Genomic DNA, 57,671 nt, shown 5'->3' with positions numbered 1-57,671 from the left:
GACAGGTGAAAAGCCTATACGCCATGTAGAAGCCACGATTTTTGAAGTGAGCAATCAGGGTAAAGATATTGTGGCAAAGGAAGTTGTTTTTGATGATGATCAAGCACAGTTTTCAGAGAAACAATTGGGTATTCCTGTGATTCAAAAAGGTGGGGTGATTGTACCAACCTCAAAAATTGAGTTGAATAAAACCCTAAAGCAGGATGGTAAAGTCATTTCTGAAGTGAAAACGATTGATGCAGAAGGCATGGAATATAAGCAGGGGCAGGCGCCAATTCATCGCACATTAAAACTGGATCGGGTCAAAACGCCTGAAAGCAAAGAAACAGTTTCTCATGCTGTGTTTACTGAAGATGGTAAAACCACACGTGATGTGGTGGTACTTGAAGAAGAGGGTACAGAATCCTTTATGATGCCTTAAGCATTTTACAGAAATACTCATATCTTACTGTGCTTGGTAACAGATTTTTCAAAGTTGATGCCGCAAGATGCACTACACTTAAAATCAACAACAGCGGGGAGACATCGCGATGAAAAAAGTATTTAGCGTATTGGCAGTTGCAACTGTATCGACCATGTTAATGGCGGGTTGTGAGAGCATGAGTTCAAATGACCAACGTATTGGTGCAGCAGCATTAGGCGGTGCCGTTGGTGGCGCAGCGGGTAACAGCGTAGGTGGTAGTGTTGGTGCAGCAGCAGGCGCAGGTGCAGGTGCGGCAGTTGGAAGTAAAACCCAAGATGGTTCTAACCGTAACGCAACCTATAGTGGAATTGGCGGTGCGATTGGTTCAATTTTAGGTAAAGAAGTGATAGGTGGTAATGCAGGCGCTGCAATCGGTGGTGCTGTTGGTGGTGGTGCTGGTGCAGCCATCGAGCAAAAGCGTTAATCTGAATACGAACAGCCATGCCATCCTACTGAAGTATTTATATTTCAGTACATCCAACGCAGAGTCTTATGATTCTGCGTTTTTTATGCGCTAGCTGAAAAATTAATGCGTTTGGATAAATTGATTGACTGCTTGAGTATAAGCATTATTTTGTCCCAATGACTTGTTGATTTCAGCATGTGAAAGTCGGACAGGCAATAACTGGGTTTGAGTTCCGAATTTCTGTGCTTGTTGAATAAATTGTCGAGCTTGAGTACAGGGTTGATCTGCACGGATGGTTGAGCACACCGCGAGAAATGCAGGTAAAGCTTGATGTAGCTGAGCTATCGGAGAAAGGGCTTTCCAGTTGGAAGGTTGATCACCAAAGGCTTGATCATAAAAACGTGCATGACGTGTTTGCATTATCTTTTCTATATCATAAGCCGCGCTATCTAAAGCAACTGTAGCACGCCAAGGCTGTGGCTGGGGTGCCAGCCAATGGGGGCGAACGGTTAATAGACTGACCAGGTGTGCGCCCGCAGAATGTCCCATCAGCACCAAGCGTTTTGAGTCAGCATGCCAATGCGGTGCCTGATTTTGGATATAAATAAGCGCTTGGGCGATATCCTGAGTTTGCTGCTGTACGGTCACATCTGGAACTAATCTATAGTTGATAGACACAAAAATCCAGTTTTGCTTGGTCCAGTAACTCAGCTTATTTTTGACCACAGCAGCATGATTTTTATCACCCATTTTCCAAGCACCGCCATGGACCATCATCATGAGCGGGGCTGGTGTTTGATCTGTGAGTACTTTGGCAGGGAAATAGACATCCATCACTTGTTGAGGATGAGATCCATAAGCCACATTTTTCAAAGTCTGGACTTTGGTAAATGTATTCGGCACCAAAGCATGGAGGGATGTCGATGAATAGAAACAAAGTAGGGAAAAGATTGGCACAAGATTTTTTTTCATTTTAATGATCCTTTAATTTTAAATACTATCAATGTTTATAATTTTTATGATCCACTGATGTATCAACAGTAATACGTTAATTAATTCATACCTGCTCAAAAAGAGTAGAGAAGTTTGTCGGTGACATTGATCTTTTTGTCTTTTGATTAAAATAATATTACCAACAACGCAGAATCATTAGATTCTGCGTTTTTATGTGAGCTAAAAATTACGTTGCTACGGCTTTGGGCTTTTTACGTCGGATATATAACGTTTTATGCACTTCTGCAATTTGTACACCTGATTCATCGATAATATTGAGCGTATATTGACGTGTCAGAGGAGCATAGTCTTCTGCGATCTGTTTGATTTCCTCGACTTCAGCGGCACTCAGGCGAATATCGGCATACACCGTACTGCGTCCTGGGGCGAGGAAATGAATCGTTGCCGCTTTATCCCAAACAATATATGTTGAACCCAAGTGATGCATCAGAATTAACATATAAAATGGATCTACCATGGAATAGAGGCTGCCGCCAAAATGTACGCCGACAATATTTTGATTTTTGCGAGTGAGTGGCATTTTGACACGGACATGGTGGTTGGCTAAATCGATTTGATCAATTTCAATACCTGCACCCCGATAGGGTGGGTACCGATTTAAAAAATATTTAGAAATAAGTGGAATACTTTGTAGTTTTTTAAGCAGATTCATATGATTTTAACTATATCTTTCAAGTCTGGATGCCTTATATTAGTCTAAAATTTAGGCATCAATATGGCATGTTTTGTTATGCTGAGTGCAACAAAGGTGAATAAAAATAAAAAAGATGTATATGCAAGCGCAAACGCAATGGATTGAAACCTCTGATCGACAACAGCTCTATGTCAAAACTTGGGGCGAAAAAAAGCACCTGCACTGATTTTGGTGCATGGCTATCCAGATAACCAAGAAGTCTGGGAACGGGTGATTGCCGTGTTGGTGCAAGATTTTTATGTGGTGAGTTACGATGTACGATGTACGTGGTGCGGGACAATCCTCCATTCCCAAATCCATTCGTGCCTATAGCTTGGCTCAATTGGCTGCAGATTTAATGACTGTTGCTAATGCCGTTTTGGGGCAGCGTGCATTTCACTTGGCAGCTCATGACTGGGGTTCAATTCAGTCTTGGGAAGCAGTGACGGATCCAGAATTAAAGGGACGAATTTTATCGTACAGCAGTATTTCAGGCCCATGTTTGGATCATGCAGCGTTCTGGATGCGTAAGCAGTTTTCTGAAAATAAAATTAAATTTTTCAAACAAATGCGTAAATCTTGGTATATTGCTGCCTTTCAACTTCCTGCACTTGCGCCTACAGTTTGGCAGTTCTTTCAACCTGAACAATGGCGTCAGGTAGTGATGCGCTTAGAACGCGATCAAGATATTCCGGTCAATCCTAATATCCGCAAAGATGGGCGCTATGGCGTCAATTTATATCGTGCCAATTTTATCCCACGTTTATTAAAGCCGCGTCAACGTTATGCAATTTGTCCTGTGCAAGCTATTGTCTTGAAATATGATCAATTTGTGGGTGCTGAATTGATTGATGAAATGTCGCTTTGGGTAGATGATTTTCAACGTGTAGAGTTGGCTGCCAATCATTGGGCAATTCTTAGTCAGCCACAAGCTGTTGCTACAGCTATCCGTGACTTTGCTTATAAGCATGAAAATCAGTGATTTTTGCTTGATCATACTTAGATTCATTTGTCGGAGTTGAATGTTTGGTCAACTCCAATCTGCATAATCTCTGATAAAATAGCTTCTTTTTTGAATTTTCATCTCTTATGTTCGCAATTCTTGCTGCCATTGCAATCATGTTCGGATTGTCGTTGGCTCGTGTGCCTGTGGTTTTTGCCTTGGTTATTGGTGCAGTCTCAGGTGGTTTACTGGCTGGTTTAGGCTTACAAGGCACTTTAGATGCGTTTAATAATGGTTTAGGTGGTGGCGCTAAAATTGCTCTTGCTTACGGTATTTTAGGTGCATTTGCTTTGGCTTTGGCACGTTCAGGTTTGCCAGACTTATTGGCGTATAAGCTGATTCGCACTTTAACAGGTGGCAGTAATACTAAGGTACAGAACCGCGTTAAATATCTGATTTATTTTACTGTGGCTTTGGCAGCGGTATTTTCACAAAACTTAATCCCTGTACATATTGCATTTATTCCTGTATTGATTCCACCTTTATTAAGTGTTTTCAATCATTTAAACCTAGACCGTCGTGCAGTGGTTTGTTTGCTGACTTTTGGTTTGGTTGCCACCTATATGTTTGTTCCTGTGGGTTTCGGTGCAATCTTTCTGAATGATATTTTGGCGCACAATATCAACACCTTTGGTGCTCCGTATGGTTTTGCCATTCAAAATGAAGATATTCCTGCTGCCATGTTTATTCCTGTGTTTGGGATGTTTATTGGGCTATTGATCGCGTTGTTTGTGAGCTATCGTAAGCCTCGACATTATCAAGATGTGCAGGTAGAGCGTACCCAAAGCATTTCGAGTGAGCTCAATGCAAATACCGCCGCGCCAACCCTACAAGCGCCTCAGATTGCAAAATTTACCTTGTGGATGGCAGTGTTTGCGATTATTGCAACCTTGGCGGTGCAATTGTATTCAGATTCGATGATTCTGGCAGGTTTGGTGGGTGTTGCCATTTTAAGCTGTGCGGGAATTTTCAAATGGAAAGAAGCAGATGATGTGATCATTACAGGTATGCGTATGATGGCACTCATCGGCTTTATTATGATTGCTGCACAAGGTTTCGCTTCAGTGATTGAAGCGACTAATCAAGTGCCTGCTTTGGTAGAAGCGTCGGTGGAATGGATTGGCAATAGCAAAGCTTTGGCTGCATTTTTAATGTTATTGATTGGTTTGTTAATCACCTTGGGGATTGGCTCATCTTTCTCTACCGTGCCTATTTTAGCGATTATTTATGTGCCTTTATGTTTGCAGTTCGGTTTTAGCCCTGCAGCAACCATTGCGATTATTGGTACAGCAGCAGCCTTAGGAGATGCGGGTTCTCCAGCATCGGATTCAACCTTGGGGCCAACTTCGGGTTTAAATATGGATGGGCAGCACGACCACATGAAGGACAGTGTGGTACCGACTTTTATTCACTTTAATATTCCATTGATGATTTTTGGCTGGATTGCAGCGATGGTGCTGTAAATTATCACCAAAATTTTTAAGCGCACGTGTTCAGAATAGACTGGGCACGTTGCAGCATCGTGCTAAAACGACAAGAAGAATCTTCCTCAAATTCATCCTCAAATCTGCCTATTGAAACCCAATACAAAATTCAAACTCTCTAACAAAATGATCCATTTTTCGTTGTAATTAACTTCTAATATTAGAATGAAGATGATTTTAATTCTCTTTATTTAATTTGGATAATTTTATTGATTTTCTATGATTTAAAAATAGAAAGTCTGAGTGAATTAATCTATTTAAAATAAATTTGTGTTAGTTTTTAAATAAATATAAGATGTATTTTAAATAAATCTTTTAATATATTTTTAAAATAAAATTGAGTAATATAGTCGGGAAATAATAATATAAACTCTATTAATTAACTCGGATTTTAAAACCAAGTAATTTGGTCTATTTAAAATAAATTTATATAATAATTAATAGCTTATAAAATAATTAAAATATTATGTTTAATATGTGTTGCATATTAATAGTGGTCGTGTTTAATATTAATTAAGCGTTAAGATTTTTATTCTAAAGGTGGTTTTGAAATGTTAAAGCAAGTTGCTCTAATTGCATTAATGGGAATGTCTGCTTCTGCTATGGCAGGTCAATGGCAAGTTAAAGTTGGTGGTTCTGTAATTTCTCCAACACAAGATACAGATATTCTAGGTGGTGCAGCTAATGTTGAGGCTGATCATGAATATGCATTTACACCTTCAGTAGAATATTTCTTTAATGATAATATCTCTGCAGAATTATTGTTGGCTACGCCAATTAGCCACGATGTGTTAGTGAATGGTGATTCTGCTGTTAAGATTAAGCATTTACCACCAACATTGACTGCTAAATATAATTTTAAAAATTCAACCCGTTTCACACCATACATTGGTGTCGGTGGTACTGCATTTGTTGCATGGGATGAAAAATCTGATTTAGGTAAAGTTAAGGTAAAAGAAGACTTTGGTTTTGCAGGTCAAATCGGTTTTAACTTCCAGCCAGCCGATGCAAAAAACTGGGGCGTATTCTTTGATGCACGTTATGCACAATTAAGCCCAGAAGTTGAAATCGAAGGTTTAAAACCATTTGATCTAGACATCGACCCAATGGTGTACACCATCGGTTATAGCTACAAATTCTAATCATAAAAAGTAGCTCTTTATAATAATAAAAATCAGCGCAACCCCATCTTTTTGATGGGGTTTTTTATTGCAAAAAATAACAAATGTATCGAATGAAAAAATTGAGTGCATGTGCCATGTTCATTTACAGTCTGAAAGATAAAGTAAAGAACGATAAAGAAGGAATTAATTCATGTTGATAAAATACGGTTGGCCTATATGTGTTGGTTTAATGCTGAGTGTCGCGGGGCATGCGGCGAGTTTTTCTTGTGAGAAAGCCAGAACACCAACAGAACATGCCATTTGTGAACATCGTGCGGTCAATGATGCCGATGTGAAAATGGCCACCACCTATCGTATCGTCAGCCGTTTGGTCGCTATGGGGACGCGCTCACAAATTCGTGATGAACAATTTCGCTGGTTAGAGTTGCGTGATCGTTGTGGCGCTTCCGTCGATTGTTTAACCCAAGTGTATAATTTGCGTCAGCAGAAATTGGAGGATCATTTAAATCAGGTTTATCAACGTGCACCTTTTTAAATTTTTCTAGGTTTAGGCTTGAAAAATCAGGCAATCACTCCAATTCATTAACACATCCAACAATAACCATGTTTATGAATTTAAGGAGTGATGAATGAGCGAGCAAAGCCAAAAACACAGTTTCCAAGCCGAAGTGGCGCAGTTATTACATTTGGTGACCCATTCTCTTTATTCCAACCCTGAAATTTTCTTGCGTGAACTGATTTCTAACGCATCAGATGCCTGCGACAAATTACGTTTTGAGGGTATCAATCATCCTGAATATTATGAAAATGATCCTGATTTACGTGTGCGTATTCGTTTAGATCAAGATCAAAAAACCATAACCATTTCAGATAACGGCATTGGTTTAAGCCAACAGGAAGCGATTGAACATTTGGGTACCATTGCCAAATCGGGCACCAAAGATTTTATGTCGAAATTGACAGGCGATCAAAAAGCCGATGCGCAATTGATTGGTCAATTTGGTGTGGGTTTTTATTCAGGTTTTATCGTGGCGGATAAAATTACTGTGGAATCACGCCGTGCAGGATTGGCTGCAGATGAAGCCGTGCGTTGGAGCAGTGCGGGTACTGGCGAGTTTGATGTCGAGCAAATTCACAAAGCAGAACGGGGTACCGATATTATTCTGCACTTGCGTGAAGATGCACTGGATTATTTAGAAAGCTACAAAGTTAAGCAGATCATCAATAAATACTCTGATCACATCAGTTTGCCAATTCAAATGCAGAAAGAAGTATGGCAGCAAGAAGAAGCAGCTGAAGGTGAAACGCCGAAAGCAGGTCAGTATGTGAAAACTGATGAATGGGAAGCAATTAACTCGGCCAGTGCGTTGTGGACGCGCAATAAAAACGAAATTAGTGAAGAACAGTACATCGAATTTTATAAAAACCTCAGTCATGATTTTGACGCACCATTGGCATGGGCGCATAACCGCGTTGAAGGCAGTACTGAATACACCCAGTTGTTGTATGTGCCAAGTAAAGCACCGCACAACATTTTTACTCGTGAAGCCAAAGCGGGGATTAAATTGTATGTGAAGCGCGTATTTATTATGGATGAGGCAGAGAACCTGATCCCGAACTATCTACGTTTTGTACAAGGTGTGGTGGATAGCGCCGATTTGCCATTGAACGTGAGCCGTGAGTTATTGCAAGAAAGCCGTGATGTTAAAACCATCCGCGAAGGCAATACCCGTCGTGTGTTGACCATGTTGGACAATTTAGCCAAGTCTGAAGATGAAAAAGACCAAGAAAAATTTAAGCAATTCTATCAAGAATTTGGTTCAGTCTTAAAAGAAGGCTTAGGCGAAGACTTTGGCAACCGTGAACGTATCCTGAAATTATTACGCTATGCCACTTCAAGCAATGATGACATCAGTACCTCATTGGCGGACTATAAAGCGCGAATGAAAGAAGGTCAGAAAGCCATTTACTACGTTACGGCAGACAACTTGAACGCAGCAAAGCATTCTCCACAGTTGGAGTTGTTTAAGAAAAAAGGCATTGAAGTGTTGTTGATGGCAGAACGCGTAGACGAGTGGGCGATGAACTTTGTGCAGGAGTTTGATGGCACGCCAATGCAAAACGTATCTAAAGGTGCGGTTGATTTAGGCGATCTACAAGATGCTGAAGAGAAGAAAGCTTTAGACGCGGCTGCAGAACAATTTAAACCTGTGGTTGAGCAATTGTCTGCATCTTTAAGCGGTAAAACCAAAGAAGTGCGTGTGACTACACGTTTGGTTGATTCTCCTGCTTGTTTGGTAACAGGTGAAGGTGAACTGTCACCACAATTGATTCGTATGTTGAAGGACGCAGGGCAAGCTGTACCTGATATGAAGCCAATTTTGGAAATCAACCCAGAGCATCCTTTGGTGAAAAAATTACAGGATTCCAATCAATTTGATGATTTGGCGCATGTGATTTTTGATCAAGCTGTTATTGCTGAAGGTGGCTTGCCTGAAGACCCAGCGGAATATGTGAAACGTATTAATAGCTTACTGTTAAAGTAAGTCTGCTTTCGCATGAACATGATCGATGATGCGTTGTACAAATAATGCATCGTCATCTTGCAAGATCATCTTGCAAAAAAACCAAGTCCTGTTCGCAAGACTTGGTTTTTTAATTTGGCTTGATTGTAGATGTTACCTGTTTAGAAAATGGCTTCTAAACGCACTAAAGCACCGAGATAATGATTACGATCTGCGCGATCATCATTTAAATAATTGACATCGCCCTGAATAAAGAACCATTCACGTAAAAATGGTTGACGCCAAGAGACAAATGGCCCCCAACGATTTAAACGTAAGTCATCATCGTGATAATAACCGCCTGTATAAATGCCATAGTTAAAGCGGTTGCCTGCAAAGAATTGATGTTGTCTAAAGGTGTAGTTGTCCCAAACCAAATCATCATCTTGTTCATCGGCATAGGTCAGGCTAAATTGATTGGACAAGAAAGCCTGATTGGGGCGTGCGTGCGTGAGCTCCAAGTTGGTTCTGAGATAATTTTCACTGTCGATGCCATAACGATAAATTTGTTCGGCATGAAAAGAGAAATCATTTTCCAAAGTCCAGTCTTTAGAGGCTTTTAAACGCAGATAAATATCATCGCCAGAACGTACCCCTAAATCGACATCTGTTTCAAAAGGTAGACGCTCGGCAAAGTTCGACCAACGTAATGCCAGAGAACTGTTGTCTTCACGGCTACGTTTGCTGTCTACAGTTTTGTCTGCATCATGCGCTGGGTTTTCGTTGGTAATGGCGACGTTATTTTGCAATTCGTTATCGAGCGAGTCATCACCAAAGACCACACTGAGTTTATTTTCAAGCGTAGGCAGTTTGATTTTCCCGCGAATACGAGGTTTGACTTCATATTCATTATGCTTATCCCAACTGCTATCGACCAAAACCCGCAAAGTGGCTGAGGCAGGCTGTTCAGGACTTGGTTCACCAAACCAGTTATCCAGTTTATGTGCTGTTTTATCTGCCCAGTTGCGAATATTTTTTTGACGTTGATCGAACCAAGTTAAATGTTCCGTTTCTGCGGTGGCAGGTACAATGGGTTCATTGGATTGTTCGGGTAACACCGTCGGTGTAGCATCAATCCAACGTGGAATCGTGTAATAAAAACTGCTTTTATCTACTGCACTTGGCGGAGCGACAGGCAATTCATAAGGTGGCAGTGACGTATGGGCTTGATCCACTGCTTGAGTTGATTCTTGTGCAAAAGTGATGCCTACGACCCCACTTAAGAGACAGCTTAATATAAAAGGCGATGTGTGCTTTATTCTTGACATTATTTACTGATCTTTAAGCCATTTTTGTTAGTGTTGAAAATCTATGAGATAAAAGCAAGACTTGGCTACAAAATCATAATATAAACGGCAGTTTTTAGGCAGAAACCTCTTTTTCTTGATACATTTGAAGTGCTTGGCATAACTGCAAAGCATCAATCGGTTGCTGTAATTGGGAGATGACTTTTTGAATCATTTGCCAACTAATACCTTGTTGTCGATCTAATAAAATGTGCGGTATAGCTTGTTCAGTACGGGACAGTTGTAAGCGCTTTTGACCATGAATCACACGAATTTTTTGTCGTTCTTTCAGTAAAATCAAAGGGGTATGACTCTGTGCTTCACTTTCTTCAAACTGAATAAACTTAGTAGTTTGAATGTGCTGTATCGGAATGAAAGGAAAATAATGCTCTTGCTGCCACACGATTTGAGCATCATGACTATAGCATTGAAAAAGCTGATCGAAATCAAATAAATGTTCTTGTAATTTTTCCCAAGAAATTTCACGTATTGCTGCAATTTCATGTTCAAACTGTTGGCAAAAGTTTTGAGTCAAACGAATCGCTTGCATTTGATCTAATGCGCCAAGCAGTACCACATATTTAATAAAGCGTCCTTGCGTATTGGTTTGTTCTGCCAAATATACCGCACGCGCCAACACCTGTTGCTGATCTTCTTCGGGATCAGACAAATGCACCAATACATCGGCATATTGCGTGACTTCTGGCGCTTCAGGCAAAAAGACCCGATACAACTGTGCTGACTCATTTTGGCTAAGATTGAGCGCAGAAATGGGGCAACTATATTGGCTTAACAATAGATTATAAGCTGGGTTGACGCTTGGTTTTTGCGTGCCAGCCGTCATCTGGGCAGTATCTATTGTCGTTGCATCAGGCTGAGTTATATCCAATGTTGCATTGGAAATGATCGTTTGGTCTGCTGTCGGTTCAATTGTAAGTTCATCTTTAGCCACGTCCAAAACTTGAGTATCAGACGAGGCAACTTCTTCTGTAGCGATGTGGTCTCTAATAAAGTCAAATTGAATTGGCGGATCTGCAGCTTTATTTTCTTCTGGGTCTACAGTGGCAAAAATTGGTTGAGTTTGTGCTGCTTCTATCGTTACAGTTTGAGCAGCTTCTAGCACAGCAGCTTGCTTGAGTTCTGCATCGGTTTGAAGGCAGTGATATTGTTGCTGCTGTTCCAACATCCAGCGATAGACCTGCTCTAAATCTTGAAACTCACTTAGTAAAGCAGTGCGGTCAGCAGCAGGAATTAACCAAATTTGCCAACCTGCTCTCGGTTGATACAAAATCGCCCAACCTGCTTCAGGCTGTTGATAAAGTACTGTTTCAAGTGCTTCAAGTTGTGTAAATACGCCACGAAAAGATTGTGCATATAAACTTTGTTCTGCAAAAGTTACCGCAGTTTGAATTGGATTTTGTGAGGCTTTAAATGTGAGCAACTGTTTTTGAAAAATCGGTTTATCGCACAGCATAAAAATTTCTTTAATGCGTGCTTTGGCTTTGGCTGTTTCATACAGACTGAGTCTTTTATGCGTTAAAGCATCAATCAAGTCGTGTAATTCTTTAATCAACAGTGATTTTTCTAGTGTATTCATTGATGCATACTTAAATATGTTGTTGTGCTTTTTCCAAATAATCTGCCAAGACAATATTCAGAGCCAATTCAATCAATTTATATTCTGCCGATTGTGGTTGAGGATAGTGTTTGGCTAATTCTATTAAATGGTTGACCTCAATCGCTTGAGGTGGAATTTTTCTTTGTATAAGTGCTTGAAGTTGTTGCATAGGCATCTGCTATAGCAATGAAAAAAAATCACTTTAATTATATGGATTTAATTAAAAAATACATGCTAAAAATTGTCAGCTTTTGTGCTTTTTTAGACATTATTGACAAAAAATGCGCTTTTTATATGAAAAATAATCAAAAAAATTTAAATCGCAGTGCCAAAAAAGTATTAGCAATTGGGTAGAACACAGTTTTTAGATGTTGCATGGACGATTTAAAGCAAATTTAGCATTAGAAAAACAAACAGCAGCCTGCTTTAGACTGCTGTTTGGGGAGAGAAATGGGAGAGATTAATACAGCTAAAATTAGTGGATAAAACGCGTAACTTAAGCTGCCTTTTGCGAAGTTGGTTCATTTACAACAGCTTCAGATGCAGCCGATTCTGTATTCACTTTTTGAGTTGGAAAATCAGGTACATGCACAATTTGAGCAGATACATTTGCAGCAATTGCTAAAAGTGAAACCATCAAAACAGATTTAAACATATTCATGGGAATATCCATCCAAAGTGTTAATGTCTAGGCAGAAGAATAGACATCGTAGGGAGATCAAACGAAATAAAAAATTCACATGAATCATAACAAAGTTTAAAATTTACAAAATGATCATTTCGGCAATTATTTTAAAAATAGCAATATAAAACAATATATTAGAGTTTTAGCTCTAGTTTTTTGTGTAGGCTTAAATGGTTGAGATGTCTGCAAAATTTGTATTTAGATAAGTCTGAAATGCGGGTGAATGGTGACAGTTTTTGACAGTGTGAAATCATGTAATGTTTTGGCTGTGATTGGTTAAACAGTCTAAAAATGCGGTTTTTTTAATCTATGATGGAATTCCAATAACGATAAAGGACAGTGAGAAAATCATGGCAATTGCAAAAGTAGTTGAAGTTAATTCAAGCAGTACAAAAAGTTTTGAAGACGCGATTCAGACTGGAATCGCTAAAGTGACAGAAACAATTAAAAATGTCCAAGGGGCGTGGATTAACGAACAAAAAGTGGTGGTTAAAGACAATCAAATCACGGAGTATCGGGTCAATTTAAAAATCAGCTTCTTGGTTGAATAACACCTCGCTTCATTAACGAAGCATAGTAAGATGACAACTAACCGAAGCATGGTTGCGGGGCAAAGCTGGAACTTTGACCCATTTTAAAAGCACAAAAAAATCCCGTAATGGGATTTTTTTGTGCGTCTAATCAGCCGGAAGAACACTATTCAGCCTTGTCTGTATTTCAATCTTAAGCTTTAGGTTCAGACACATCGCATTGTTCTGCATCGCAGCTTGCTGCATCTTCAAGCTCTAGCTCGCTTGCTGTTTCAAGGGCTTTTTGCAGAACTTGCACAAAGACTTCACGTGGCTGTGCACCTGCTAAAGCAATACGCTGATCAAATACGAAGAACGGTACGCCAGTGACGTTTAATTGTTCACGTGCAACTTCTTGGTCAAATTTTACAAAGTCGGCATATTCGTCAGAATCTAGAACATCATCCACTTCTACAGGATTCAGCCCAATACGTGATGCAACATCTTCTAGTGTTTCACGCTCGCCAATTGCCAAACCTTGAGTCATATAGCTATAGAAAAAAGCCTCTTTGGCTTCGCTGCCCAAGCCTTTGCTTTGCGCTAAATGCACCAAGCGATGGGCATTAAAGGTATTGCCAGAGTTGGCATTTTCCCATTGAAAGTCAATGCCTTCAGCTTTTGCCATTTCGGCAATATTACGCTGCATGTCTTCTACTTCGGCAAGGCTGCGCCCATATTTTTGTGCCAAACGCTCTGAATTGGACACTTCCTGACGCGGTGGCGCATCTGGATCAAGTTCAAAGCTGTGCCAATGCACTTCTAATTCTACACCTGCTTCTTCAGCAGCAGCCTCTAAACGTTTTTTGCCGATATAGCAAAACGGGCAAACAATATCTGACCAAATATCAACGCGCATGAACAATCTCAAATTCTGTTTTTTACTAAGATGGGGATGTTACATAAAATTTAAAGCATAAAGCGATGCTAAACTTATTTTTGAGCATCTGATCAAATAGCGTCATGGATACAGAATCATATAAAGGCATAAATGAATTGATTTATTTCACTATATTCTAATGGCTGCATTAGAAAATAAGCATAAAATGCTATACAAATGTGACAGGCTTCACGCTAAGATATTGCAAATACTAAAAAATAAGAGGGCACGCATGCGGCGTATAGTGCTAATTATAGGATGTGCAACGCTGCTGATTTTTGGCGGGATGTTTTATCAATATCAACAGCAGCAAAAACAAGTCACTCAATTGCATGCTTATCAAAATGTGATTTATGAAAAAGCCGAACAAATTTTTGTACAGGCACAGGATTGGTCTAAGCCGATTCAAATTGACTTAAAAGATAATCGTTTAGATGGCGACTATCAAATTATGGCGAGTTTTGTCTTGAGTCACATGGTGCAAAGTGCCGAAGCGCGCAATAGCTATTTACGTGAATTAAAAGCCTTGAATTGGGATCAGTTTTTAGATCCTCAACGACTTGCTGCAGATAAAAAACAAGACTATGCTGATACCGAAGCCATGTTGGTGCAAGTACGTGCCATGGTAGAGCTGTATCAGGAACATTTAGAACAGCATGAAGCGATGGCTTTGGAGCAGATTGAGAATCTTGAAATCAATCATAATTTGCGCCGTCATTTAGCAGAATCTTTGCTAGAAAGCCGCCATAATGACCAAGGACACGCATTATTTGAATTGGAAAAGAAAAATTTGGGTAAGGCGTATGTGTTGTTTGCAATTTTAAAAAACAATAAATGGGAGCTCAAAAACAATACCTTCATGTTCTATGAAGATGCAGCCTTGAAAGAATTTAATGCGGTATATCAAGAGATGGTGCAGCTCAATACGCAAATGCAAGAGATCACTCAGCAGCATCAGCGGGCACTGGAAAGCAAGTTGTAAGGTCTGGCAAATCCTTACATCAAATTGTCAAAAGAATGTCATCTGCCGTTCAAATCTCTTGCCTAAACTGTGCCTGTTGATTTAATTGCTCAGCTAGGCAGGTCCAATATGAACAGCATTCAAGTCTTTGATGATATTCAACAACTGTATTTGCAATTCTTAGAAAATAAAAACTACCCGAAACTCGAAAATTTAAATAATTGGGGCAAGAACCGTTACTTCTTTAATCAGCACTTTCGTTTGGTTGAAGATTGGCATCAGACTGAACAAATTGTGATTGAATTTAATCAACAATATTATTGCTTGGATACAGGCAGCGCCCCAGACTTTATGGATAAAGAACGCTATATGACATGGTTGATGGGGGAGTTGTTGGTTTAAGCCGTGCAGGTAAATCACAACTGATCAGCCATCTAGTCTTCAAGATAACAATGCAAAAGAATAAAATTTAAAAATTAGAACAGCTCAAAACAACAAAATAAAAAATCCCCGCATGATGCGAGGATTTTTTTATTACGAAGACTTTTTACACACGCTCAATAATTGTCGCGATACCTTGACCAAGACCGATACACATGGTCGCAAGACCAATTTGCGTGTCTTGTTGTTCCATCACGTTCAACAACGTGGTGGTGATACGCGCACCTGAACAACCCAATGGGTGACCGAGTGCAATTGCACCACCGTTCAAGTTCACACGATCTTGCTGATCATAAATGCCTAAGCCTTTTAGAACAGATAGACCTTGTGCAGCAAACGCTTCGTTTAATTCAAAGGTTTGAATGTCTGCAATTGACAAGCCCGCACGTTTAAGTGCTTTTTGCGTTGCAGGTACTGGGCCATAACCCATGATTGCTGCATCACAGCCTGCAACGGCCATAGAGCGAATCACCGCACGTGGTTTCAAACCTAATGCTTGTGCACGTTCAGCAGACATAAGCAACATAGCAGAAGCACCATCAGACAATGCTGAAGATGTCGCCGCAGTTACGGTACCGCCTTTCGGATCAAATACAGGACGTAAAGCTTGGAATGCTTCAAGGTTAGCATCTGGACGAATCACTTCGTCGATGTCGCATAGTTGTTTAAAGCCGTTTGCATCATGACCTTCAATGCCAATGATTTCGTTTTTAAAACGGCCTTCTTGCGTTGCAGCCCATGCACGACGGTGTGATTCCACACCAAAGGCATCTTGCTCTTCACGAGAAATACCGTTCATGCGACCCAACATTTCAGCAGTTAAGCCCATCATGTTTGAGGCTTTGGCATAGTGCTTCGATGCAGCAGGGTTGATGTCGATACCGTGCATCATGCCCACGTGGCCCATGTGCTCTACACCACCAATGATGAAAATATCACCCTGATTGGTTGCAATTTGTGCCGCAGCGGTGTGGATCGCTTGCATTGAAGAACCACACAGACGGTTTACAGTTTGACCCGCTACTGTTTTTGGAAGATCAGCCAATAAAGCAATATTACGACCAATGTTCATACCTTGTTCTAGGGTTTGGTTAACACAGCCCCAGATCACATCTTCAACTTCGTTGACATCAAACTGGTTACGAGCAACTAAAGCACGAACCAATTCAGCCGATAGACTGTCAGCACGTACATTGCGGAACATACCGTTTTTGGTTTTACCCATTGCAGAACGTACGCCATCAACGATGACAACGTCACGTGGATTTAAAGTAGCCATTCACGTTGCTCCTTAACCGTAGAATTTTTTGTTGTTAGCAGCCATGTCACGCAACATTTGTGGCGCTTCGTAAGCTTTTCCTAAGTGTGCATATTTGTCGCAAAGCGCAACGTATTCAGCAACACCTGTTTGGTCGATATAACGGCATGGGCCACCACGGAATGGAGGGAAACCTACACCCATAATCATCGCCATATCTGCTTCAGATGGTGTCGCCACGATGTTGTCTTCTAAGCAACGTACTGTTTCATTACAGAAAGCCAACATCATACGGTCAATGATTTCTTGTGCATCAAATTCGCGCTTTTCAGATGTTGCGACAGATGCTACAAGCTCATACGCAGTTGGGTCGACCACTTTGGCTTTCTTGCCTTTACGATCCAATTCATATTTGTAGAAACCTACGTCATTCTTTTGACCAAGACGTTTGTTTTCGTACATGACTTGGATTGAGCCTTTATAGTCTGGCTTCATGCGGTCTGGGAAACCTTCTGCCATGACTTCTGCACCGTGAACGCCCGTGTCGATACCAACAACGTCCATCAGGTAAGCAGGGCCCATTGGCCAGCCGAATTTTTCCATGACTTTGTCAACTTGCTGGAAGTCTGCGCCATCTTTAAGTAACAAGTCGAATGCACCAAAGTAAGGGAACAATACGCGGTTCACCAAGAAGCCTGGGCAGTCATTCACTACGATTGGTGTTTTACCCATTTTCTGAGCAAGCACCACAGTAGTCGCAATCGCTTCAGGTGAAGTTTTTTCACCACGAATCACTTCTACCAATGGCATCATGTGCACTGGGTTAAAGAAGTGCATGCCGACAAAGTTTTCTGGACGTTGTAGGTTTTCTGCCAAACGTGTAATCGAAATGGTTGATGTGTTTGACGCGATAATGGTGTTTTCACGTACTGATTTTTCAGTTTCAGCCAACACAATGCCTTTGACTTTCGGATTTTCAGTCACGGCTTCAATCACGATATCTACTTCTTTAAACTCGTCATAGCTTAAAGTTGGGCGGATACGTGCCAAAGTTTCACCCATTTTGGCAGGTGTCATTTTTTTACGTTCAACTTGCTTGGTCAGCAATTTGTTTGCTTCAGACATCCCCAATGCCAATTGTGGATTGCCAATGTCTTTCATGATAATTGGTGTGCCTTTGCTTGCCGCTTGGTAAGCAATACCACCACCCATGATACCCGCGCCGAGTACAGCCGCTTGGTTAACAGGATGCGCACCTTTTTCATATTTTTTCGAGGTCTTCTTCACCACTTGGTCGTTGATGAACAAGCCAATCAACGCGCCTGCTTGTGGCGTTACCGCAGCTTTAGCAAAGCCTTCCGCTTCCGCTTTGAGTGCGTCATTACGTGGCAAGCTTGCACCTGCTTGTAAAGAATCAAGCATGAGTTTTGGTGCAGGGTATTGTGCAGGATTCGCTTTGGCTAATACCGCACCTTTTGCAGTGTTGAACGCCATCATTTGTTCAAGTGGGTTCAATTTCACTGGGTCTAATTTTTCTTGGCGTTTTGCTTTCCAGTCCAAACGACCTGCAATGGCTTGTTTAACCAAATCAAGCGCAGCCGCTTGTAATTGATCTGCAGCAACTACAGCATCTACAGCACCGTCTTTAAGTGCAGCATCAGGACGTTTAGGGTTGGCCATTGCCATCCATTCAACCGCATTGTCGATACCAATAACGCGGCTTAAACGAACCGTACCACCAAAGCCTGGGAAAATACCGAGTTTGATTTCTGGTAAGCCCACTTGTGCTTGGTCTGACATGACACGGTAGTCACATACCAAACACATTTCAAAGCCACCGCCCAATGCCATACCATTGATTGCAGCAACTTTAGGAATTTCTAAATCTTCAAAAGCATTGAAGATGTCGTGAACAGGCAATGCCCAATCCACAATAGCTTGTTCGCCTTGAGCGAAGTTTGCGCCAAATTCGGTGATGTCTGCACCCACGATAAAGGTTGATTTTGCAGAAGTGACGATTAAACCTTTCACTTCATTGTTTGCTTTAACAGCCTCAATCGCAGCTTTAAAGTCTTCAATCGTTGCACGGTTAAATTTGTTGACCGACTCACCTTGTAAGTCAAAGCGGAATTCTGCAATTCCGTCCGAAAGCATTTGGACGGTAATGGCATTGCCAGCGTGGATCATGCCTGATCTCCTTTATTTTGGAGGACTTCTAAGTTGATGTTATGAAGCGTGTGCGATAGTCCTGCACACATATATGCCTCGCTAATCTTACGATAACTATATCGAAAAAAAATATAGCAAGTTGTATCAAGCCGTGACGCAAGGGTCATGATTTTTCTCATAGCACGGAATTGCTTTTTGACCCGATCTTAAAATCCTATGTTTAAAGCAAGATGAAAGTGATTGTTTTCTCTTTTATTTTTAATCAGGTTGTATTGTGTTTTTGATTTAGAAAAGCTTGATAAATAGATGTTATCAGTGGGTTGTTGTGGGCAGAAAAGTCAATCCCTTGTTTTGATTATAAGTTTTAAAGCATGAAGTCGGTAGATATGGGTAGTTTAGGCAGTGACTTGCAATGTGGTCTTTTATTTTTTGCTTAGCTCTACAGGCATTGGAAATGTAAGTCAGCAAGTTAAAGAAATAAACGAGCCTAAAAAGAATTATGGAATGAGATTTGGTAGGTAACAATCAAATTACATTTATTAAAGGAAATGTTAAATAAAAACTTTAATATTTAATGAGCAAAATTAAATAAGTGATAAAAAATGAAAAAACTATTCGCATTGAGTTTACTAGTATCATCGACATCCGTCTTAGCAGCTTTGCCTCCGTTTACATCCCAAAATCTAGAAGGATACAAGGGCATTCAAAGAGATAGTATGTCTCGCTTGAGGGTTAATCTAACAGTTTCTAGTAATAATGATGCTGGGGAGATTAATATTTCTAATTTCACTTTGTGTTCAGCAACTGCTTGTTGGAAAGCCGATGTTAATAAGTATGTACCTGTTGTAAATAGTAGTACCACGAGAGGGCAACTAGTCGCAGACGTATTAATTCCAAATAATGAACAAATTAGAGAAGTTTTCTTTGAACCGACTACAGGTAAACAATCAATTGAAGGGAATTTAAAGTTTAAAGAAACTGTAAAAATTGATCCTGAATATCAAGGACAGAACTTATATATTGTTTTAGATAAAACCAGTAAAGGAAATGGTGTATTGCGCTACTTTCCAGTAGCCAGTACTGCGTTACCTTTTAACCCTGAACTAAAATATTATCTAATTGATCCAAAGTTTAATCAGTCGATTAATCTGAATAGTAAAAGTACGATTACTTTTCCATCTAAATTCTTGGCTCAACCTCAACTATTTACTATTGCTGAGCATAACGTAGGTAAGAAATTTCCAATGCTTGATATATATCCTTATATCAAGGGAAGGAATAACCTTAAGATTAAGTTAGCCGAAGTAGATAAAGGTGCTAATACTAAAACAGGAAATCGGATAATAAAATTATTAAATTTTTCGGAGATAACTTCTACTGAAACTCGTTTAATTGAGGGATCTGATACTCCCAGTAGTGCCGCGCAATAAGTCTCTATGGCTGCGGCTGCTGCAACTTGTGCATCTACAATAGGCTCTAATTTAGCGAGTTATCGAAGCCTTGCGACAAGTACAGGGGTAGTAAAGATTTCAGCATGTGAACATATAGCCCCTAATATTTATACCGCTTTTATTAATTCAAAAGATAGTCGTATTAAGTATGACTTACCTGTATCTGTGGCTACTGAGTGCGTTTAAAAGCATCACAACGCCTTTCGGGGCGTTTTTTATGACATTTTTGAGAAATTTCAGCAACGTGCTTTAATTCCCGCCTACTTTTATGTATAGAATGAAGCAAATAGGGGAATTTTTATGCAAACGTTTCGTTCTAAAAAAGATTGGTGGGTTTTGGCTTTTGTGATTTGTATGTCTGGTCTATTGATTCAGTTATTGCTGACCATGTACGCCAAAGGCACGATGCCAGCATTTCCTGTGCACACAGGGGTGTATTTCATTACCATTTTTGTGTTGTGGTGGCCTGTGTTCAATACGCGCTATCAGGTCGATGCAGAACGCTTGCAGATCCGTTGCATGTTTTTAAAATGGGATATTCCGCGCGACAGTATTCAAAAAATATCTAAAACCAATAATTCGGTAGCGTCACCTGCTTTGTCGCTGAAGCGTTTAAAAATTGATTATCTTCAAGCGGGGCAGCCAAAATTTGTATTGGTTTCACCTAAAGATCAGACCAAATTTAGTCAAGCCTTGGGAATGGAAATTACCGACTAATCCCTAGGGTCTGTTGACATTTCATAAATGGCTTGCGCTGTAGGCTAAAACTGAGCAGATCAGGCATGAAACGCAGGGAATAGCGAGACTATTGCCAAGTTTCATAACGCAATCTGAGAAAGTTTTAGCCACAGCCTGAGCAAAAACAAGCACTGCTTTGTTTGCAGCGCAAGGCGCAGCGAAGGACGAGCATATTTTTTGCTGCTATTGCGTTATGAGTCAGTCATTTAGAATGACTAAATTTCCTGCCTCATGCCTTATATCAGCTAAAAAATATGCATCGTCGCAAACATAGACGAATTGTCAACAGACCCTAGGCTTTTAAAGCAAAAAATAAGCATCAAAACTTTGAGGATGAGCAGAGCGGCATTCTCAAGATTCACGCAGCATAAGTCGCGGGCTTATTCTATTTTGAGGTGCAATTGATTTGCACTGCAATCTACACATATTTCCGATTTTTCAGGATACTTTAAAAAATATAAAGCTAAAATGGGTTCAAGTTCAGTACGAATTTTACGCCCCAAATGCCGCGCGCCGTAACGAATATCATGCCCCTGATAAAAATAGGCTTTAGCTGCTGCAGTGAGTTCGACTTGGCGCTGTTGATGCTGCAGGCGATGGTTTAACTTTTCCAATTCAATTTCAACCAATTGCGGCAGGGCATCAGCAGATACCGCTTGATAATGCAAACTACGGTCAATCCGATTTAAAAATTCAGGGTCAAATTTACGCTGCATGACTTTTTCAATGATCCGTTGTGTGGGCATGCGTTTTAAGCACAGTTGTTGTACTTTTTGCGGCAACAGATTCAATTTATCTAAGTATTGTTGTGCGGCTTGAGCCCCCACATTGCTGGTCATAAAAATCATGCAATTGCGAAAGTCGATGGTTTTGGTGCCTGCAGTCAGGGTCAGTTTGCCTGTATCTAGCACATTCATTAAGCCACGTATCACTTCGCTTGAGGCTTTTTCCAGTTCATCAAACAGCATAATGCCTGGGCGGGTGTGCGAACCTGCAATCGCAGTTTCATCAAATAAACTATGGCCTTCTTTAGAGCCGACATAGCCAGGAGGCGCGCCTGTGAGTGCAGCCGCATAGTGTTCCTGCGCCAAGGTATTCATATCAATGCGGCAGAAGGCATCGGGGCGACCATAAATGGCTTCGGCAATCAGGCGCACCGTTTCGGTCTTGCCAACACCTGTCGGGCCAAGCATTAAAGTCACTGAAAGTGGTCGCTCTGTGCTGGAGAAATCGGCCTTGACCACATACAGCATTTTTTCGATTTTATTCAGCGCTGCATCTTGTCCAATAATCCGTTGACGTAACAATTGCATGACTTGTGTAGGTTCAAAATGAAAGCGCGGCTTGCCAATCAAACGGTCTTTGGCGGATACATACTGATGTGTACTGATCGGCTGGGACGTTGCGGATTGAATGGTCGGTATGCCGTGTGGTGCGGTCGTCATCCTGCACTTTCCTTCTGCTGACAAGATGCCTGAGCATAGCAAATCTTGTGTTGCCGACTGATCGTTTTTAGCACTGAGCTGATCGTTTTAGTGGATAGATCATGCGCTATGCCACAGGATAAAGCTTGAAAAAATCAGATAAAGCAGCACATCATGTAAAGAATGTAGCAAGAATAGGATGACTCGTGAACCCAAACGCAGGTGAGCATATCGAGAAAATTTTGGCAAATATGACCCAATTGCCAGGGGTTTACCGTATGTTGGGTAAAGACGGGGAGTTGTTATATGTCGGCAAAGCCAAAAATTTAAAAAACCGAGTGTCGAGTTATTTTGTCAAAACCATCGAGCATCCTAAAACGCAGGCTTTAGTGGCGCGTATTTATGATATTGAAACTTTGGTGGTGCGTTCCGAAACTGAAGCGTTATTGCTTGAACAAAATCTGATTAAGCTGCATCGTCCACCGTACAATATTATGCTGCGCGATGATAAGTCCTATGTTTATATTTTTGTGTCGGCAGATCAGCCTTATCCGCGTATTGCCAGTGGACGCGGCAAAGGCAAGCATCAGATAGGCAAGTTTTTTGGGCCTTATCCGAGTGCGTACAATGCCCGCGATACTTTGGTGGTGTTACAAAAACTGTTTAATGTGCGGCAGTGTGAAAACAGTTATTTTGCTCAACGGCAGCGTCCGTGTTTGCAATATCAGATCAAACGCTGTTCGGCACCGTGTGTAGGATTGATTTCGCCCGAAGAATATAAAGAAGATGTTAATAATTCGATTCGATTTTTACAGGGCGATAGTAAAGAACTGAATCAGCAATTGATTGCCAAAATGGAAGCTGCAGCCGAAGCGTTGGAATTTGAAAAAGCAGTCTTTTACCGTGACCGTATGGCTTTGTTGCGTGATGTGCAGGCACAGCAAGCCATTTATAAACTCAAAGGCGAAGCCGATATTATCGCAATTGCTTATCAGGCAGGTGTGACCTGTGTGCAAATTATGCATGTGCGCAATGGCAAAATGCTGGGCGGTAAAAGCTATTTTCCTGATATGTTGGGCGATGATTTGGGGCAAATGTTGGCCGATTTTATTGCCAACTTTTACTTTCAGGTGGCCGATGAAATTCCAGCGGAATTGATTGTTAATGTGGAAGTGGCAGATTGCAAAGAGTTGGAACAAGCCTTACAGCAACACTTCGATAAAAAAATTCAAATTAAACATAAAGTGCGTGAAACCCGTGCCGAGTGGCAAGAATTGGCACAAATGAATGTGCAGCATGCCATTAAAGGTAAACTCGCCAATCACTTTGAATTAAATGAGCGTTTTCATCAGTTAGAGCAAGTGGTTGGACGCCCGATTGATCGGATTGAATGTTTTGATATTTCGCACACTATGGGCGAAGACACTGTGGCATCTTGCGTGGTATTTGACAGTGGTGGTATTCGCAAACGTGATTATCGACAATTTTCAATTCAGGATATTCAGGCTGGAGATGACTATGCTGCCATGCGCCAAGCTTTAACGCGCCGTTATAAAAAAGCCATGCTGCCCGATTTATTGCTGATTGATGGCGGTAAAGGGCAGTTGAATATGGCGATGGAGGTCATGCAGGAGTTAGGATTGGATGCCTTTATGATTGGGGTGTCCAAAGGCGAAGGACGCAAACCTGGTCTAGAAACGCTACATTTTACCGATGGCAGCAAAATTCAGCTGCCTGAAGATCATAAGGCGCTGCATTTGATTCAGCAGGTACGTGATGAAGCACACCGATTTGCAATTACCAAGCACCGTGCCAAGCGCGATAAAAAACGTGGCTCATCAATACTTGAAGTGATTCCGGGCTTAGGGCCAAAACGTCGTCGTGATTTACTCACCCATTTTGGTGGCATACAAGGTGTCCTGAAAGCTTCTGAAAAAGAGTTGACTTTAGTACCTGGACTGGGTGAAGTAATGGCGCGTACGATTTATAAAGTGCTGCATGAATGACTAAATTTCCTGCCTCATGCCTTATATTAGCTAAAAATCTTGCGAGATATATCTCTCACGTCGCAAACATAGACGAATTGTCAACAGACCCTATTTACTGCATAAAAAGCAGTATTTTCTACAAAGGTAAATAGCAAAAAAGTGCATTGACTCTGTCGTCATTGAACATTCACATCAGATCGAAACCCTGTAATATCAACCACAACATTGTTTAAGGAAAAGCTATGTCGTTGCTACAGACCTATCAAGCCATTGCCGAGCAAGAATGGATAGACATCCCGCTTGGGTGGTTACAGGGGCGCACTATTTATGGTGGATTGGTGGCAGGTTTGATGATGCAAAAAGCCCAGCTTTGTATTGCCGATCCGAAAAAGCGCTTGCTAAGCAGCAGTGTCACGTTTGTCGGACCTGTGCAACAAGGTCGGGCACGGCTCACGGCGGAAATTCTGCGTGAAGGCAAATCTGTGACCAGTGTCGAAGTTCGTTTATGGCAGGATGATGCAGTACAAAGCATTTTAATTGCCAGTTTTGGTGCGGCACGTGAATCTAGCATTGTGGTGCAACAAGAACGTACTGCGCCCAATTTTCCACCTGCAACGGAATTGCCTGTTACACAGCATCATCCTTTAGCACCTGAATGTTTTCAGCAGATGGATTTGGTTTGGTCTGAAGGACAATATCCGTTTACTGCTAGTCATAAACCTGATTTTGCAGGCTGGATGCGTTTTAACCCAAAACAGCATACGAATCGTGCCATGACCATTGCCGATTTGATGGTGGCTTTTGATATGTGGCCGCCTGGAGTACTGCCGATGTTTGAGCAGCTCGCTCCTGCCAGTTCACTGACTTGGCATGTGACCTATGTCAATCCTTTGCAAAATCAGCTGCAAGATTGGATGAAATATAAAGTTTTTACCGATCATGCTAGCGGTGGTTATGCCACAGAATATGCGCACTTATGGGATGATCAGGATCGGCTAATAGCGATTGCCCGACAGACCATCACCGTGTTTGCCTAGTGACACCTACTAGCATTTCGTATAAAGTGAAGCCTATTCACGATGACAAATCCTCAAAAAACTTGTGAATATGCAGCGTAAAGAGGGGAAACATTGGCGGTGTCTATGACAACAGGTCGTATCCTGAACATTCCAAATATATTAACTTTGGCTCGAATCGCCTTGATTCCTGTTTTTTTGTTGGTGGCGTATTGGCCGCCTGCAATGGGCGTAAAAGGTTATGATGGTGGCATGACGCGTCATATTATTTTGACGTCTATTTTTGTGATTGCTGCTGTGACCGACTGGTTTGATGGCTATTTGGCACGTACTTTGAATCAGACCTCTGCATTTGGGCGCTTTTTAGACCCTGTGGCCGATAAACTTATGGTCGCTGCGGCATTGATTGTTTTAGTGCAATGGCAACCGACTATTTCTATGGCTTTTGCCGCGATTGTAATTATTTCCCGTGAAATTACCGTATCTGCCTTACGAGAGTGGATGGCTGAACTCGGCGCACGTACCAGTGTGGCGGTGTCTACAGTGGGGAAATATAAAACAGCATTCCAAATGATTGCGATTTCAGTGTTCTTATTGAACTGGCAACCATTGGAAATGGTGGCTTATTTGTTGCTCTATACTGCTGTAATTCTAACGCTTTGGTCGATGTTTATTTATTTAAAAGCGGCATGGCCATATTTGAAACAACCTTAAATATCGTGATTCTTCATTAAAAAGTGCTTCTGATTGAAGCACTTTTTGATTAACTATGGGTTTCTTCCTCGGCATCATCCTCATAAGTTTTGGCAATTTTTTCAATATTTAAACTTTTTGCCATCGCATCAAAAATTTCTTTATAAACCCCATTTTGATGATAAAGCGCATCATGTTCGCCATGTTCCGCAATCCTGCCATCTTTCATGACATAGGTGTAATCGGCATCAATAATTTGCGATAAGCTATGTGAAATGATAATGACTGTACGCCCTTGTTTAATTTCATCGAGGCTTTGTTTGATTTGTTCGGTTGCAATGGCATCCAGACTAGCAGTCGGTTCATCTAAAAAAATAATAGGTGGATTTTTCAGGAACATACGTGCAAGGGCAATCCGTTGTTGTTGACCGCCTGAAAGCATGAGGGCATCTGCGTCATAAGCCTGAGGCAATTGCAAAATTTGTTCGTGAATAGAGGCTTTTTGGGCTGCCAGAATCACATCTTCCAAGCTTGCATCAGTTTTGCCATAACGAATATTTTCAAAAATAGAGCCTTGGAAAATATGATTTTTTTGCAAAACCAAGCCGATATGGTCACGCAAATATTGAGTGTCGATGTGGTTAATATCAATCCCATCGAGCTGAATTGTTCCCTGTTGTGGTTCATAGAATTTATCTAATAAACTGATCAGGGTAGATTTTCCTGCTCCCGACAATCCCACCAATGCGGTAATTTTATTGGGCTGAATCTGCATTTGAATGTCTTTTAGTACATGATGTCCATTCGGATAAAAAAAGTTTACCTGTTGCAGATCAAACTGCCCTCGAATAACTGGTTTAAGCGTACCACTTGGCTCAATTTCATGCTCGGCTTCCAAAATTTGAAAGAAGCTTTCTGAATAGATCATTGCGTCATTGACTTCATCATAAATACGATGCAATGAGCGAATTGGGGCAGAAACATTGCCAAACAGTAACACGTGATACATGATCATGCCGATGCTCATTTGTCCATCTAACACAAAATAAGCAGTTAAAATAATAATCAGCACCACGCCAATTTGTTCAATAAAGCTTTTTAAACCATCAAATAAAAAACTGGTTTGGCGAGTCTGCATTTGATTGTGGGTTAGTTTTTTCTGCAGGGTGAGTTGTTTTTCTGCTTCAATGCTTTCTCTGTTAAATGATTTAATCACGGTAATTGAGTTGATGATGCTGAGAATCCCTTGGCTTTTTTTCTCACGTCCATCACGTAAATTACGTCGCCAGCTTCCTAGTTTTTGTGCCTGCTGATAGGTCAGCCAAAAATAAATAGGCACAATGAGTGTCGCGACCAAGCCCACATAAAAATTGGCATAATACATTAAGCCCAAAGCCACAATTGCACTGGTAAAGAGTGGCAAAATATCAATAAAGAAAATTTGCACTAAGCGGGTGAGCGAACCAATGCCACGATCTATACGTGTTTGTAATTTACCTGCTTGGTTGTTGTCCTGATTAAAAAAGGCCAGTCGATAACGCAAAAATTTCTCAATAATGCCCTGTGCCAAATCTTGTGACACAAAAATGCGTAGTTTTTCACCATAAAACTTCTGTCCAAACTGCACAAAGGCATTGATGATTTCTTTACCCAGCAAAATGGCTGAAATGGTGATTAAAATGTGCCAGCCTGCAGACAGACCTTGTCCTGCCTCAATTAAGGCGTTAATACGGTCAACAGCGTATTGTAAAGTTAGTGCATTGACTTGAGCTGTTAATGAGCCGATGAGCGTTAAAACTAAGGTAGCAATCACCAAGAGCTGATAAGGTCGAACGAAGGGACGCAATTTTTGAAATAAATGCCATAAATTCATAAGCTATTATTGTTATAAGAACGATGATTTTAAGTCTAAGGATGAACTTCACGACTCACAAGCCAAAAAGCTGTGTCATTTTGTGAGCAGTCCTGATCCTTGTTTTAGATTAAACAATAAGCTATTCAGCATAGGAATGACCATGAATCTAGAATTGTTTGCACCTGAGCGTTGTGACAACGTACTGCCTTATGACGGCATTGTGCAGGACTATGGTTTGGTGCTGAGTGCGGAGCATAGTGAGCGTTATTTGCAGTATTTTCTGCAACATTTGGCATGGCAGCCTGATGAAGGTCTGCTCTTTGGTCAGTATTATCGGACACAGCGCCAAGTGGTATGGTATGGCGATGAGCAGTATCAATATCGTTATTCGGGAGCAGTTAAGCAGGCACTGCTATGGCAGCCTGCTTTGTGGCGATTGAAACAGCAAATTGAACAATGGGTCGGGCATCCCTTTAATTCATGTTTGGCCAATTTATATCAAGATGGGACGCAGGGCTTGGGTTGGCACAGTGATGATGAGCCGAATTTAGGCAGACACGCTGTCATTGCATCTTTGAGTTTGGGGGCAACCCGTAAATTTTGTTTTCAGCATAAACACCGCGCCAACAAGGTTGAGCTACTGTTGCACAGCGGTCAGTTGTTGGTCATGCGTGGCACGACACAACACTATTGGAAACATGCCTTAATGAAGTCCAATAGAATTATACAACCCAGAATTAATCTGACCTTTCGCTATTTTCACACGGCTATTGAATAAAACTTGATTTAGCACTCTAAATCCTTATTCAGGAATAAATTTTAATTGTATTTAAATTCAGTGCTTTAAGGTATCAATAACCTAAATCTTTAAGTGAGTTCTATACTAAAACTGGTATTCAGTACTTCCACCTGTTTTTCAATTTGTTCTGCATTATCCTGCAAAATTTCAATCAGTTTTTGCAAATTGACAAATTCAAAACGGTTTTTAGATGCCAGCAGCGTCAATGCATAAGGTGCATCTTTAGATGAAAAACGAATCGGTACAGATAAGCCTGCAATTTCTGCATCGAGTTCGCCGTTAGAAAAATAATAGCCTTGTTTTTTGATTTTGCGCATTTGCTGCAAAAAGTCATCTTCATCTTGTGCAAAATTGACTTGTGCCAATTCGTTAGAAAAACGTTGGTAATAGTCTAAAATTTTAGCTTTAGGCAGATGCGCCATAATAATTTTTGGCGATGAGCCGACATAAACAGGACGTGGGCAGCCGCGACCATAAGACAGCAAAGGCGTATCTTTAAAGATTTCGTGATGCACATCAATGCAGGAATCTTGATTGAGTTGGGTCAGCAAACAGCAAAATTCAGTACGTTCCGCAATTTTTTTCATAAACGGAATACTGATGGTGACCAATGGATCGGTCGTGCGAGAGATAAAATCCAATACTGCAATTTTTGGCCCTAGGGTGTAATCTCCCGATGTGCCACTCATGCGCTGCAACAACTCTGCCGAAACCAACTCTTTTAAATAGCGGTAACTGGTGGGCTTAGATAAACCGAGTTCCTCACTAATGGTATCTACATTAATGACAGGACGTGCGGTTGAAAATAAGTCTAAGACTGTGAGAATCTTGCCAAAGCTAGACAGTGCCATGCGGATTTACCCATTCACACCAAAAGGATGGTGTCACTTTATATCAAAAAATCGCCAGACCAATAGACTTTTTACAGATGGTCTTAGGCATTCTAACGATCAATGTCCCAATTCTTTTGCATTTGTCGATGTTATCTATTCAGAAATAGGATTTAAGGCTGAACGCCGTGAGGGTCACGATACCAGCTTTCAATCAATAGTGCTGCGGCAAGACTATCGGCAGCGAGTTTTTTACCACGCCCTTGGGCTTGATAATGATCAAGCTCATCACGTGCTTCACGTGTGGTTAGGCGTTCATCGACCATTAGGGTGTTGATATTGCTTTGATGGCGTAAGCGTCTAGCAAACTTACGCGCACGGGTAGACAGTTCTGACTCGCTATCATCCATATTTAAAGGTAAGCCCACTAGAAATAATTGTGGCTGATGTTGCTTGATAATTTTTAGCAAGTTTTCCCATTGCGGAATGCCATCTTTCATGGGAAAGAGGGCGAGAGGGGTCGCACTTTCAATCAGTGCCTGCCCCACAGCCATGCCCATTTTTTGCGTACCGAAGTCAAATGCCATAATGGTTTGGGCTTGTGTTGTTTCAGGCATGACCAATCTCTGAAGATAACCATGTTGGATCTACGCCCATTTTACGATAAGCGGCATCCCAACGATCGTCATAAGGTAAATTAAAAATTAAGTCCATGTCGGATTCGCAAATCAGCCAATCGCCCCGAGCAATTTCCTGTTCGAGTTGTTGTTTGCCCCAGCTGGCATAGCCTAAGGCAATTTGGTAGCGTCCAACGCCTTCATTGTGGGCAATTGCATCTAAAATATCTTTAGAGGTGGTGATACAGACATTTTCACCAACAGCGATAGATGAATGCCAAGTTGGCTGCCCTGTGTGTAAAACAAAACCTGCCTCAGGTCGTAATGGACCACCTTGTAGAACTTCGTGAGGATGCACATTATCTGCGTCTATATCTAAATCATTGAGTAATTCTTTGATTTGGATACCCGATGGACGGTTGATAATAATGCCTTGCGCACCGTCTTCATCATGACGTGCCAAATAGATGACGGTGTTTGCAAAAAACTCATCATTCATATCGGGCGGGGCTATGAGACAGCGATGCGTCAGATATTGTTTAGTCACCTAAGCAATTCTCCTTAATCTGAGGGGGTGGCAAACAGAACTGTAAACCGACTGGGAAACGTAAACGAGTTACAGCCAAATCATGCAAATATACATTTCTTAGCTGTACTTATCCCATAAAACCACTGTGATGACAACTTTGCTTTGGTAAAAGTGAGACAAAGGATAAATAAAAGAATAAATTTAAAATTTAGAAAAAATGATGTCATTAAATTTATCTATTTAGTTACAAAGTTGAAGATATAGGAACATAATAATTGATTGCTTTATTATCTTTGTGATGTGGGTTTGTTTAAATGTTTTAGTGTATATTTTTTAATCTACTTTTAATTTTAACGAATGTGATTTCTGTTTTTTAATTGCAAAATAGGCAGTTTGATTGCATTTATATTCTCTTTTATTAAATATTAAGTTTGTCTAATGAATAGTGGTTTTTTAATATAAAAAATCTATAGGTCTATTTATTTCTTTTGTAAGTTTTGTGCTTTAGTGTAAAATTTGTGTTTTTTATAGCTTGATATGTTTCAATAGATATACATAAAATACATATTGAAACAAAAAATAATTGTTTGTAAGATGGTGAAATTTTCATCTTTTATAGCTTTTTTTGATGGTTTAATATGAATTATTTAATAAAGGGAAGTTTGTTTGCCGCTGTTTTTTCAGCTTCAGTTTTTTCTCAAGCAGCAATTTTTGGAACTTATAATGATGAAGGTAATTTGTTTCGCAGTCATTTGAATAATCATTTATCTGAAGATTTAGTTGCTAAATTTAAAGATAAAGTAGATTCAAAAGACGGCGTACTATATTTACTGGAGCAGGCACGTTTATTACAAGTCAATCATCAGTATGAAGAAAGTTTGAATCATTATAAGCAGGCTTTTGAATTTCTAGATAAACAAAAAAGTCGTGCAAAAATTAGTCTGAGTCGGGTCGGATTTAAAGCACTTTCTATGGTGAGTAATGATTCGGTGGTACCTTATTTGGTGCCACCTCATGAACAGGTATTGGCGCATATTTCTCAAGCGAAAAATTATATTTTTTTAAAAAATCTTGAGGCTGCTGCAGTAGAAATGCGTGTTGCACAGGGCATTCAGCGTGAAATTGAACTGGCACATCAGGCTGAGTTTGAAAAGAAAAAAGAGAAAAATACAAAAGCAAATACATCTTCAAATGCCGCATTGCATGTTTTAGATGAGGCATTTGTTGGCTTAGATCCAATTGCGGGCAAGATTAAGAATACTTATCAAAATGCTTATGCTTTTTATATGGCAGCTAACTTGTGGGAAACCTTAGGCGAATACAACGATGCTTTGGTGGATTACAAAAAAGCTTATGAGTTACAGCCTGATGAGCAGATTGCTAAAGATGTAAAGCGTTTAGATCAATTGGTTGCAAAACAAAGTAATAGTAGTGTGCCTGTTATTGTATTTATTGAACAAGGTATCGTTCCACAGAAAATTGAAAATAAGTTAGATATTCCGACTCCAGGCGGCATTATCAACATTGCTTTTGCGACTTATGAACCTAGCACTTATGTTGCACCCAAAAGCCTGAAAGTGAAGCTGAATAACCGAGTTTTGCAAGACAGTTATGTGATTAGTGATATTGGTGCATTGGCTGTTAAAGACTTAAAAGAAAAAGTCGTTGGAACTTTAACAACCCAAGTGATTCGTGCCACAGCCAAATATGCTGCTCAAAAAGAGCTTGGTAACCAATTTGGTGTTTTAGGGCAATTGGCAGGTAACGTGCTCAATATGGCAACCGAGCGAGCAGATTTACGAGCTTGGACAACTTTGCCAAGTAATACGCAAATTGCACGTCTGAACTTAACGCCAGGGATACACAACTTACAGTTATCGTCAGGTAATTTGTCAAGCTCCTCTGTGAAGTTAGATGTAAAAGCCAATGAGACAGTATTTGTTTATGCACATCATGTAAATGACAAAATTACAGCAAGTGTAAGTAGTATTCCACGCCAATAATTTTGAAGAGAACTTTATGAAAAATCAGTTAAAACTCGCATTACTCGGTCTTAGTGCTGCGGCGATGGTTGGATGTACAGCCCCTAATGCTTTGTCTACACAGACAGATGCGAATAACGAAGTAAGTATTCGCACCATTACCAATAACCCAGTCTTAACCACTGAGGTATTTGTTGAGCGTGTGGGAATGTCTATGGCAGGCGACTTAAAAAAGGCATCAATTGCTATTAAAAACCGCCGTTTCAATAACAAAGATTTTAGCTACAAAATCGTATGGGTCGATGCACATGGGGCAGAAGTGAACCCTGAAGGTGCGATTTGGAAACCAATTCAGTTAACGGGTCGAGAGGTGAAGGGCGTGCAATCTTTAGCACCAAATCCATCGGCTGTAGATGTTGTTGTGTATTTAAAGAAATAAGCGAGATAGAGCAATGAATGCAAAGTTAATCATGGCTGTGGTAGCAACTTCTGTTTTGGCAACAGGTTGTGCAACAACGGGTAGTGCAGTGAGTTATGGTGATGCTCAAGCTGTAGAAACTTTAACGAAAGATTTTGGATCGACAGATCTACAAATGATTGCTGCAAAGATGGTGGATGATATGCTGACCTTCCCACCTGTGGTGCAAATGACGCAAACTCGTCGTCCAGTCATTGTGCTTGATCGTATTCATAACAAGACACAAGAACATATCGATACAGAATCTATTACAGATACGATTCAGAACAAATTAATTAATTCAGGGAAGTTTCGTTTTGTAGATATGAAATCTGTCAATGCGATGGCGCAGCAACTTGCCTATCAAAAGCAAAGCGGCATGGTCAATCAAGCGACTGCAGTGCGTACTGGTGGACATATCGGTGCTGAATATATGCTCAATGGCAATCTATCTAGTATTGTAAAAAATGCAGGTGGTAAGAGCGATGTGTATTACAAGTTCACATTTAAATTGCAGAACTTACAAACTGGCATTGTAGAGTGGACAGGCGAAAAAGAAATCCGTAAGGCAGCAAAGCGCTCAACTTTTGGTCTTTAATTTAATCTGAAAGCAACTGCGCTGTGATAAGCGCAGTTGCTGTTGAAGAATAGAACATGAAAAAAATATTATTTGCAGGCTTATTATCTGGATTACTGTGCAGTCCTGCTTTTGCTGCGATTAAAGAAGTGATTAAAGAGGCAACGGGTAGTGGTCCAACACAACACCAAGCTATTTCTGAAGCATTATTGATTGCAGTTCAATCGGTGAATGGTGCTTCGGTATCGTCACAAATGAATTATGAAGAAACAGTTTCTTTATCTGTAAATAATCAGGGCTGGACATATACGGGTAAAGTTTCACCTGTATTTAGTGTAGCCAATCAAGGTTCGGGTTCTGTCACCAAGTTTCAGGTCTTGAGTGTTTCTGGTGCTAAAAATAATTATCGCGCTAAAGTTCGCGCACATGTGGTGAAGTTTGAATCTACTGTACAAGATCAACACATGCGCCGTATTGCAGTCTTGCCATTTCAAATGGCAGAAAAAAATAACCGCTTAGCCAGCGGTGCTTCTGCTTCTGAGTTTAGTCAAGAATTATCAGATACTTTAGGTACTTATTTGGCACAGTCAGGGCAGTTAAGTGTTGTTGATCGTCATTACATAGATGAAATGCAATTTGAAAATGACTTCCTGTATTGGGATGGTGCACCGCATGAGTTAGCGCGTATTGGTCAAAAAGTAGGTGCTGATTATTTACTCGTGGGGCGTATTAACGATTTGTCAGTTGCTAGCGGTCAACAAATGTATGGGTTAAATGCTGGTGCAGAGCAGGTGCGTTTAACGTGGCGAGTGATTGAAGCGAATACCAGTAAGGTAGTTGCGGCAGGGACTTTTAATCGTACCTTATCGAACTTGATGACACAGAATCTTTTAAATAATAGTTTAAATGATAGTACTGCAGATAAGATTGCCCAAAGTTTAAATCCTGAAATTTTACAGGGTCTTAAACTACAACCTGTGCAATCTTCTAGCAGTCAATTTTATGATACCTCTCCAGGTTATGAAATGACACCTGGTTCAAGTGACCAACCTGTGAAATGGTAAATAATGATTAAGCTTGTTTTAGACCTAAATAAATCCCCCTGAAAATCAGGGGATTTATTTTTTAAGCCTGTTGAAACTTCAATTGGCGTAATTGTTTGGCGTGTTGCAAGGTAGTGTCATTAATTTCAACACCGCCTGTCATGCGTGCCAATTCTAAAATACGCGCATCTTCTTCTAATTCAACAATGGTACTGCTGGCAGGATCGGTCTGACGCTTTTTCACCAAAAGGTGCTGATCAGACTGTGCAGCTACTTGTGCTTGGTGGGTAATACATAAAATTTGAACGTGTTGCGCCAAACCTGCGAGCAAACGCCCCACAATTTCAGCAGTACCACCACTAATCCCGACATCAATTTCATCAAAAACCAAAACTTCAGCTTCGGTTTTTTCGGCATTCATGACTTGCATGACCAAGGCAATCCGCGATAATTCGCCACCAGAAGCCACACGTGCTAATGGCTGAGCAGGAATACCTTTGTTGGCAGTAAACAGTAGTTGAATAAAACTTAACCCCTCCGCAGAAACCTGCTCTAAAGGTTCAAACTTAAATTCAAAATGTGCCTCAGGCAGTGCCAACTGTTTGACTTGCTCGGTCAGTTGTTTGGCAAGTGGTGCGGCTGCTTCACGACGGATGTCATCTAAATGTTGTGCTTTGGCTAAAAAGTCCTGATGTGCCACTTCGACTTGTTCTGCCAAAGTTTCAGGGTCTTCAAGTTCATGTAAAGCAGTGAGCTCAGTTTGCCAAGTATCAAATTCTTGTTTTAATAATTCAGGTTGTGTGCGGTATTTACGCGCTAAACGATGAAAGACTTCTAATTTTTGATTCAGTTCTTCCATGCGTTCAGGGTCAAAGCTTTGACGATCAATAAACTGACGTAAATTGGCTGTCGCATCATCTAATTCACTTTGCGCATTTAACAATGAGTTATAAATTTCTGATAATTGTTCACTTCGTCCCGCATGCGATTCCAAGCGGCGAATAATCGAAGCAATTTCCTGAGTGATGTTTTGCTCGGCTTCGTCTAAGGCATTTAAGCTATAACTGCAGTCCTGCATGATATGTTCATGATGGCTTAGGCGATCAAACTCTTGTTCAATCTCCTTATAATCGATTTGTACCAGTTCTTCGAGTTCTTCGAGCTGTAAGTTTAGAGTTTCGATGCGCTGCTTGCGGGTTGCCTGTGCATCCAGCGCCGCCTGATGCTGTCGGATATTTTTTTGCCAGGTACTATAAGCATCACGTACTGCTTGGGCAGGGGTATAAAAATTATAATAACGATCAAGCCAGTGCTTTGGATAAGGCGGTTCGAGCAATTGTTGCTGACTGTGCTGACTGTATAACTGTACCAGTAAGCGTCCAATTTCTTTCAGCTCTGCCAAACTGCTTGGACGACCATTAATCCATGCTTTGCTGCGCCCTGTGGCAAAAATTACCCGACGTAAATGGATTTCACCAGACTCATCATCTAATTCATGTTCTTTTAGCCATTGTGCTTCAGGGCTATTGTCCTGATAACTGAAACTCGCGGTCACATCGGCTTTATCTGAGCCAAAACGTACATAATTGGTATCGGTACGTTCACCTAAACAGGCAGAGAGCGCATCTAAAAGTAAGGATTTACCTGCACCTGTTTCCCCTGTCAGAACGTTAAAACCTGTTTCAATATCCAGTGCTAAGTGGTCGGCAAGGGCAAAGTTAATCAGTGTTAAATGAGTCAGCATAAACGCATCCAAGCTGCGAAAAGTGTCAGTGAAAGAGAGTCAAGTTTTGGAAATGCCATAACAAGGCTGTTATTTTCTTCTATTTAATTCTAGCTTAAATTGCAGCGCAAACAACAAAAAATGTACCCGATAAGCATCATATATAAAACACATGATCATTTGATCATTTCATTGGATGGTCATTAAATTGCAGTATATTCACTTGGGGAGTTTTCGGTGCTGCTTGATATGGTGGAACTTAAACGATATAGATACTATTCGTGATCTGTTTCACATTCAGATTTAGCACTTTAGTGGGGAAGAATCTAGAGCAGAGTACTTTGCATGCCTCTGGCATTGGCTTAGACTGTGCTGTCAGCGTGTTGCATGCTGCGTATTGAAACATTGTTCAATTTACGCAAAGCCCACTGTAAACACAGATTGATTAGTTCTGAGGACAGAATTAAACTACATCAGTCAAAAATATAAAAACGCGTTACCTGGAGAATACGCATGTCAGCTCAGTTTGATCATGTATCAGTTGTGAAAAAGTCGAATGTCTATTTTGGTGGGCAATGCATCAGTCACACGGTGCAATTTGAAGACGGTACCAAAAAAACCTTAGGGGTAATTTTACCGACTGAACAAGCCTTGACTTTCGAAACGCATGTACCTGAACGTATGGAAATTATTTCAGGTGAATGTCGTGTCAAAATTGCCGATAGCGAAGAAAGTGAATTATTCCGCGCGGGTCAATCGTTCTATGTGCCTGGCAATAGCCGTTTCAGCATCGAAACCGATGAAGTGCTCGATTACGTGTGCCACTTAGAAGGCTAATCAGCCGATAATAGGGTATTGAATTAAGATTTCATTTTTCTCCTGCTTGAGCACCCAATCAAGCGGAATTGAATCAAGAAATTTTCACCCGAATCGGTTAAACTAGATCTTATTGAAATCCTGTAAAGTCAGCTTTGCAGGATTTTTCGTTTTCGCTGGTTTATTGGTGCATTAATTAGAGGTCGTTCATGGCAAAACCTGAATATTATTATGGCGTTCACTCGGTGGAGTCATTATTGGAGCTTGAGCCAGAGCGCGTCTTAACTCTTTTTACCTTAAAAGGGCGTGATGATCAGCGTTTACAAAAGATTTTAGAACTTGCCGAACCATTTGGCATTAGTGTGCAAAAAGCCAGCCGTGACAGCTTGGAAAAACTGGCAGGTTTGCCTTTTCACCAAGGAGTGGTGGCTGCAGTACGCCCACATCCAACTCTGAATGAAAAAGACTTGGATGCCTTGTTGCAGGCTGATAGCAAGCCTTTACTTTTGGCGCTCGACCAAGTCACCGACCCGCATAACTTGGGTGCGTGTATCCGTACTGCCGCTGCGATGGGGGTTACTGCCGTGATTGTGCCGCGTGATCGTTCAGCAAGTTTGACCCCAACTGCACGCAAAGTAGCTGCAGGTGGTGCAGAAAAAGTCAAATTTATCCAAGTGACCAATTTGGCACGTACTTTGGCGCATTTGAAACAAGAGTTTAATGTGCGCGTGGTGGGTACGATGCTGGATGAAAAAGCTTTGCCAATTCAGCAATTTGACTTTACAGGAACAGCAGTATGCGTGGTGATGGGCGCAGAAGATACAGGTTTACGCCCAATTACCCAGTCACAATGTGATCAAACCGTATTTATTCCAATGGCAGGAAATCTGCAAAGTCTGAATGTCAGTGTTGCAACAGGTATGGCCTTGTATGAAGCTTGTCGTCAGCGTCAGGCTTAATTGCTGATTTTGTATTTGCTATTTTATTGATGCTTTCAACACCGTGATTCGTCTATCTCCCCAAAAGCAAGGTTATGCTTTGGTGCTTGTTACCATGTGCATTTGGGGTGGTTTTACCCTAACTGCTCGGCTGAATGCACAATGGCAGATCAGTGCTTGGGATATTACCGCCTTACGCTTTGCTTTGGCTTTTTGTATTTTAATGCCGATTCTTATCTGGAAAAAAGATACGGCATTTTTATGGAAAAAAGAGCCTTTTATTTTGGCAATGATTGGTGGAGTGGGCTATTGCCTGACTGCGTATAGTGCTTTTCATTATGTACCTGCTGCGCACGCTGCCATTTTTTTGAATGGCTGTATTCCTGTTTGTACCGCCATTGCTGCTTGGATGTTATTTCGAGTGCCTTTTGACCGCCATACATGGATCAGTATTGTAATTATGCTGACCGCCATTGCGGGTATGAGTGCGCTGATGTATCAAGAAACAGGTGTTGCCTTTGGACTTGGGGATGGACTGTTTTTTATCAGCGCTATTTGGTGGGGTGTGTTTACGGTTTTATTAAGACAATGGAAGCTTTCCGCTTGGCATGCTATGGCGGGTGTCGCAATTTGGTCGGCAATCGTCTATGTCCCGATTTACGTACTGTTTTTCCCGAAACAACTCAGCACACCTGAACCGATTCATTTATTGCTGCAAACTATTTTTCATGGAGTGTTTGTGGTGATCATCGCAACACTTAGCTATGTCGAGGCAATTAAGCGTTTGGGAGCATTCAAAACTGGCAGTATTGTGACCTTGGCGCCGTTTATCGCTGCGATTCTTGCTGTCCCTTTATTGGGTGAACCTTTGAGTTTAGCAATTTTATGTGGCTTGGTGGGTATGGGGATTGGTGCTTTGCAACCTTGGCGTTGGTGGGCCCGACCTGACAGCTTAAAAGCTCAACTTGAACAGCAAAAACAACAGTCAGATTAATTTGCTTACTGCATCGCTCGCTTTAAATACTGCTGATGCAATACTTCAAGTTTGCTATACAAATGATCTAAATGCCCATCATTTAGCACAATGTCATCGGCTAGGTGTTGTTTTTCAGCACGTGGCATTTGTGCTTGAATAATTTTATGAATTTGCTCAACCGTTTGACCATCACGTTGTGAGGCACGGTGAATTTGTAGTGCTTCAGTAGCATCAATCAATAATGTATGTTGGGTCAATTGATGTTGATTGGTTTCAAACAAGAGTGGTGAAACCAAAACCACGTAGGGGCTATTGGCAGCATTTAATTGTTGAATAATCGATTCACGAATTGCAGGGTGGGTGATTTTTTCAAGTGCTTGTCGTGCACTTGGTTCTTTGAAAATGTGTTCACGTAAGGCACGACGATCAAGCTCACCATTCTCAAGTAAAACCCAATCGCCAAAGTGTTGTCGAATTTGCTTTAAGGCAGGCTGTCCTTTTTCGACTACTTCACGTGCAACCACATCTGCATCGACCACAACAATGCCTTGGGTCTCAAACCACGCACTGGCTGCAGACTTGCCACTGCCAATTCCTCCTGTTAGACCCAAAACAAAACGCATGTGCTGTCCTTATTGTCCCAAATATACTTTCATGATTGGCTCGCCCCATAAAAAGGCAATCCAGCCCGCAATGGCGATATACGGACCAAACGCAAAGGGTTGATTTTCTTTACGTACTTTTAACAGAATAATGCCAATAATCGCCCCAACTAAGGAAGATAGCAGCACAATCAGGGGTAACATCATCGGCCCCATCCATGCACCTAAAGCGGCAAGGAGCTTGAAGTCGCCATAGCCCATGCCTTCTTTGCCTGTGACGATTTTAAATAGGTAATACACCACCCAAAGGCACAAGAAGCCAATCACATAGCCCCAAATTGCCGATGTTGGCGAAGTGTAGATGGCATAGCTATTGACTGCCAAACCCAGTGCAGCCAAAGGTAGGGTATAACGGTCTGGTAAGAGTTGTGTATCAAAATCAATGAAGGTCAGTGCAATCAAAGTATAAGTGAGCAGCAAACCAAACAGCATTTGTACGGTTGGGCCAAATACCGCAAGCACAATCAGGGCGCAACCTGCGGTTAATACTTCAACCAGTGGATAACGTATGCTGATCGGGTTTTGGCAGTTGCCACATTTACCGCGTAATACCAGCCAACTCAGCACAGGAATATTTTGATACCAACGAATTGGGTTATGACATTTGGGGCAGGTTGATGCAGGTTTGCTGAGGGTGATTTTACTTTCATCAATTATGGCTTGTTCAGGATGTAATAACATTTGACAGTCATTGCGCCATTCCTGTTCCATCATTTTTGGGGTGCGGTAAATCACCACATTCAAAAAACTGCCAATACATAAACTAAAAAGTCCAACTGCGATATAGAGCGCAGTTGGATTTTGGATAAAGTACGCGATTAATTCTTGCATTAAATCACAGAACCCATTTGGAAGATTGGAAGGTACATGGCGACAACTAAACCACCCACTAAAATACCCAAGACAGACATAATCAACGGCTCCATCATTGAGGTTAAGCCATCTACTGCGTTGTCGACTTCGTTTTCATAGTGGGTTGCGACTTTATCTAGCATGGCATCTAGCGCACCTGATTCTTCACCAATGGCTACCATTTGCACTGCCATAGACGGGAATTTATTGGTGACACGCATGGCGAATTGTAGCTGTTGACCTGTCGCAACATCATCACGAATTTTCATCACGGCTTCTTCATAGACCACATTATTGGTTGCCCCAGCGGTAGATTCCAAGGCATCAATTAAGGGTACACCAGCAGCAAAAGTAGTGGCTAAAGTACGGCTATAACGTGCAATAATCGCTTTATAGACCAAGTCACCAAAAATAGGCGCTTTCAGTGCCGCTTTGTCTAAGAAGTCACGGAATTTTTTACTGCGTTTTTTAGTTTCCAAGAAACCTGCAATGATGACCCCAATCACAATAATCAGAATAAACCAGTATTTCTGCATCCATTGTGACATGTTCACCACCATTTTAGTGAAGGCAGGCAAGTCCGCACCAAAAGAGCTAAACAACTCTTCAAACACAGGTACGACTTTCACCATCAAAATAATGGTCACAATCACGGCCACCACAATGACCGTTGCAGGGTATTTCATGGCTTTTTTAATTTTTTGTTTGAGTAACTCACTCTTTTCTTTATAGATCGCGACACGATCTAGCATGGTTTCTAGGGCACCCGATTGTTCACCAGATTCGACCAAAGAACAAAATAGGTTGTCAAAATATTGAGGATATTTACGCAATGCGCCAGCAAAGGTATTCCCGCCTTCCACTTCACCTTTAATGCCTAAAACCACTTCACGCATGGCGGGGTTTTCAAGACCTTCGGCAACAATCTCAAAGCTTTGTACCAAAGGCACACCTGCTTTCATCATAGTGGCAAGCTGACGCGTGAAAATAGTGATGTCTAAGGTCGACACCCGTTTTTTCATTAAGCCTTCAAGAATATTCTTTTTCTTTTGGCGAATCGTCTTGATGGTAATCCCTTGTTTACGCAATGTAACCTTTGCCAAGGCCATATTACGCGCTGGAATTTCCCCTTTTAACTTAGCCCCTTTGCGGTCAATCCCTTCATAAACGAAGGTGGGCATCATCTGTGCTTTTTTGACAGCCATGCGTATTTATCCTTATTTTAAATTTTACAACTATTCACTGGTCACACGATTGACTTCTTGCAATGAAGTCACCCCCTGCATGACCTTAAGTAACCCCGAACGACGCAGATTGTTAAACCCCGATTTTGCTGACGCATCAGCAATTTGGATGGCATTACCATCCTCCATAATAATTCTAGAAATTTCTGGTGTGACTTTCATCACTTCATAAACACCAACACGTCCTTTATAACCTTCACGGCATTCAGAACAGCCTACAGGTTGATAGACCTGAAATTCTGGATTGCTCAAATCGGCTTCAGTAAAGCCCATTTCCAATAAGCTTTGTTTTGGAATATCGGAAGGAGCTTTGCAATGCGGGCATAGGCGTCGTGCCAAACGCTGTGCAATGACGAGGTTTACCGAAGTTGCGATGTTAAAGGAAGGAACGCCCATATTGCGTAAACGCGTTAAAGTTTCTGGCGCACTGTTGGTGTGGAGGGTAGATAAAACCATGTGACCTGTTTGGGCTGCTTTAATTGCAATTTCTGCAGTTTCAAGGTCACGAATCTCACCCACCATGACAATATCAGGGTCTTGACGTAAGAAAGATTTCAGGGCGGCAGCGAAGGTTAAGCCTACTTTATTGTTGACGTTAACCTGATTGATGCCTTCTAAGTTAATTTCCACAGGGTCTTCGGCGGTGGAAATGTTGGTATCTTCTCTGTTTAAGATATTTAAGCCTGTATATAGCGATACCGTTTTACCCGAACCCGTTGGGCCTGTAATCAGTAACATGCCTTGCGGTTTTTCTAAGGCTTCCATGAACAATTCTTTTTGTTCTGGTTCATAGCCCAAAGCGTCAATCCCAAGCATCGCGCTAGATGGGTCAAGAATACGCAGTACGATTTTTTCACCGAACAATGTTGGCAACGAGTTCACACGGAAGTCGATGGACTTGTTTTTAGATAGTTTTAATTTAATACGACCATCTTGCGGGACACGCTTTTCAGAAATGTCCATTTGGGACATCACTTTTAAACGTGATGCCAAGCGGTTAGCTAACTGTAAGGGTGGGGTGGCAATTTGACGTAATACACCATCGACACGGTAACGCACTCGATAGGTTTTTTCATACGGTTCAAAGTGTAAGTCCGAAGCACCCATGCGAATTGCATCAATCAGTAATTTGTTGATGTATTTAACAATTGGGGATTCATCACCCTGCGGTTCATCTTCTGCAGCTTGTTCTGGTTCGCTGTTACCATCTTCAAAGTTGAGATCGAAGTCATCATCTTCAAATTCAAAAGCAGACTCACTCGCAAAGTTTTGTTCAATCAGTTTTACCAATTTATCGTGTTCGACCACAATGGCTTCAATATTCATTTTACTGTTGAAACGAATGGCATCCATTGCTTCGATATTGGTCGGGTTACTGGTCGCAACGTAAAGCAGGTGATTGCGCTTAAAAATAGGTAAAAGGTTATATTTGCTGAAAAGCTTTTCATCAATGCCTTCACGCACGATGAGCGCAGAGTCATACACGCTTAAATCAAAAATAGGTTCGCCAAACTCATTAGAAATTTTTTCAGCAATGATTAAAGGCGCGATATTTAGGTTTTGAATGAGATAGGGAACAATATCAACATTATCTTTTTGTGCGGCTTTAATGGCAGTTTGCATATTTTCAGCAGAAACGAGCCCATCTTCGACCAAACGTCGAATAAAACCTGTAAATCTAGGTGTAGCTTGTTGTACTGACATTCCCCAACGTCCTCAAAATCAAGATTGTTTATAATTGGTATCTTAAAATTATACTTTTGTTGCACAAAAATACCATATCTCAAAGTGCTGTCACCACCTAAGTATCGCCTAAAAGCATGAACCAGTTACATTAATCTGCTAAAAAAATTGTAAGTCCTGCCATGAAAAGATACTTCATGCAGCAGTTTGATGCAAAGCTTGTACAAAAAACTCAGCAGAAATGTGATTTGCGTGTAGAATGTGCGCGATTAAATGAATTGTTTTTGCAGGTTATTCTATGTCGGCTACGACGATTAAGCCTTGGGTGGTTGGCAATTGGAAGATGAATCCGATACATGCCGATGCTCAGCAACTTATTTCTGAATTTAAAACATTATTACAAGACAGCCCTGTAGAGGCTGAAAAGTGTCATTTGGGGATTGCACCTGTCACTTTGGCTTTAACTCAAATTCAAGCTGCATTGAGCGAAGCAGTACGTCCTGTCTATACCGTTGCACAAGACCTTTCCCGTATTGCGGGTTTGGGTGCATATACAGGCGAAGTCAGTGCAGAATTGCTAAAAGACAGTCAAATTGATTATGTATTGGTTGGGCATTCAGAACGTCGTGAACTTTTTGCAGACACACCAAGCATTTTGAATGAAAAAGTTAAAAATGCCTTGCAGGCAGGTTTGACAGTTATTTATTGTGTGGGTGAAAGTCTGCAACAACGTGAAAGCGGTCAGGCAGAGCAAGTTGTTTTGCAACAAATTTGTGATATTGCTGCCGTGGTTGAGGCTGAGCAATGGCAACAGATTGTGATTGCCTATGAACCTATTTGGGCAATTGGCACAGGCAAGACCGCATCACCTGAAGATGCGCAAACCATGCATGCAAAAATCCGTGAAGGTTTAAGCCAAATCACCGCTTATGCTGTGACTCTACCGATTTTATATGGTGGTAGTGTAAAACCAGAAAATGCCGTAGAGTTAGCAGCCTGCCCAGACATTAATGGTGCTTTGGTCGGTGGTGCATCTTTAAATGCGGCATCGTTCCATCAAATTGCGCAAGCCTTTGCAAATACACAATAATGAGGAGTTCAGCATGCAAACATTTGTGCTGGTAGTACATATTATCTTAGCCATTTTAATGATTGGACTAATTTTGGTTCAGCATGGTAAAGGTGCAGATGCAGGTGCTTCTTTTGGTGGCGGTGGTGCGGCAACCGTATTTGGTGCGTCAGGTTCAGGCAACTTTTTAACCCGTTTAACGGCAATTTTAACAGCCTTGTTTTTTGCAACCAGTTTAACTTTAGCGGTGTTTGCCAAGAAACAAACCACAGGCGCATATAGTTTGCAGACTGTACAAACGACTGCACCTGCACAGCCTGTATCGCCTGAAACTTCACCAACTGCGCCTAAAAGCGCTGAATAATTTTATTTAGCACTTTCTTTTTTCGCATGATGCGACTAGAATGCGTCACAGCTGCGGTGGTGGTGGAATTGGTAGACACGCTACCTTGAGGTGGTAGTGCTTTCGGGCGTGGGGGTTCAAGTCCCCCCTTCCGCACCAACTTATAATCCAGAAAACATAAGTTGGTGTTAAGCAGCAAATCTGTTGATGCGGGATGGAGCAGTCTGGTAGCTCGTCGGGCTCATAACCCGAAGGTCGTTGGTTCAAATCCAGCTCCCGCTACCAATCAATCCTAAGCTTATCGTGAATTAAGCGTAGGCAACTTAAATTATTTTAGGTTGAGATAAGTATTTACATGTTGTTGCGGGATGGAGCAGTCTGGTAGCTCGTCGGGCTCATAACCCGAAGGTCGTTGGTTCAAATCCAGCTCCCGCTACCAATATTTTAAAAGTGTGATTATGCTCTAATATGAGTTTTACGCTTTATACTGACTAAGGTGCAACTTAAGTCAGGCAAAAATGCTAAGTTTGATTGAAAACTTATTCATATTTGTATATAATTTTTGCACGTTGATGCGGGATGGAGCAGTCTGGTAGCTCGTCGGGCTCATAACCCGAAGGTCGTTGGTTCAAATCCAGCTCCCGCTACCAAGTTTCTAATGGTGTGGTACGTTAGTTTTAGTTGATTGAATTCAGCATAATAAACTAGCAAAGATGGTTAGATTTAGTCTAATCCCCGCAACCAAGTTTCTAAAGAGGCTCACAACTAGGTGGGCCTTTTTGCACAGTGGATATTGGTTTTACTGTGCAAGAATAGGGGCGATTACGCCCTTTTTTATTGGCTATCGTGTAGTGTCGATACAAGCCGTGCGCGGCCTAAAGTCAAAGTGTCATGTTTCACTACTATAGTTTGTATGAATGTGTAGTGGTCAAATAAGACCATTGAACCGCAGCAGAATGACGAGAGTAAATGAAGCTATCAAATAAAACTCAAGCACTTCAGGACTTAATTGCGCCAGCAGTGCAAGCATGTGATGTGGATCTTTGGGGAATCGAGTTTATTCCACAAGGTAAGCGTTCTTTGTTACGTATTTATATCGACAAAGCTGTCGATGAAAATGCAGAACCTGTCTTAAATGAAGATGGCGAATTAGAGCAAGGTCGTGGTATTGGTGTGCAAGATTGTGTACGTGTAACCCAGCAAGTTGGTGCAATGCTTGATGTGCATGATCCAATTTCAGGTGAATATGCACTTGAAGTATCCTCTCCGGGTTGGGATCGTCCATTTTTCCAATTAGAGCAATTGCCTGCATATATTGGGCAAACCATTGCGTTACGTTTAATCAGTGCTGTAGAAAACCGTCGTAAATTTCAAGCGAAATTGGTTGCTGTAGATCTGGAAAATGAAACCATTCAGGTCGAAGTGGAAAAACAGCAGGTATTGGAGATTGACAGTCACAATATTGATAAAGCAAACCTGATTTACCAAGATTAATCAAATTAATAAGAATCTGAACGAATAGGTGACTTATGGCACGTGAAATTCTTACCGTCGTTGAAACGGTTAGTAACGAAAAAGGTGTAAGTCGTGAGGCAATTTTTGAGGCGCTTGAACAGGCTCTTGTTGCTGCGACGAAAAAGAAATTCTACGAAGGCACAAACTCAGAAGAAGCACGTTTACGTGTGGAAATTGATCGTAAAACAGGTGACTACAGCACTTTCCGTCAGTGGGAAGTGGTGGCAGATGAAGATCATGAAATGCCTGCATGCCAAGATGCAATTTCTGATGTAGACCCTGCAAAGTGGTCAATTGGCGATATTCGCGAACTTGAAGTTGAGTCAATTGACTTCGGTCGTATTGCTGCGCAAATTGCCAAGCAAGTGATTGTGCAAAAAATTCGTGAAGCAGAACGCGCATTGGTTGCAGATGCTTATGAAGCCAAAGTAGGCGAGCTGATTTACGGTGAAGTGAAAAAGCAAACCAAAGATGGCTTTATTATTGATTTGGGCGACAATGCAGAAGCATATTTGGCGCGTGAAGAAATGATCGCCAAAGAAATTTTGCGTCCTAAGCAGCGTGTGAATGCAATTTTGTACAGCGTGAACCGTGAAGGTCGTGGTGCACAATTGTTGTTGTCACGTGCCAAGCCTGAAATGCTGATTGCATTGATGAAAAAAGAAATTCCAGAAATTTCTGAAGAAATCATCGAAATTAAAGCAGCAGCGCGTCAGCCAGGTGTACGTGCAAAAATTGCAGTAAAAACCAACGACCATCGTATTGACCCTGTAGGTGCATGTATTGGTATGCGTGGTACACGTATCCAAGCGGTACAGCAAGAGTTAAATGGTGAGCGTATTGATGTTGTGGTGTGGTCTGATGATCCAGCACAATATATCGCCAGTGCTTTAGAGCCAGCCGATGTATCGGGTATTGTGATTGATGAAGAAGAACGTACTGCCGACATTATTTTCGCAACCAGCGATCAGTTGGCACGTGCAATTGGTTCACAAGGTCAAAACGTACGTTTAGCCTCTGAACTCACAGGTTATAAGCTGAACATGATGCTTGAAGAAGAGTATCACGCACGTCAGCAAAATGAAGCGCAACAATACTTAGACTTGTTTGTTTCACGTCTAGACATTGCTGAAGATTTGGCGATGGCATTGGTAGAAATGGGCTTCACTTCATTAGAAGAAATTGCGTATGTTCCTGCGGAAACATTTGACGAAATTGATTTAGATGAAGAAATTGTTGAAATGTTACAAGGTCGTGCCAAAGAAGTGGCATTGGCAGACGCATTGCAACAGCAAGAAAATATCCAAGATCCGAGTGCAGAACTTCTAGCAATGGAAGGCATGACACAAGAGATCGCTTATGCGCTTGCCGCTCGTGGTGTCATCACAGTTGATGATTTAGCTGACCAAGCGACTGACGATATCGAAGATATTGAAGGTCTAGGTACAGATAAAGCGGGTCAATTGATTATGAAAGCGCGCGAATCATGGTTTAACTAGGAGGTAATATATGACGGACAAGTCGATTAAAGAGTTAGCGCTCAGTGTAGGTCGTCCAGTTGAGAAACTCCTGGAACAGGTTCGTGACGCAGGTTTACCACAGCGTAACGCTGACGATATTATTTCCACGGAACAACAAAGTACCCTAGTGAACCATTTAAAAAAGGTTCACGGTCAAGAGGGTAAAGCAGGACAAATCACGTTGAAACGTAAAACCACCAGTACCGCTAAAGTGGCAAGTACTTCGGGCAAAGCGAAAACGATTAATGTAGAAGTTCGCAAGAAGCATACATTTGTAAAGCCAGATCCTGAACAGATTAAAGCGGAAGCACTGGCAAAAGCACAGGCGGAAGCAGCTGAAAAAGCGCAAGCAGAACAGCAAGCACGTGACGTGGCAGAAAAGAGCAAAGCGAAAGCAGACGCGCCTCAAGCAGGTGCCGCAAAAGCGAAACAAGCTTTAGATGCAATGCGTGCAGCAGCCAAGCAAGAAACAGCCAAGCAAGAAGTTGCAAAAGCTGCGGTTGTGGTGAAACGTAAGTCAACCAACAAGCCAATTGTGAAGCAAGCAGTGAAAGTCACTGAAACACCTGAGCAAAAGAAAGCGCGTGAAGCGCAAGCAGCTCAGTTGAAAGCGACTGAAGAAGCAGCACGTCGTAAAGCTGCTGAAGAAGCGCAGCAACGTACGCTTGAGCAAATGCGTCAGATGGCATCTAAATACTCAAATGAAGATGCAACCGCTACCATTCGTGTGGTAGATGATTCTCCATTGGCGGCTGGTCTTGTGGGTCAGGCTTATGAAGATTCATTTGCCAAAGAAGACCGTGAAATCAAGCGTGGTACCAGCACCACCAATACACGTTCACCGAAAAAAGGTGGTCGTCGTGGTCAGGAAGAACAGTCTTTCAGCCAAAACTCACATAAACGCGGTTTGAAAACGAGCCAAGCCAACAAGCACGGCTTTGAAAAACCAGTTAAAAAACAAGTTTATGATGTTGAAATTGGTGCAACGATTGTGGTTGCGGACTTGGCTGCAAAAATGGCAGTTAAAGTACGCGAAGTTATTAAATCACTCATGAAAATGGGTGAGTTAGTTACGCAAAACCAAGCGATTGAGCAAGAAGTTGCAGCACTTGTAGTTGAGGAAATGGGCCACAACCCAGTTCTAGTATCTGATACGCAAGCTGAAGATAACTTACTTGAAGCTGCTGAAGAGGCACGTGGTGTTCAAACGACACGTCCACCAGTGGTGACCATCATGGGTCACGTTGACCATGGTAAGACATCATTACTTGACCGTATTCGTCGTGCCAAAGTGGCTGCAGGCGAAGCGGGTGGTATTACCCAGCACATTGGTGCATACCACGTACAAACCGATAAAGGCATTATCACCTTCTTAGATACACCGGGACACGCAGCGTTTACTGCAATGCGTTCACGTGGTGCGAAAGCGACAGATATCGTGGTATTGGTCGTTGCGGCAGATGATGGTGTGATGCCACAAACTGCAGAAGCCATTGACCATGCGCGTGCAGCGGGTACGCCAATTATTGTTGCCATTAACAAAATGGACAAAGAATCGGCTGATCCAGACCGCGTATTGAATGAATTGACCACCAAAGAAATCGTACCTGAACAATGGGGCGGTGACGTACCTGTTGCAATGGTTTCGGCGCATTCAGGTCAAGGTATTGATGAACTTCTTGACTTAATTTCAATTCAAGCAGAAATGATGGAATTGAAAGCATCTGAAGAAGGTGCAGCGCAAGGTGTGGTGATTGAAGCGCGTGTAGATAAAGGTCGCGGTGCAGTGACGTCAATTCTGGTACAAAACGGTACTTTGAATGTAGGTGACTTGGTACTTGCAGGTTCATCTTATGGTCGCGTACGTGCCATGACTGATGAAAACGGTAAGCGTATTAAATCTGCAGGTCCTTCAATTCCAGTTGAAATTTTAGGTTTACCTGAAGCGCCAATGGCAGGTGACGAAGTTCTTGTTGTAAATGACGAGAAGAAAGCACGTGAAGTTGCCGATGCGCGTATGGATCGTGAGCGTCAAAAACGTCTTGAGCGTCAAAGCGCAATGCGTCTTGAAAACATCATGGCATCAATGGGCAAAAAAGACGTTCCATTTGTCAATGTGGTATTGAAGACCGATGTACGAGGTACTTTGGAAGCCTTGATTGTTGCCTTGGGCGAGTTATCTACCGATGAAGTACGTGTACGTGTGATTGGTTCAGGCGTAGGTGCGATCACTGAGTCTGACGTTACGCTTGCAGAATCTTCAGAAGCTGTATTACTGGGCTTTAACGTACGTGCTGACAATACTGCGCGTCAAAAAGCCGATGCCGATGGTATTGACATTCGTTACTACAGCATCATCTATCAATTAATTGATGATGTGAAAGATGCGATGAGCGGTAAGCTTGCACCTGAACACCGTGAAACTATTTTGGGTGTTGCAGAAGTGCGTGAAGTGTTCCACTCAAGTAAGTTCGGTGCAGCTGCAGGTTGTATGGTACTTGAAGGCGTACTTCACCGTAACAAACCAATTCGCGTATTACGTGATGATGTGGTGGTATTCCAAGGTGAGCTTGAGTCACTTCGTCGTTATAAAGACGTGGTGGAAGAAGTTCGCGCAGGTATGGAATGTGGTCTTGCAGTAAAAGGCTATAAAGACATCAAACCACTTGATAAGATTGAAGTGTACGATGTTCAATTGATTAAACGGAGTCTTTAATGGCGGGTAGTCAACGTCTGAAGCGTATGGCGGATACAGTACAGCGTGAGCTGTCAGAACTGATTCGCCAAGAGCTGAAAGATCCACGCTTAGGTGGTCTTGTGACCATCTCTGCAGTGAAGGTGAGCCCAGACTTAGGATATGCGGAAGTGTACGTGACCGTCATGGGACGTGAATTAGGCGATGAGCAAAGCGAAACGGCAAATAAAGAAACCTTGGATGTGTTGAATAAAGCATCAGGCTTCTTGCGCCATGAGTTAAGCCGTCGTATTAAGACACGTATTACCCCGCGTTTGCGTTTTCACTACGATAAAACCAATGCCTATGGTAACTATATGTTTGGTTTGATTGCAGAAGCGGTAAAAGATTTACCTCCTGCAGCACCTAAGCAAGATGAAGAATAAATCAGTGATGATAAAAAATGCCACCTTCGGGTGGCATTTTTTTGTCTATCATGTTTGAGCTTTTGCAATGTAAGCAAGGTTATATCGGATACGATGCTTTTTTTAATGCCTGACTAATATTCTAGACCAAATCATCATGGGACTTTTTTTCATAACGACGTAAATTACGACGTTGGCGTTGCCACGGTAATGGACGGTCTAAGGTTTCAGGCACATTGCCACTCATCGAACGTAAACGTAAATGCAGTGCTGCCTGTGCCATTAAATTGGCAGAAACAGGCGCGGTAATAAACGCAAATAGGGTGATTAATACTTCTGCAAAGCCAAATCGTCCTTCAAATGCCGCATAAATAATGGCTGCAATTAAGAAACTGCCTAGTCCTAAAGTGCTGGATTTTGTAGGGGCATGCAGTCGCATAAATAAGTCGGGTAGGCGAACCATGCCAATGCCGCCCACCAACATGAAAAATGCGCCAATAATTAAAAAGAATGACACTAAAATTTCCATGAGTAATTGCATGTTCATTCTCCTTAATCAATCACATGACCACTGGTGAAGTAACGCGCCAGTGCTGCAGTAGACACAAAGCCTAGCATCGCCACCAATAACGCACCTTCAAATAATGAGGTACTGGTCCAATAGATACCCAGAACCACCACCAAGCAGGTCGCATTTAAAAACAAGGTATCCAAGGCCAACAGGCGGTCTACAATTGAAGGGCCAATAATCAGGCGATATAGGCACATAAACATGGACAGCGTAATCGCAACCATGCAGATTCCAAGTGCATAAGGCAGAATCATCATTGCTTTTCTCCTGACTGTGCACCAAAAATTTCAATCAGCGGTTTTTCATAACGATTTTTGATGTCTTGAATATCTACACTTTCATCTGCAGTGTTTAAGGCATGCACCAAAATATCGCCACGGTCTTGGTCAATACCTGCTGTAACCGTGCCTGGTGTGGTGGTAATGATCATCGCCAAAATACTGTTGACCTGTTCGTGTTGTGTTTCGAGAGGGACACGGAACCATTTTGGCTGCATACGGTCTGTTGGGCCAAGTACCAGTTTTGCGACACGAATATTACAAATCATAATATCCCAGACCACCACGAAGAATAAGCGAATGGCTGCAGTCCAGTTGATGTCTGGTGTACGCGCAATAAAGGGCTGGATCAGTTTGGGAATCAAGAGCGCCAAGACCAGTGCCATCAACAGATTCCCTGCAGAAACACTATGCGCCAACATCAGCCAACTCAGTGCCACCAAGACAGATACAAACGGGTGTGGCAGCAGGTTATCCCAAAACGAAGTTTTTGGTCTCGTTTTTTGCATGTTTAGGGCTCCGCAGGTTTGAGTTGAGTATCGCTAGGTTGCTGTGCTTCCTCACGATTTTGCTGTTGAATCTGACGTTGTTTATAGTCAGAAATATGCTCGCCTTCCAAGGTGTTTGGATCAATCACATAGGGAATTAAATGTGCATTGGTGTCAATTGCTTCGCCACCGTACTTGGTTTGAGGTAAGTACAATGGATCATAAGGTTGTACGCTAATCACATTTGCAGCACGGTCTTTTTTCAGAATCAGTGCTTCATAGGCCGCATTATGTTGAATCTGCTGTGCAGTATTCAGCATATATTGTTGAATTGGATTGGCAAATACCACGTACAGCACTAAACCCGTTAGGAGAAAATAAATGACACGGTCATTACGGGGCGGTGCAAGCGCAGGTAGTGCCTGATATTCATAATAGGCTTCAGTTTGCGCATCATCTTCAGGTTTGGTCGCGCGCCAAAATAAAATAAAGCCGACACGGGTGAATGCAATAATACTCAGCAAGCTGACCAAGAGAATAATGCCAATAATCCAGCCTTGATGTGCCATATTGGCGGTGGCTTGCAAAATAAAGACCTTGCCCAAAAAGCCACTAAACGGTGGCAAACCTGCCATCATTAAGGCAATCATGAAGTATGTGATTGCCAGTACTTTGTGTTGCTTCATTTGCGGGGCAATATTGAAGTGATCTTTAAATGCGCCACGTTGTGAGGTAATCCAGCCACACAGCAAATAGAAAGCCGCTGCAATTAAGGTACTGTGTACTAAGTAATACAGTGCGGCTGACCATGCCTGTGTGTTCAGCATCGAAATGGCGATCAGGATCGTACCAATCGAAGACAGCACCATAAAACCGACAAAACGACGTAAGCGCTCTGCACCAATTGCGCCAATGACCCCATACAGTGAGGTAATTAGACCAATCGGCAGCAACCAGTCTTGTAGGATTTTATGGCTCAGTGCATCATCAAATACGGTTCCATTGACCCGCAAAATGGCATACACACCCACTTTGGTCATGATGGTGAATAAGGCTGCCACAGGGGTTGTCGCCACGGCATAGGTTTTAGGAAGCCAGAAACCGACAGGAAGCATAGCGGCTTTAATACCAAATACCACAAATAGCAGTAAGCCACCTGCCACCGCAATTTTATGTGCATCAGCATCGAGTAGCGGAATAAGACGTGCCACATCGGTCATGTTTAAACTGCCGACACTGCCGTAAATCATCCCCAAACCAATTAGGAACAGGGCAGAGGCCAACAGGTTGATGGTGACGTAATGAATCCCGAGTTGAAAACGTGCTTTGCCTTGACCGTGCAATAACAACACATACGAGGCGAGCAACAAGATTTCAAAAAATACGAACAGGTTAAATAAGTCGCCTGTGAGGAATGCACCGCAAAGTCCCATGAGTAGGAAATGCACCATGGTATGAAAATAGCGACCACGTTCATCCCATTTTTTGCTGGAAAACCACAGTAATGGCAAGGCAAGTGAATAAGTCAGTACCAACATGAGGGCAGACAGTTGATCTAGCACTAAAATAATGCCAAACGGGGCGGCCCATTCGCTCAAATTATAAATAATAATTTGCCCACTGCTGACTTGAATTAAATAGCTAATTGCAGTGACTAAACCGAGTGTGGCAGAAAGATAGCTAATGCCACGACGCCATGGCTGACGCCAGTCATGTGAGAGTGAACCAAAGCCCGGATTGCCTAATAGCACTAAAATAAATGCGGTAAAGGTTGGAATCAGGATGCTAAAAATAGGTGAATGCTGTAGCCAAAATTGGAGGAAATCAGTCATTATGGCTCATCCTCACGTGGGTCAAGCAGTGGATGTTCTTCTTTGGCATCGACGTGGTCTGTCCCTGTTTCATAACGGCTACGCAGCGCCAATTGCACAATAAATGCGGTGGTGGCAAAACCAATCACAATTGCGGTTAATACCAAGGCTTGTGGTAATGGGTCGGTGACTTTTGAAGCTTCAGTCAAAATTGCAGGTGCATTGAGCTGAATACGCCCCATGCTGAATAAGAAAATATTGACGGCATAACCAATCATCGCCAAGCCCAAAACCACAGGAAAGGTACGGGCACGTAAAATTAAATAGATTCCTGTCGCGACTAACATTCCAATGGCAGACGCAATTAAAAACTCAATACTAATCATTGCATTACTCCTTTGGAAGTGGGCCAGACATGCCTGAGTGACGTGAGTCGCCCAAGACAGAAATCATCAACATTACCGCACCAACCACCGTGACATACACGCCTACATCAAATAAGGCAGCCGAAGCGAGGTGCATTTCACCAATAATCGGAGGATTGACATAAATATGTGCGCTGGTGAGGAATGGACGTCCCCAGAACCATGCGGCAAGTCCTGTCAGACCTGCAATACTTAAACCCACGCCAATCCAGATTTCGTATAAACGTCCAGATTTAGCTTTGAGCATTTGTTCGGTGTGGTCTTGACCAAGCGCAATGTATTGGATGATCAACGCCATTGCGGTAATTAAGCCCGCAATAAAGCCACCGCCTGGTAAGTTATGACCGCGCAAGAAAATATACAGGCTGACCACAAGGGCGATAGGTAAAATCCATGAGGCGGTAATCCGCAGCATCAACGGTGAAGGATTAAAGCGATAGGTTAAACCTTGGGTCATGATAGTGCCGTGCGCACGCATACCATCCATTAAACACAGCGTACCAATCGCAGCAATGCCCAAGACGGTAATTTCACCAAAGGTATCGAAACCACGGAAGTCCACCAAAATGACGTTGACCACGTTGGTTCCGCCACCGAGTGGAATGGATTGCTGATTAAAGAACCATGAAATTGAATTGTGGTCGCGAGTCATAACCAGCCACGCAATCCAGCCGATACCAATGCCGCCACCAATCGCAATGAAGGCATCTCGCCAACGACGTGAACGGCTAGATTCATACGGGGTCAATTGTGGGAGCAGCGATAGACTCATCAGCAATAAAACAGTGGTGACGACATCAACCGTGATTTGAGTTTGTGCCAAGTCGGGAGCAGACAGTCCGACAAACATCATGGTGACGACCAAGCCAACTGCACCGCTGATTAAGACAGCTTTGATGCGCTCATGGTGGAACCACAGCATCATCCAGCAGGCAGAGAACAGCAATAACCATAAAACAATGGCAATCATAGGCGCATGTGTGAGTTCACGTGTGCCAGTTGTTAATCCCTGATTGAATAATGGTAGCGCGACCATGAATACCGTAAAAGCAATGATCCACACCAAATAGCTTTGCAGTGAACCATTTTCGGTTTTACGTTTGATTTTGCGTGAAACTTGTAGCAAATGTTTTAAGAATAATTCAAACAGCAGTTTGCCTTGGAATTGACCTAAATGTGGGTCGAGGTCAATTTCACGGATTTTTCCACCTTTGGCGAGCGAGAAATAGAAAATGATCCCGCCAAGCAGTGCAATAACACTCATCAGCAGGGGAAGATTAAAGCCATGCCAAATTGCCAGATGTGTGCCTTCAAACTGCGACAGTTGGGTACTGGCACGAGTCGTGCTATTGACAATATGCTCGACCAATAAGGCAGGCATCAAGCCGACTAAAATACATAAAACAGCCAATAAAGTTGCGGGTGCACGCATGCCAAACGGAGGTTCGTGAGCTTCTTTGTTTGGGACATCTTTACCAATTGGACCATCAAAGAAAACGCCGTGTACCAAACGTATTGAATAGGCCACTGCAAAAATACCCGCCAGTGTCGCAACAATTGCAGAAACCAACAGTACAGGGCCAGATAAGTTTGCTACCAGTTCAGTGAAGAACATTTCTTTGGACAAAAAGCCGTTGGTCAACGGTACGCCAGCCATAGAGGCCGCGGTAATCATAGTGAGGGTGGCGGTAAAGGGTAATAGTTGCCATAAGCCACTAAGTTTGCGTAAATCACGTGTGCCTGATTCGTGGTCGATAATTCCTGCAATCATAAACAGGGCCGCTTTAAAGGTGGCGTGGTTGATGATGTGGAAAATTGCAGCAGCTACTGCTAACGGTGAACCAATGCCGAGTAAGCACATGATCAGACCTAAATGACTGATGGTGGAATACGCCAATAAGCCTTTTAAATCTTCTTTGAAAATGGCAAAGAATGCTGCCATACACAGGGTAAATAGACCAATAAAGGTGACTAGGTTGTGATATAACGCTGCGCCTGCAAAAATTGGCAATAAGCGCGCCAGCAAGAAAATCCCTGCTTTGACCATCGTTGCCGAATGTAGATAGGCAGAAACAGGCGTGGGTGCAGCCATGGCATTGGGTAGCCAGAAGTGAAACGGAAATTGCGCACTTTTGGTAAATGCACCCAATAAAATCAGCAATAAAGTTGGTACAAATAAATGATGACTTTGAATTTGTTCAGTCATCATTAAGATTTGGTCAATTTGATAGGTGCCTGTGATTTGCGCCAATAACACAAAACCACCGAGCATGGCGAGCCCGCCCATGCCTGTAATGGTCAGTGCCATACGTGAGCCGCGTTGTGCTGCCTCGTAATTGCTCCAATAACCCACCAATAAGAAAGAGGAAATACTGGTCAGTTCCCAAAAAGTCAGCAACAAAATCAGGTTATTGGAGAGCGAAATTCCCAACATGGCAGCCATAAACAGCATGAGGAGAACATAGAGTTTACTGAGCGAGTTTTGTGGACTTAAATAATAATAGGCATAAATAAAAATGAGTGTGCCGATCCCCGTGATCAGCAAGGAGAATAATAAACCAAGCGCATCTAGACGAAAGCTTAAATCAATCCCCAACTGTGGCAGCCAAGACCATGTTTGAATGATCGTTTCGCCATTAAAGACTGCTTTTGCTTGAGTCAGGAGCAGAATAAGACTGCTCAGACTGACGCCAATCGCCCCTAAAGCCGTTACCCCGCGTGAAAATTGTTTCAGCCACGAGACAAGGGTTGTGCCCAGTACTAACGGTAACAATATAATAATCGGTAGCACACTCATATCCATTGTCGTGAATAGGTTGAAAACCTAAAGGATGAATCTTATCTTCCAAGGATTACAGGACAGCAACACACCATCCAAAAGATTCAATCTTGAAAGCCAATCAGTCGTGTCAGTAAACACGTAGTCTATTGTTTTGATGAGCGTATTGTCGCAACTTAAACTCAAAACAAGATCATGCAAAAATAATTTTACATGGCTAGGCGGCTCAAGCAGCAAAAAATATGCTGATCTTTCGCTGACGATGCAGCGAATAAGGTTGTGCTT

53 protein-coding genes, 4 tRNA genes and 1 pseudogene (1 of these 58 only partly in view) are annotated in these 57,671 nt (G+C 41.9%); 33 read left to right on the top strand and 25 right to left on the bottom strand.

Annotation, left to right across the window (positions count from 1 at the left end; translation table 11 throughout):
• Both FTU98_RS00535 and FTU98_RS00530 read left to right on the top strand, forming a co-directional pair.
• Window positions 1-421: the 3' portion of a hypothetical protein gene (locus FTU98_RS00535; RefSeq protein WP_154321134.1), read on the top strand. It extends 140 nt beyond the left edge of the window; the window shows 421 of its 561 coding nt (coding positions 141-561); the start codon falls outside the window, past its left edge; its stop codon occupies window positions 419-421.
• A gap of 109 nt (window positions 422-530) precedes the next feature.
• Window positions 531-887, top strand: a complete 357-nt coding sequence (locus FTU98_RS00530) for a DNA transfer protein p32 (protein WP_096902329.1) — start codon at window positions 531-533, stop codon at window positions 885-887.
• Window positions 888-989: 102 nt separating this feature from the next.
• On the opposite strand, the gene FTU98_RS00525 is transcribed toward FTU98_RS00530, so the two are convergent.
• Complete coding sequence (locus tag FTU98_RS00525; RefSeq protein WP_096902328.1) at window positions 990-1,841, bottom strand: alpha/beta hydrolase; 852 nt, start codon at window positions 1,839-1,841, stop codon at window positions 990-992.
• Window positions 1,842-2,049: 208 nt separating this feature from the next.
• On the bottom strand, window positions 2,050-2,535 hold the full coding sequence (locus FTU98_RS00520; protein ID WP_180050055.1) for a DUF4442 domain-containing protein: 486 nt from the start codon (window positions 2,533-2,535) through the stop codon (window positions 2,050-2,052).
• Between the two features lie 121 nt (window positions 2,536-2,656).
• On the opposite strand from FTU98_RS00520, the pseudogene FTU98_RS00515 reads away from it, so the two are divergent.
• From FTU98_RS00515 to htpG, 5 genes and pseudogenes are all read left to right on the top strand, one after another.
• Window positions 2,657-3,538 (top strand): annotated as a pseudogene (locus FTU98_RS00515) (alpha/beta fold hydrolase).
• Between the two features lie 107 nt (window positions 3,539-3,645).
• Complete coding sequence (locus FTU98_RS00510; protein WP_180050052.1) at window positions 3,646-5,022, top strand: Na+/H+ antiporter family protein; 1,377 nt, start codon at window positions 3,646-3,648, stop codon at window positions 5,020-5,022.
• Between the two features lie 572 nt (window positions 5,023-5,594).
• A complete protein-coding gene (locus FTU98_RS00505; protein ID WP_180043869.1) occupies window positions 5,595-6,185 on the top strand; it encodes an OmpW family protein in 591 nt (196 codons plus the stop codon).
• A 172-nt stretch (window positions 6,186-6,357) separates the two neighbouring features.
• A complete protein-coding gene (locus tag FTU98_RS00500) occupies window positions 6,358-6,702 on the top strand; it encodes a lysozyme inhibitor LprI family protein (RefSeq protein WP_178865975.1) in 345 nt (114 codons plus the stop codon).
• 94 nt (window positions 6,703-6,796) lie between these two features.
• The gene (gene htpG / locus FTU98_RS00495; RefSeq protein WP_180050049.1) at window positions 6,797-8,713 is read left to right on the top strand and encodes a molecular chaperone HtpG; all 1,917 of its coding nucleotides are present in this window, start codon (window positions 6,797-6,799) and stop codon (window positions 8,711-8,713) included.
• 140 nt (window positions 8,714-8,853) lie between these two features.
• Here the strand turns inward: htpG and FTU98_RS00490 are convergent, their stop codons facing one another.
• From FTU98_RS00490 to FTU98_RS00475, 4 genes are all read right to left on the bottom strand, one after another.
• Window positions 8,854-9,999, bottom strand: a complete 1,146-nt coding sequence (locus FTU98_RS00490; RefSeq protein WP_180050046.1) for a hypothetical protein — start codon at window positions 9,997-9,999, stop codon at window positions 8,854-8,856.
• 94 nt (window positions 10,000-10,093) lie between these two features.
• Window positions 10,094-11,614, bottom strand: coding sequence for a hypothetical protein (locus FTU98_RS00485; RefSeq protein ID WP_167845724.1), 1,521 nt, complete (start codon window positions 11,612-11,614; stop codon window positions 10,094-10,096).
• A 10-nt stretch (window positions 11,615-11,624) separates the two neighbouring features.
• Window positions 11,625-11,804 carry a hypothetical protein gene (locus FTU98_RS00480; protein WP_104852940.1) on the bottom strand — a complete coding sequence of 60 codons (180 nt, stop codon included), beginning with the start codon at window positions 11,802-11,804 and terminating at the stop codon, window positions 11,625-11,627.
• A gap of 327 nt (window positions 11,805-12,131) precedes the next feature.
• Window positions 12,132-12,296, bottom strand: a complete 165-nt coding sequence (locus FTU98_RS00475) for a hypothetical protein (RefSeq protein WP_019836107.1) — start codon at window positions 12,294-12,296, stop codon at window positions 12,132-12,134.
• A gap of 374 nt (window positions 12,297-12,670) precedes the next feature.
• Between FTU98_RS00475 and FTU98_RS00470 the strand changes: the two genes are divergently transcribed.
• A complete protein-coding gene (locus FTU98_RS00470) occupies window positions 12,671-12,871 on the top strand; it encodes a dodecin family protein (protein WP_004975809.1) in 201 nt (66 codons plus the stop codon).
• Between the two features lie 172 nt (window positions 12,872-13,043).
• Here the strand turns inward: FTU98_RS00470 and FTU98_RS00465 are convergent, their stop codons facing one another.
• Window positions 13,044-13,745: a DsbA family protein gene (locus tag FTU98_RS00465; protein WP_004975810.1), complete on the bottom strand. Its 702-nt coding sequence runs from the start codon at window positions 13,743-13,745 to the stop codon at window positions 13,044-13,046.
• A gap of 253 nt (window positions 13,746-13,998) precedes the next feature.
• Here FTU98_RS00465 and FTU98_RS00460 point away from each other — a divergent pair, with 253 nt between their 5' ends.
• Together FTU98_RS00460 and FTU98_RS00455 are read left to right on the top strand one after the other, a co-directional pair.
• Entirely contained in the window at window positions 13,999-14,748 is a 750-nt protein-coding gene (locus FTU98_RS00460; protein ID WP_104852942.1) for a hypothetical protein, read from the top strand.
• A gap of 108 nt (window positions 14,749-14,856) precedes the next feature.
• Window positions 14,857-15,129 carry a hypothetical protein gene (locus tag FTU98_RS00455; protein ID WP_004975814.1) on the top strand — a complete coding sequence of 91 codons (273 nt, stop codon included), beginning with the start codon at window positions 14,857-14,859 and terminating at the stop codon, window positions 15,127-15,129.
• 145 nt (window positions 15,130-15,274) lie between these two features.
• Here FTU98_RS00455 and fadA read toward each other — a convergent pair whose 3' ends face one another.
• Window positions 15,275-16,447 carry an acetyl-CoA C-acyltransferase FadA gene (gene fadA, locus FTU98_RS00450; protein ID WP_004975824.1) on the bottom strand — a complete coding sequence of 391 codons (1,173 nt, stop codon included), beginning with the start codon at window positions 16,445-16,447 and terminating at the stop codon, window positions 15,275-15,277.
• Window positions 16,448-16,459: 12 nt separating this feature from the next.
• Complete coding sequence (gene fadB, locus FTU98_RS00445; RefSeq protein ID WP_179993495.1) at window positions 16,460-18,613, bottom strand: fatty acid oxidation complex subunit alpha FadB; 2,154 nt, start codon at window positions 18,611-18,613, stop codon at window positions 16,460-16,462.
• A 584-nt stretch (window positions 18,614-19,197) separates the two neighbouring features.
• Between fadB and FTU98_RS00440 the strand changes: the two genes are divergently transcribed.
• Complete coding sequence (locus FTU98_RS00440; protein ID WP_228262063.1) at window positions 19,198-20,025, top strand: hypothetical protein; 828 nt, start codon at window positions 19,198-19,200, stop codon at window positions 20,023-20,025.
• 321 nt (window positions 20,026-20,346) lie between these two features.
• Window positions 20,347-20,763: a PH domain-containing protein gene (locus FTU98_RS00435; protein ID WP_004975829.1), complete on the top strand. Its 417-nt coding sequence runs from the start codon at window positions 20,347-20,349 to the stop codon at window positions 20,761-20,763.
• A gap of 401 nt (window positions 20,764-21,164) precedes the next feature.
• Here the strand turns inward: FTU98_RS00435 and FTU98_RS00430 are convergent, their stop codons facing one another.
• The gene (locus tag FTU98_RS00430) at window positions 21,165-22,229 is read right to left on the bottom strand and encodes an AAA family ATPase (protein WP_179997292.1); all 1,065 of its coding nucleotides are present in this window, start codon (window positions 22,227-22,229) and stop codon (window positions 21,165-21,167) included.
• A gap of 185 nt (window positions 22,230-22,414) precedes the next feature.
• Here FTU98_RS00430 and uvrC point away from each other — a divergent pair, with 185 nt between their 5' ends.
• The 3 genes from uvrC (at window position 22,415) to pgsA (ending at window position 25,926) form a co-directional block, all read left to right on the top strand.
• Complete coding sequence (uvrC, locus tag FTU98_RS00425) at window positions 22,415-24,214, top strand: excinuclease ABC subunit UvrC (RefSeq protein WP_004975832.1); 1,800 nt, start codon at window positions 22,415-22,417, stop codon at window positions 24,212-24,214.
• A gap of 224 nt (window positions 24,215-24,438) precedes the next feature.
• Window positions 24,439-25,233, top strand: a complete 795-nt coding sequence (locus FTU98_RS00420; RefSeq protein ID WP_096901351.1) for a thioesterase family protein — start codon at window positions 24,439-24,441, stop codon at window positions 25,231-25,233.
• Window positions 25,234-25,338: 105 nt separating this feature from the next.
• The gene (pgsA, locus tag FTU98_RS00415) at window positions 25,339-25,926 is read left to right on the top strand and encodes a CDP-diacylglycerol--glycerol-3-phosphate 3-phosphatidyltransferase (RefSeq protein ID WP_179996324.1); all 588 of its coding nucleotides are present in this window, start codon (window positions 25,339-25,341) and stop codon (window positions 25,924-25,926) included.
• Between the two features lie 49 nt (window positions 25,927-25,975).
• Here the strand turns inward: pgsA and FTU98_RS00410 are convergent, their stop codons facing one another.
• Window positions 25,976-27,778, bottom strand: a complete 1,803-nt coding sequence (locus FTU98_RS00410; protein ID WP_179997295.1) for an ABC transporter ATP-binding protein — start codon at window positions 27,776-27,778, stop codon at window positions 25,976-25,978.
• Between the two features lie 142 nt (window positions 27,779-27,920).
• Between FTU98_RS00410 and FTU98_RS00405 the strand changes: the two genes are divergently transcribed.
• Complete coding sequence (locus FTU98_RS00405; protein WP_179996325.1) at window positions 27,921-28,538, top strand: alpha-ketoglutarate-dependent dioxygenase AlkB; 618 nt, start codon at window positions 27,921-27,923, stop codon at window positions 28,536-28,538.
• Between the two features lie 89 nt (window positions 28,539-28,627).
• Here FTU98_RS00405 and FTU98_RS00400 read toward each other — a convergent pair whose 3' ends face one another.
• The 3 genes from FTU98_RS00400 to FTU98_RS00390 all read right to left on the bottom strand — a co-directional run bounded on the left by FTU98_RS00400 (window position 28,628) and on the right by FTU98_RS00390 (window position 30,553).
• Window positions 28,628-29,410: an IclR family transcriptional regulator gene (locus FTU98_RS00400; protein WP_004975841.1), complete on the bottom strand. Its 783-nt coding sequence runs from the start codon at window positions 29,408-29,410 to the stop codon at window positions 28,628-28,630.
• 152 nt (window positions 29,411-29,562) lie between these two features.
• Window positions 29,563-30,006, bottom strand: coding sequence for a Holliday junction resolvase RuvX (gene ruvX, locus FTU98_RS00395; RefSeq protein ID WP_096901348.1), 444 nt, complete (start codon window positions 30,004-30,006; stop codon window positions 29,563-29,565).
• Entirely contained in the window at window positions 29,999-30,553 is a 555-nt protein-coding gene (locus FTU98_RS00390) for a YqgE/AlgH family protein (protein WP_004975844.1), read from the bottom strand. The genes ruvX and FTU98_RS00390 overlap by 8 nt, the downstream gene beginning before the upstream one ends.
• A 620-nt stretch (window positions 30,554-31,173) precedes the next feature.
• Here FTU98_RS00390 and FTU98_RS00385 point away from each other — a divergent pair.
• The 4 genes from FTU98_RS00385 to FTU98_RS00370 are packed head-to-tail and all read left to right on the top strand — an operon-like array spanning window position 31,174 to window position 34,615.
• Window positions 31,174-32,538 carry a COG3014 family protein gene (locus FTU98_RS00385; protein WP_154321119.1) on the top strand — a complete coding sequence of 455 codons (1,365 nt, stop codon included), beginning with the start codon at window positions 31,174-31,176 and terminating at the stop codon, window positions 32,536-32,538.
• A gap of 16 nt (window positions 32,539-32,554) precedes the next feature.
• Window positions 32,555-32,956 carry a DUF1425 domain-containing protein gene (locus tag FTU98_RS00380; RefSeq protein ID WP_004975847.1) on the top strand — a complete coding sequence of 134 codons (402 nt, stop codon included), beginning with the start codon at window positions 32,555-32,557 and terminating at the stop codon, window positions 32,954-32,956.
• 13 nt (window positions 32,957-32,969) lie between these two features.
• Entirely contained in the window at window positions 32,970-33,572 is a 603-nt protein-coding gene (gene lpoB, locus FTU98_RS00375) for a penicillin-binding protein activator LpoB (protein ID WP_004975849.1), read from the top strand.
• 56 nt (window positions 33,573-33,628) lie between these two features.
• Entirely contained in the window at window positions 33,629-34,615 is a 987-nt protein-coding gene (locus FTU98_RS00370) for a CsgG/HfaB family protein (RefSeq protein WP_004975851.1), read from the top strand.
• Between the two features lie 61 nt (window positions 34,616-34,676).
• Here FTU98_RS00370 and recN read toward each other — a convergent pair whose 3' ends face one another.
• Complete coding sequence (recN, locus tag FTU98_RS00365; RefSeq protein ID WP_154321118.1) at window positions 34,677-36,338, bottom strand: DNA repair protein RecN; 1,662 nt, start codon at window positions 36,336-36,338, stop codon at window positions 34,677-34,679.
• A gap of 492 nt (window positions 36,339-36,830) precedes the next feature.
• Between recN and FTU98_RS00360 the strand changes: the two genes are divergently transcribed.
• The 3 genes from FTU98_RS00360 (at window position 36,831) to FTU98_RS00350 (ending at window position 39,065) form a co-directional block, all read left to right on the top strand.
• On the top strand, window positions 36,831-37,154 hold the full coding sequence (locus FTU98_RS00360; protein WP_004975854.1) for a pyrimidine/purine nucleoside phosphorylase: 324 nt from the start codon (window positions 36,831-36,833) through the stop codon (window positions 37,152-37,154).
• A 188-nt stretch (window positions 37,155-37,342) separates the two neighbouring features.
• Window positions 37,343-38,092, top strand: coding sequence for a 23S rRNA (guanosine(2251)-2'-O)-methyltransferase RlmB (rlmB, locus tag FTU98_RS00355; protein WP_004975856.1), 750 nt, complete (start codon window positions 37,343-37,345; stop codon window positions 38,090-38,092).
• A gap of 43 nt (window positions 38,093-38,135) precedes the next feature.
• Window positions 38,136-39,065 (top strand): DMT family transporter, encoded by a 930-nt coding sequence (locus FTU98_RS00350; RefSeq protein ID WP_004975858.1) that lies wholly within the window; start codon window positions 38,136-38,138, stop codon window positions 39,063-39,065.
• Between the two features lie 5 nt (window positions 39,066-39,070).
• Here FTU98_RS00350 and coaE read toward each other — a convergent pair whose 3' ends face one another.
• From coaE to pilB, 4 genes are read right to left on the bottom strand one after another with little or no spacing between them, the layout of a single operon-like run.
• Window positions 39,071-39,670, bottom strand: coding sequence for a dephospho-CoA kinase (gene coaE, locus FTU98_RS00345; RefSeq protein ID WP_180050042.1), 600 nt, complete (start codon window positions 39,668-39,670; stop codon window positions 39,071-39,073).
• Window positions 39,671-39,679: 9 nt separating this feature from the next.
• Window positions 39,680-40,540, bottom strand: a complete 861-nt coding sequence (locus FTU98_RS00340) for an A24 family peptidase (protein ID WP_180050039.1) — start codon at window positions 40,538-40,540, stop codon at window positions 39,680-39,682.
• Entirely contained in the window at window positions 40,540-41,766 is a 1,227-nt protein-coding gene (locus FTU98_RS00335; protein WP_180050036.1) for a type II secretion system F family protein, read from the bottom strand. Before FTU98_RS00335 ends, FTU98_RS00340 begins: the two co-directional genes overlap by 1 nt.
• Before the next feature lie 30 nt (window positions 41,767-41,796).
• On the bottom strand, window positions 41,797-43,509 hold the full coding sequence (gene pilB / locus FTU98_RS00330; RefSeq protein WP_179996326.1) for a type IV-A pilus assembly ATPase PilB: 1,713 nt from the start codon (window positions 43,507-43,509) through the stop codon (window positions 41,797-41,799).
• Window positions 43,510-43,786: 277 nt separating this feature from the next.
• On the opposite strand from pilB, the gene tpiA reads away from it, so the two are divergent.
• The 10 genes from tpiA (at window position 43,787) to FTU98_RS00280 (ending at window position 51,055) form a co-directional block, all read left to right on the top strand.
• On the top strand, window positions 43,787-44,578 hold the full coding sequence (gene tpiA, locus FTU98_RS00325) for a triose-phosphate isomerase (protein ID WP_180050033.1): 792 nt from the start codon (window positions 43,787-43,789) through the stop codon (window positions 44,576-44,578).
• Between the two features lie 13 nt (window positions 44,579-44,591).
• Window positions 44,592-44,921, top strand: a complete 330-nt coding sequence (secG, locus tag FTU98_RS00320) for a preprotein translocase subunit SecG (RefSeq protein ID WP_004975868.1) — start codon at window positions 44,592-44,594, stop codon at window positions 44,919-44,921.
• 53 nt (window positions 44,922-44,974) lie between these two features.
• Window positions 44,975-45,059: transfer RNA gene (locus FTU98_RS00315), tRNA-Leu, on the top strand.
• Window positions 45,060-45,108: 49 nt separating this feature from the next.
• Window positions 45,109-45,185, top strand: a tRNA-Met gene (locus FTU98_RS00310).
• A gap of 77 nt (window positions 45,186-45,262) precedes the next feature.
• Window positions 45,263-45,339 (top strand) — tRNA-Met (locus tag FTU98_RS00305).
• Window positions 45,340-45,473: 134 nt separating this feature from the next.
• Window positions 45,474-45,550, top strand: a tRNA-Met gene (locus FTU98_RS00300).
• 319 nt (window positions 45,551-45,869) lie between these two features.
• A complete protein-coding gene (rimP, locus tag FTU98_RS00295; RefSeq protein WP_004975871.1) occupies window positions 45,870-46,394 on the top strand; it encodes a ribosome maturation factor RimP in 525 nt (174 codons plus the stop codon).
• Window positions 46,395-46,429: 35 nt separating this feature from the next.
• The gene (gene nusA, locus FTU98_RS00290; RefSeq protein ID WP_131261098.1) at window positions 46,430-47,914 is read left to right on the top strand and encodes a transcription termination factor NusA; all 1,485 of its coding nucleotides are present in this window, start codon (window positions 46,430-46,432) and stop codon (window positions 47,912-47,914) included.
• A 10-nt stretch (window positions 47,915-47,924) separates the two neighbouring features.
• Entirely contained in the window at window positions 47,925-50,651 is a 2,727-nt protein-coding gene (gene infB, locus FTU98_RS00285; protein ID WP_178866000.1) for a translation initiation factor IF-2, read from the top strand.
• Window positions 50,651-51,055, top strand: a complete 405-nt coding sequence (locus FTU98_RS00280) for a ribosome-binding factor A (protein ID WP_004975876.1) — start codon at window positions 50,651-50,653, stop codon at window positions 51,053-51,055. The genes infB and FTU98_RS00280 overlap by 1 nt, the downstream gene beginning before the upstream one ends.
• 121 nt (window positions 51,056-51,176) lie before the next feature.
• Here FTU98_RS00280 and FTU98_RS00275 read toward each other — a convergent pair whose 3' ends face one another.
• The 6 genes from FTU98_RS00275 to FTU98_RS00250 are packed head-to-tail and all read right to left on the bottom strand — an operon-like array spanning window position 51,177 to window position 57,410.
• Window positions 51,177-51,575, bottom strand: coding sequence for a Na+/H+ antiporter subunit G (locus FTU98_RS00275; protein ID WP_004975877.1), 399 nt, complete (start codon window positions 51,573-51,575; stop codon window positions 51,177-51,179).
• An 11-nt stretch (window positions 51,576-51,586) separates the two neighbouring features.
• Window positions 51,587-51,862, bottom strand: coding sequence for a monovalent cation/H+ antiporter subunit F (locus FTU98_RS00270; protein WP_004975880.1), 276 nt, complete (start codon window positions 51,860-51,862; stop codon window positions 51,587-51,589).
• Complete coding sequence (locus tag FTU98_RS00265) at window positions 51,859-52,392, bottom strand: Na+/H+ antiporter subunit E (RefSeq protein ID WP_004975882.1); 534 nt, start codon at window positions 52,390-52,392, stop codon at window positions 51,859-51,861. Before FTU98_RS00265 ends, FTU98_RS00270 begins: the two co-directional genes overlap by 4 nt.
• Window positions 52,393-52,394: 2 nt before the next feature.
• Window positions 52,395-54,203: a monovalent cation/H+ antiporter subunit D gene (locus FTU98_RS00260; protein ID WP_167845730.1), complete on the bottom strand. Its 1,809-nt coding sequence runs from the start codon at window positions 54,201-54,203 to the stop codon at window positions 52,395-52,397.
• Window positions 54,203-54,568 (bottom strand): Na+/H+ antiporter subunit C, encoded by a 366-nt coding sequence (locus tag FTU98_RS00255; RefSeq protein ID WP_004975886.1) that lies wholly within the window; start codon window positions 54,566-54,568, stop codon window positions 54,203-54,205. Before FTU98_RS00255 ends, FTU98_RS00260 begins: the two co-directional genes overlap by 1 nt.
• 4 nt (window positions 54,569-54,572) lie before the next feature.
• Window positions 54,573-57,410: a monovalent cation/H+ antiporter subunit A gene (locus FTU98_RS00250; protein WP_096901338.1), complete on the bottom strand. Its 2,838-nt coding sequence runs from the start codon at window positions 57,408-57,410 to the stop codon at window positions 54,573-54,575.
• Window positions 57,411-57,671: the final 261 nt, after the last annotated feature.

Source organism: Acinetobacter sp. YH12211, assembly GCF_013418015.1.
Lineage (GTDB): Bacteria > Pseudomonadota > Gammaproteobacteria > Pseudomonadales > Moraxellaceae > Acinetobacter > Acinetobacter towneri.
The sequence above is the reverse complement of the archived record's forward strand: the minus strand, read 5'-3'. Positions and strand labels throughout refer to the sequence as shown.

Coding starts and splice junctions, on each gene's coding strand:
- tpiA (WP_180050033.1), top strand. CDS start 43,787: ATGTCGGCTACGACGATTAAGCCTTGGGTGGTTGGCAATTGGAAGATG.
- FTU98_RS00340 (WP_180050039.1), bottom strand. CDS start 40,540: ATGCAAGAATTAATCGCGTACTTTATCCAAAATCCAACTGCGCTCTAT.
- FTU98_RS00430 (WP_179997292.1), bottom strand. CDS start 22,229: ATGACGACCGCACCACACGGCATACCGACCATTCAATCCGCAACGTCC.
- FTU98_RS00255 (WP_004975886.1), bottom strand. CDS start 54,568: ATGATTAGTATTGAGTTTTTAATTGCGTCTGCCATTGGAATGTTAGTC.
- rimP (WP_004975871.1), top strand. CDS start 45,870: ATGAAGCTATCAAATAAAACTCAAGCACTTCAGGACTTAATTGCGCCA.
- FTU98_RS00520 (WP_180050055.1), bottom strand. CDS start 2,535: ATGAATCTGCTTAAAAAACTACAAAGTATTCCACTTATTTCTAAATAT.
- FTU98_RS00440 (WP_228262063.1), top strand. CDS start 19,198: ATGAAAAAACTATTCGCATTGAGTTTACTAGTATCATCGACATCCGTC.
- fadA (WP_004975824.1), bottom strand. CDS start 16,447: ATGGCTACTTTAAATCCACGTGACGTTGTCATCGTTGATGGCGTACGT.
- FTU98_RS00470 (WP_004975809.1), top strand. CDS start 12,671: ATGGCAATTGCAAAAGTAGTTGAAGTTAATTCAAGCAGTACAAAAAGT.
- FTU98_RS00465 (WP_004975810.1), bottom strand. CDS start 13,745: ATGCGCGTTGATATTTGGTCAGATATTGTTTGCCCGTTTTGCTATATC.
- FTU98_RS00505 (WP_180043869.1), top strand. CDS start 5,595: ATGTTAAAGCAAGTTGCTCTAATTGCATTAATGGGAATGTCTGCTTCT.
- FTU98_RS00265 (WP_004975882.1), bottom strand. CDS start 52,392: ATGCAAAAAACGAGACCAAAAACTTCGTTTTGGGATAACCTGCTGCCA.
- FTU98_RS00360 (WP_004975854.1), top strand. CDS start 36,831: ATGTCAGCTCAGTTTGATCATGTATCAGTTGTGAAAAAGTCGAATGTC.
- FTU98_RS00475 (WP_019836107.1), bottom strand. CDS start 12,296: ATGAATATGTTTAAATCTGTTTTGATGGTTTCACTTTTAGCAATTGCT.
- rlmB (WP_004975856.1), top strand. CDS start 37,343: ATGGCAAAACCTGAATATTATTATGGCGTTCACTCGGTGGAGTCATTA.
- FTU98_RS00275 (WP_004975877.1), bottom strand. CDS start 51,575: ATGCAATTACTCATGGAAATTTTAGTGTCATTCTTTTTAATTATTGGC.
- FTU98_RS00405 (WP_179996325.1), top strand. CDS start 27,921: ATGAATCTAGAATTGTTTGCACCTGAGCGTTGTGACAACGTACTGCCT.
- coaE (WP_180050042.1), bottom strand. CDS start 39,670: ATGCGTTTTGTTTTGGGTCTAACAGGAGGAATTGGCAGTGGCAAGTCT.
- FTU98_RS00435 (WP_004975829.1), top strand. CDS start 20,347: ATGCAAACGTTTCGTTCTAAAAAAGATTGGTGGGTTTTGGCTTTTGTG.
- htpG (WP_180050049.1), top strand. CDS start 6,797: ATGAGCGAGCAAAGCCAAAAACACAGTTTCCAAGCCGAAGTGGCGCAG.
- FTU98_RS00455 (WP_004975814.1), top strand. CDS start 14,857: ATGAACAGCATTCAAGTCTTTGATGATATTCAACAACTGTATTTGCAA.
- fadB (WP_179993495.1), bottom strand. CDS start 18,613: ATGATCCACGCTGGCAATGCCATTACCGTCCAAATGCTTTCGGACGGA.
- pilB (WP_179996326.1), bottom strand. CDS start 43,509: ATGTCAGTACAACAAGCTACACCTAGATTTACAGGTTTTATTCGACGT.
- FTU98_RS00270 (WP_004975880.1), bottom strand. CDS start 51,862: ATGATGATTCTGCCTTATGCACTTGGAATCTGCATGGTTGCGATTACG.
- FTU98_RS00280 (WP_004975876.1), top strand. CDS start 50,651: ATGGCGGGTAGTCAACGTCTGAAGCGTATGGCGGATACAGTACAGCGT.
- FTU98_RS00500 (WP_178865975.1), top strand. CDS start 6,358: ATGTTGATAAAATACGGTTGGCCTATATGTGTTGGTTTAATGCTGAGT.
- secG (WP_004975868.1), top strand. CDS start 44,592: ATGCAAACATTTGTGCTGGTAGTACATATTATCTTAGCCATTTTAATG.
- FTU98_RS00250 (WP_096901338.1), bottom strand. CDS start 57,410: ATGGATATGAGTGTGCTACCGATTATTATATTGTTACCGTTAGTACTG.
- FTU98_RS00485 (WP_167845724.1), bottom strand. CDS start 11,614: ATGAATACACTAGAAAAATCACTGTTGATTAAAGAATTACACGACTTG.
- ruvX (WP_096901348.1), bottom strand. CDS start 30,006: ATGCCTGAAACAACACAAGCCCAAACCATTATGGCATTTGACTTCGGT.
- FTU98_RS00490 (WP_180050046.1), bottom strand. CDS start 9,999: ATGTCAAGAATAAAGCACACATCGCCTTTTATATTAAGCTGTCTCTTA.
- FTU98_RS00400 (WP_004975841.1), bottom strand. CDS start 29,410: ATGGCACTGTCTAGCTTTGGCAAGATTCTCACAGTCTTAGACTTATTT.
- FTU98_RS00420 (WP_096901351.1), top strand. CDS start 24,439: ATGTCGTTGCTACAGACCTATCAAGCCATTGCCGAGCAAGAATGGATA.
- FTU98_RS00530 (WP_096902329.1), top strand. CDS start 531: ATGAAAAAAGTATTTAGCGTATTGGCAGTTGCAACTGTATCGACCATG.
- lpoB (WP_004975849.1), top strand. CDS start 32,970: ATGAATGCAAAGTTAATCATGGCTGTGGTAGCAACTTCTGTTTTGGCA.
- infB (WP_178866000.1), top strand. CDS start 47,925: ATGACGGACAAGTCGATTAAAGAGTTAGCGCTCAGTGTAGGTCGTCCA.
- FTU98_RS00385 (WP_154321119.1), top strand. CDS start 31,174: ATGAATTATTTAATAAAGGGAAGTTTGTTTGCCGCTGTTTTTTCAGCT.
- FTU98_RS00335 (WP_180050036.1), bottom strand. CDS start 41,766: ATGGCTGTCAAAAAAGCACAGATGATGCCCACCTTCGTTTATGAAGGG.
- pgsA (WP_179996324.1), top strand. CDS start 25,339: ATGACAACAGGTCGTATCCTGAACATTCCAAATATATTAACTTTGGCT.
- FTU98_RS00370 (WP_004975851.1), top strand. CDS start 33,629: ATGAAAAAAATATTATTTGCAGGCTTATTATCTGGATTACTGTGCAGT.
- FTU98_RS00510 (WP_180050052.1), top strand. CDS start 3,646: ATGTTCGCAATTCTTGCTGCCATTGCAATCATGTTCGGATTGTCGTTG.
- FTU98_RS00525 (WP_096902328.1), bottom strand. CDS start 1,841: ATGAAAAAAAATCTTGTGCCAATCTTTTCCCTACTTTGTTTCTATTCA.
- recN (WP_154321118.1), bottom strand. CDS start 36,338: ATGCTGACTCATTTAACACTGATTAACTTTGCCCTTGCCGACCACTTA.
- FTU98_RS00480 (WP_104852940.1), bottom strand. CDS start 11,804: ATGCAACAACTTCAAGCACTTATACAAAGAAAAATTCCACCTCAAGCG.
- FTU98_RS00380 (WP_004975847.1), top strand. CDS start 32,555: ATGAAAAATCAGTTAAAACTCGCATTACTCGGTCTTAGTGCTGCGGCG.
- FTU98_RS00410 (WP_179997295.1), bottom strand. CDS start 27,778: ATGAATTTATGGCATTTATTTCAAAAATTGCGTCCCTTCGTTCGACCT.
- nusA (WP_131261098.1), top strand. CDS start 46,430: ATGGCACGTGAAATTCTTACCGTCGTTGAAACGGTTAGTAACGAAAAA.
- FTU98_RS00260 (WP_167845730.1), bottom strand. CDS start 54,203: ATGACTGATTTCCTCCAATTTTGGCTACAGCATTCACCTATTTTTAGC.
- FTU98_RS00460 (WP_104852942.1), top strand. CDS start 13,999: ATGCGGCGTATAGTGCTAATTATAGGATGTGCAACGCTGCTGATTTTT.